Consider the following 57,397-nt stretch of genomic DNA (forward strand, 5'->3'; position numbering starts at 1 on the left):
GAGACGTGATGACAGGGCGCGTCCTGATCTCTGATCCGATCCTACCGGGCGACACCGTCTATGTGCGCGAACGTCTATTCTGATGACGATAAATGTCTGATGAAAAGCACAACACGCCCTTACGAATCGTCCATTGTTTTCGCGAACCTACGGGTGGCTTGTTCCGCCATGTCCGCGATCTCATCAGCATTCAGGCTTCAAACGGGCACCAAGTTGGCATTCTCTGCGATGCGACAACCGGTGGCGTGCGCGAAGATGAATTACTGGAAGAATTACGGCCCAAGCTTGCATTGGGCATCCATCGTATCGCCATGCAAAGACATATCGGCATTGGCGATATCAAAGCTGCATACAAAGCCTATCGCATTATCAAGAAATTGCAGCCGGACATCTTGCACGGACATGGCGCCAAAGGTGGCGTTTATGCACGTCTGTTCGGCTCAGCTCTACGGGTTTTTAAGTCTCGCGTAGCCCGTATCTACTCACCGCATGGCGGTAGCCTGCATTTTGACAGAAAGACGCGTCGTGGTGGCGCGGTCTTTCTGGTCGAAAGGTTGCTGGCTCCGCTCACCGACGCTGTTCTGTTCGTTTCAAACTTCGAGAAGCGGACATATGAAGAGAAGGTTGGCAGGCCATACGACCTTCATGCGGTTATTTATAACGGCTTGTCTGATGAAGAGTTTGTTCATACAACAACCGCAACTGACGCCACTGATTTCCTTTTCATAGGAACGATGCGTGAATTAAAGGGGCCCGATCTGTTGATCCGCGCCCTTGCTTCTCTTCGTGACAAATCCCGGAAGCGTTTTACCGCCACTATGGTCGGCGATGGCGCGGAGAAGTCCGATTTTCTCACGCTCGCAAATGAGCTCGGCATGGCTGACCAAATCCGCTTTTTGCCCGGCATGGCTGCGCGAGAAGCGTTTCCGCTTGGCAAAAGCATCGTGATTCCATCACGCGCGGAAGCATTTCCTTACATCGTGCTGGAGGCATTGGCTGCTGGAAAAGCTGTCATTGCGAGCAGTGTTGGCGGCATTCCGGAAATCTTCGGCCCCAACTCACCGGCTCTTGTTGAGCCCAACATCGAGCTGCTCGCAGCCAAGCTGCTCGTAGTTGCCAGCGCTGAGGCTGATTTCGTAAAATCGATGCCCGACAGAACACGCCTGCGTGAGCGGTTCAGCCTTCAGGCAATGGCACATTCTATAGAATTGGTTTACCGTGAAGCACGTTCCTGAAAATCTTGCACCAGCTAGGACCATTTGATCAGCAAATCCTTAGGATTTGCAGTTAAATATAGTCCGGCACGTTGATTAGCAGGGGTAATATTGTGCGGGATAATGATGTGTCTTCTCCAATCGATCCTGAGGCAAGTAATGCCAAAGGCACGAGTGGTTCCAAACCGAGCGAACAGAACGGGTTGAACGCAATGGCGCGCCAGATGGCCGCGCAATATGAGCGTAACACCCTGTCGCCAACCATGCTCAGCGGTGTGATACGGCTCGTTGAATTCGGCATCGTCCTCACGACTGGCATTCTGAGCTTTGCCTATTATGTCAGTTTCAACACCTCGCTCCTGATCTACTATCTGCTCATCATGCTCGCGGGCGGTGGCCTTTACGTTCTGATGATGGAAATAAACAACGGCTATCAGATCAATATTCTGCGCAGCCCCAGCCGCCACCTGAAACGCGTAATCATCAGCTGGGCAACTGTGCTGGGAGCCGTTGCCGTAGCAGGTTTTCTCTTCAAGGTTTCATCGGATTTTTCGCGCGCCTGGTTTCTGATCTGGGCTTTGAGCGGAATGATCGTACTCATCATCTGCCGCCTCTTTGTCTCATGGAGAATCCGTCGTTGGGCACGGAATGGTATTATGGAGAGGCGCGCTGTCATCGTCGGCGGTGGACCCAATGCCGAAGCCCTGATCCGCACACTTGAACAGCAGCCGGATAACGACATTCGCATCTGCGGCATCTTCGATGACCGTGATGACAAGCGTTCGCCGCCCATCGTGGCAGGCTACCCCAAACTCGGAAACGTAAAGGAGCTGATCGAATTTGCGCGTATTGCGCATATCGACATGCTGATCGTTTCGCTCCCTATCAGTGCCGAAGAACGCATTCTGATGATCCTTAACAAGCTGTGGGTGCTGCCGGTCGATATCCGTCTGTCGGCACTTAACAACCACCTGCGTTTCCGCCCCCGCGCCTATTCCTATATCGGCAGCGTGCCGATGCTCGACATCTTCGACAAGCCAATCAACGACTGGGACTCAGTTGCCAAGCGTATTTTCGACATTGTGTTCAGTCTGCTTGGCATCGTCTTTCTTTCGCCCATCATGCTGGCAACCGCGATTGCCATTAAGCTCGACAGCAAAGGCCCGGTAATCTTCAAGCAAAAGCGGCATGGCTTTAACAACGAAGTCATCAATGTTTGGAAGTTCCGCTCGATGTATGCGGAACAGAGCGACCCGACTGCACGCAACGCCGTCACAAAAAACGATCCCCGCGTGACCCGCGTCGGGCGCTTTATCCGCAAGACATCCATCGACGAACTGCCGCAGTTCTTCAATTCGCTGACAGGTTCACTGTCGCTTGTAGGCCCTCGCCCCCATGCGGTGGCCGCGCACTCTCACAACGTGCTCTATAATGAAGTCGTTGATGGCTATTTCGCACGTCACCGCGTCAAGCCGGGCGTAACCGGCTGGGCGCAGATCAATGGCTGGCGCGGCGAAATCGACAATGAAGACAAGATCACCATGCGCACAGAATATGACCTGTTTTACATTGAAAACTGGTCGCTCTGGTTTGATCTCAAAATCCTGTTTCTGACCCCCGTCAGACTTCTCAACACGGAAAACGCTTATTGAGAACAGTCGCCAACGGTACCAGCAGTGTTTCGACACCTTACCGCGTTTTACCTGCAACAGAGGTTGCAGGTAAGCGCGCTTTAAACAGGCTCATCGCTAACTTTGCTATTGGACTTGGTGTTTTTCTACTTGGGTTCGTGATGAGCGAACCCGCTCCATACGAACTTTATATGGTCGCGCTCATAGCAATCGCCATGCTTTTTGGGATGCGGTTGACACGAACCAGCCTGGTGTTGCTCGCTTTGCTAACCGTGTTCAACTTCGGCGGCATGATTTCCGTCATGCAAATGGCTGACACTAAGGATGCGCCATTATATATCGCTGTTTCGCTGTTCCTTGCCTTTACGGCTGTCTTTTATGCCGCAATCATCGAAGCAGACTATCGTCGCCTGAAAACGATATTCAATGCCTATCTTCTCGTCGGTATCCTATCGTCGCTGCTCGGCATTGCGGGTTATCTAAGCCTGTTTCCTGGCGCCGATGCCTTTACCCGTTATGGCCGTGCAATGGGTGGCTTTAAAGATCCGAATGTTTACGGGCCGTTTTTGGTGCTTCCCTTCACATGGAGCCTTTACCGCATCATGAAAGGCAATGGCCGAGATTTGCTCGTCTATATGCCGTTGTGCTGTGTACTGACACTCGGCATACTGGTTTCCTTCTCACGTGCTGCTTGGGCCATGGCGCCGCTCTCGTTCCTTTGTCTTTTTGCAGTGCTGCTGCTTCAGAGCCAGAGCAACAGGTTTCGCCTGCGCTTGATCACAATCGGCTTGCTTGCGGTCCTTGTCATTGCACTGGCTATTCTACTACTCCTGCAAATTCCCGACGTTAGAGCGCTCTTTTTAGAGCGCGCGCGCCTTGAACAAAGTTACGACAGTGCGCGTCTGGGCCGGTTTGCCCGGCACTGGCTCGGCATGGTGCTTGCGACCGAACATCCACTGGGAATCGGACCATTGGAATTTGGTCCCATGTTCGGCGAAGACACCCATAATATCTGGCTGAAAGCAGTGCTTGATTATGGCTGGATCGGTTTCATCGCCTTCATGACTTTAACCTTCCTGACACTGGCCATCGGTTTCAAACTAATGTTCAGAAATCGACCATGGCAACCATTTCTGCTTTGCGCTTATGCGACCTATCTTGGTCATGTACTCATCGGCAATGTGATTGACACTGATCACTGGCGGCATTTTTATCTGCTTTTTGGCCTCGTATGGGGGTGTGCTGGGTTGGAGTATAAACACTACCGCAAAGCCGCTTCACACAATCAATTCCAAGGAAATCTGCTTTGCAATTCGTGATTTATGCCGCCGCAGCTATATTCGAAATAGCCGGATGCTTCTCGTTTTGGGCGTGGCTTAAACTGGATAAATCCCCCCTCTGGCTTGTTCCAGGTTTGGTTTGTCTCGCCCTTTTCGCCTATCTGTTGACACTGATTGAAAGCGATGCTGCGGGACGTGCCTATGCAGCCTATGGCGGGATTTATATTATTGCATCGATCGTATGGATATGGGCTGCAGAAGGCATGCGCCCAGATCGCTGGGACGTTATAGGCGCGACCGTAGCCTTTGTTGGCGCGTGCATTATTCTTTTCGTTCCACGCACTTAGTTCACATCCTGAAAAATGTGAAACGCTTCAGCTGATCTTACTGAACTCAATATAAAAATCGCGGATACCCGAGGCAAGAAACTGTACGGCCACACAGGTCAGCAAAAAGCCCATGATCTTTGTCACCGCCTGCATACCGTGTTCCCCGAGCACCTTCTCGATGAGCGATGCGGAGGACAGTGCAAGATAGGCGACACAGATCGTTATAGCGACTCCCAAAATAACAACCACATGGCCCACAACGGTATGCTCAGATGGTATCTGCGACGCAAAGCTCATAACAACCGCTATAGAACCCGGCCCTGCCAGGCTAGGCATTGCCAGTGGCGAGAAAGAGTAATCCAGTTCAGCCTTTTTGATATCGGCAGGTTCTGCATCCACTTCGGACGAAGAATCCTCACCAGAGAAAATCATCCGCAAGGCCAGGATCATGATAATCAGCCCGCCAGCCACACGAATACCGGGCATGGAGATACTAAACAACGAAATGATCCCATTTCCGAGCAGCAGAAAAGCCGTTAGGATCGAAAAGGCATATATGCAGGCTTTTCTTGCCTGAACGCGTTTGTTTTCCGCACTCATGCGTTTGGTCAGCGACATATATAACGGGATTGTCGTCAAAGGATTCATAATAGGCAAAAGACCGATCACAACGATCGACACATATTTTGCAAAATCAACAATCAAACTCATCCCAACAGCCTCAAACATCAAGCATCTCTGATAACAATAGCGCAGAAAAACTTGAAAGAACGCACTTTAATACCGGCAGATAACCTATTCGCTCACCAATTAAAATTTGGGAAGTCGATCAAGTGCCTAATCAATTTTGGCTATCATAACGCACATTAAATTATACCAAAAGGTCAAATTATTACACCGGGTAACTTTGCTATATAAAATAAACACCGCATTCACTCCGTATCATCAAAATTATTGTGAGCGAACAAGTGTGATTGTTAAAACAAAAAATGCTCATTAGATTAAACCATACTATAACGATAAAAATTCTATATTCATACTTCATCAATAATCTAGATTAGTTATTTTACTAAACTTTATTAAATGAGGAGATCACGCCTTACCCCCGTACGTGATCTTTGCGAGTAGCACATAAGGTTAAGATTGCCCCGGCCCTCAGCCGGGGTATTTTTTTGACCGCAGAACTACAAATTTCTCTGGACGCATAAACTCCCACTGGATCCACGGCATGTAAAATTGGATAGTTCATTTCTAAACTGCCAACCTTGCACATCATGCAGAAATAAATAGCGAATAACTACTTATGCAGCTTTGCGCCTTTAACCAGTTTGTCGACGATTTTCTTTTCTGCCCGAATGGCGATACCGACAACATTTGCAGATTCAGGTGCAAACTTTGAAAATACATCTCTATTCGCAACGTCATGCCCTGTGGAAAACATCTCTTCAATATAGAGAGAAGTTGTGATCCCTCTTTCCAGTGACTTTACGTGTATTTTGTGCATTTGAGCCGCATCGGCAGACATCACGACTACTGGCTGAATGGACAAAGCATTGTAAGTGTTGCCGGCCCCATCCTGATAAGGCTCGCCGATGATATCCGGGTGTTGACTGACAATCCCGCTAGCGAGAAAAGCGGTGACATTCAGCTCCTGCCAAGGTGCCAAATCATCACGCAAAACAATTGTGAACTTTGTATCGAACATGCAAAATGATCCCATTATATTCGTGCTAAGCGGATAATAGGGAACGCAATATTTTGAGTATTGAACGTTTGTGCAAATCTGAGCGAATTCTGCATGCTCCAACAAAACGGGGCATTGATCGCATTGATGCGAGATTCCATGGCGTTGGATTTAGCCCTCATCGTCATGATACTTATGCGCTCGGAATAACCTTAGCCGGTGTACAGACATTTCGTTATCGTGGAGCCTCCCGCGTTAGCGTTCCTGGGAATACGATTGTCATTCACCCCGACGAACTTCATGACGGTGCCGCCGGTTCTGAAAACATGCTGCATTACAGGATGTTCTATTTTCCGCCGGAACTATTGCTGGAAGCGTCAAGTCGCACGCACATCTTACCTTTTGTCAAAGAACCAATATTGTCTGACAAATCGCTGCATCAATTGCTGGTGGAGGTTCTTATAGATCTCAGCAACGAACCCGATGAACTGCTACTCGACGACGTTATAATGCGCTTGCAGTCCAATCTATGGAAGCATGCAGATAGAGAAATTACGCATCCAAAATTTATTGCGCGTGATGCGATCTTGAATATTCGTGAATATCTTAAGGAGAATATCGAAAGCACAGTATCATCTGTCGATCTTGAGAACATTTCCGGTCTCGACCGATATACATTGTCACGCCATTTCAGAGCACTTCATGGAACGAGCCCACATCGCTATCTAATTATGCGCAGGCTTGAAAAAGGTCGGCGCATGCTATCCGGCAGCAATATAAGTCTGGCTGAAACTGCACTAGCCTGTGGTTTCTCAGATCAGAGTCATTTCACGCGGCATTTCAAATCAGCCTTTGGAATGACACCCGGCCGCTGGTTACGGTTTACGCAACGACCGTAACTACCCATCGTGCAGTTCCAAGCTAATTGCAGCGACGGAAAGACTGAAAAATGTATGTGACTGCAGGTTGAACCGAAAGTGGTTCACCAGCATCGTCAATGCATTGTTCTCATTGGGGAAAAATGGTCGGAGCGGCGGGATTCGAACCCACGACCCCTTGACCCCCAGTCAAGTGCGCTACCGGGCTGCGCTACGCTCCGAGCCGGAGAAAGCCCTAGAATATAACGACTTGTGGTGCAAGGTCTATTTTCTGAATTTGTGAAAATGGAGACGCCTGCACCACAAAGCTGTAAGAACTACGTGTTACGGATTTGGTAGGTTTCCGGGACGTAACGGTAGCCCTCGCCAGCACGCTGCAGATAAGCAAGCGAGGGAAATGGCATGTGATAGCCAATAAATGGCAAGCGATCCGTAGCCAGCATATCGAAGATTCGCTTTCTCGTCTCGGCAGCCATTTCCTTGTCTATATCGAACGAAACGTGCCAGTCGGGACGCTGCAAGGTGATAACCGAATGATTAGCTGTGTCTGAAATCAGCATAAGCGACTTGCCATCCGATTCCACTCGGAATGCCAGATGCCCTGGTGTGTGACCAAAGGCGCCTATGGCATGGATACCCGAAACCACTTCGTTGCCATCATCAATGAAGATGGTCTTTTCTGCGAACGGCTTCACGTTCTTTTCGACCATTTGTGCGACGGTCTTTGCAGGGCTTTCAAGGCGGGCTGGATCGGTCCAAAAGTCAAACTCTTTCTGTCCTGCGGCATAGCGTGCATTTGCAAAGACGGGCTTACCCTCTTCCATCAAGCCGCCGATGTGATCGGGATGGAAATGACTCAGAACAACCAGAGAAATGTCATCCGCCTTGTAGCCGGAAGCCTCCAGTGCACTGATCAGTTTGCCCTGCCCGGCTTCACGAGCTCCTGCTCCCATACCCGTATCAAACAGAACGAGCTCTTTGCCGGTATTGATAAGAACAGGCGTGAAGCTGTTCACAAAACGGTCGGCAGGAAGTAGGTTTTCTTCCAGCAAGGCCGCAACATCTTTTGGATCCTGATTGATCGCATATGTCTTCTCTGGCGCTTCACCCGCCCGACGTCCATCAGAAAGAGTCGTGATTTCGAAGTCACCAAACTGAAACCGATGAAAGCCGGGATTTTCCGCCTTCGACACAGGTGTTTGCGCTGAGGCTTGCGAAGCTTCAAATGGTGACAAAGCTACTCCACCACCCGCAGCAGAAGCTGCAACAATAAAATTTCGCCGGGAAATAGCCATTGATCAGTCTCCAGAATTGATTGTGGTAATTAAGGATAGCTTAAAAAGCTCTTCGATCCAGCGCGAAACAATTAACTTTTCGTAAGGATCGGCTTGTTCACGGACTTGCAGCTCGCGAAAAAATTCTCTATTTGAGGGCTGCGCGGGACGACCCGTGCCTGTGTTCGCATAGGGGACGGCCCCATTGGAGGGTGCTCCATGGCTGGGCCTATAGAACAATTTGCGATCCGACCCATCGTCGAGCTTGGCACAGTGGGTGGCCAGCAGATTGTTTTCACGAATTCCGCACTTTACATGCTGCTGACAGTGACAGTTGCTGCAGGCTTCCTTTTTCTCGCCTCGCGCCGAGGTAAGGTCGTACCAGGTCGCTGGCAATCATCAGCTGAAATGCTTTACGAGTTTGTATCAAAGACAGTGCGTGAAAATGCAGGTGAACACGGAATGAAATTCTTCCCGTTGGTGTTCTCGCTTTTCATGTTTATTCTTGTGGCCAACCTCATCGGCATGTTTCCTTATGCCTTCACGGTAACAAGCCATATCATCGTCACGTTCGCGCTGGCTATGCTCGTATTTCTAACCGTTACTATTTACGGACTGCTACGCCACGGTTTCAAGTTCTTCCTCTTGTTCATGCCGGCAGGCGTCCCGGTGATGCTCGCGCCGATTATCGTTCCGATCGAACTCATGTCTTATATCTCACGTCCGATCAGCCATTCAGTACGTCTGTTTGCAGTCATGCTCGCCGGTCACATCACGCTGAAGGTATTTGCTGGATTTGTGGTTGGACTGGGCAGTTTGGGTTCGCTGGGATTAATGTCGGCCATTATGCCTCTCGCCATGACTGTCGCATTGACGGCACTTGAATTGCTGATGGCAATAATTCAGGCATATGTCTTTACCATGCTGAGCTGCATGTATCTCAATGACGCTCTGCATCCTTCTCATTAGACCTATAGTATTGACGAAAGGACGGCCTTTCGTTCTCTTGAAAAATGGGACGGCCCATACCCAAGGAGCACTAAAATGGCATGGATTTATCTGGCACTCGCCGGTGGCCTCGAAATTATTTGGGCCTATTTCATGAAAAAGTCGGAAGGCTTTTCGCTTTTAACGCCCAGCGTCATCACGATTGTAACGATGATCGGCAGTTTCGCCCTGCTTTCGATTGCAATGCGTACTCTGCCGCTGGGGACAGCCTATGCCATTTGGACCGGCATTGGCGCGGTTGGCGCATTCGTCGTCGGAATATTCATTCTGGGTGAAGCGGCAACATTCTTCCGCGTCGCCAGCGTGACACTTATTCTGGCCGGCATTATTGGCCTGAAGCTATCGTCGACGTAGGCCAAAAAAGAAAGGGAGGCACTGCCTCCCTTTTTCATTTTATTGTCTGAAAAACTTGAACCCGTTTTTCAGCGAACCTGATCCAGCAGGCGCTTGCATTCAAGCAAGTCAAAAAGCGCTTCCTGAAGAAGCGAGCGATTATCCTTCGACGGGCGTTTCCCATCAGCACCAATAGGGCCTTCTTCCTCACCCTTCAGTAAGCCAAACAGCTTGCGTGCGGGTTGCGGTGCCTTGATGCCGCTTGGCAGCGCCATTTCATTATCGGCAGCGTTTTCCATCGCCTGCTTTTCAGCTGCAGCCTGCTTCTGGCGCGTGATGGCTTCGATGGCCTGAACATCGCCATTGCCAAGCGCGATAATGAATTGCGCATTGTTTTCGCGGAGAAGTCGCTGAACACCCTTGATGGTATAACCTTGATCATAAAGCAGGTGGCGAATGCCTTTGAGCAATTCAACATCAAGCGGACGATAATAGCGACGACCACCGCCTCGCTTCATCGGTTTTATCTGGGTAAAGCGTGTTTCCCAAAAACGCAGCACATGCTGCGGAAGATCGAGATCTTCTGCTACTTCGCTTATAGTCCTGAATGCATCAGGGCTTTTGTCCATCTGCTTGCCCTTTCCAGTGGTTTAGCCTCGCCGCGCAGCGAGTCCTGCCAGCCCAGATAGTTCAAATGGCAATCGACACGTCATTTTGTGCGAGCCATAATATCATGATAATCGAACGGCATTTAACATATAAATATCGAGCGAAAAGCCCCTACTTTTCGGCTTGTTATATTAGGGAACCGACTCGCTTTGTCCGTAGATTATATAATATCAGAACTTTATAAGCACCCCTTCATATATAACAGGAAGAAGCACAGATTTCAGGCTGCTGATGTCACTGGATATATAAGCAAGCAAAATACTTCGCCCCCGAGGGGGCGACGCAGTAAAATACAAAGAGATTAAAAACCTCTATCCATCTAAAAACTACGACTTGGCGCTTTTCGACCCGCGCTTCTGGTGTTCTTGAAGGATGCGTTGTTTGAGAACGTTAGACGCTTTGAACGTCATGACGCGACGTGGAAGAATTGGCACTTCCTCACCGGTCTTCGGGTTGCGGCCGATGCGCTCATTCTTGTCACGGACCTGAAATGTCGCGAACGACGACAATTTCACAGTTTCACCGTTTACGATAGCGTCACAGACTTCGTCGAGGATCATCTCGACCAGAGCCGCCGATTCTGTTCTGGACAGGCCTACCTTGCGGTAAACAGCCTCTGCCAGATCAGCGCGTGTGACCGTCTTACCTCCCATAACCGAACCTACCTGGTTAGCGTTTGAACAGATAATATCCTTAAGTGACAGGAGGTTACACAAATAAACGCGGTCCGGTCAAGCCGCGAGTTTCTTCGCGGCCCATCAATTTTCTAATTACCAGCGCAACAATACCGCGCCCCAGGTAAATCCGCCGCCCATCGCCTCCAAAAGCACGAGGTCGCCCTTCTTGATACGACCGTCTGCGGCGGCTGTCGCAAGCGCCAGCGGAACTGAGGCCGCTGACGTGTTGCCGTGTTTATCGACGGTGATAACCACCTTTTCCTCGGCAATATTCAACTTTTTTGCTGAAGCGTCGATAATACGCTTGTTGGCCTGATGTGGCACGAACCAGTCGATATCGTCTGCAGTCAGACCTGTTTCGGCAAAAGAGGCTTCGATCACATCTGTGATCATGCCCACGGCATGTTTGAAGACTTCACGGCCTTCCATGCGCAAATGACCCACCGTTTGCGTGGTCGATGGGCCGCCATCCACAAAAAGCTTTTCCTTATGATTGCCGTCAGAACGAAGATTTGCAGCCAGAATACCACGATCCGACGTCAGGCCTTTGCCTTCGCCTGCTTCTAGTACCAGCGCGCCCGCACCGTCACCGAACAGCACGCAGGTCGTGCGATCATTCCAATCGAGAATACGCGAGAAGGTTTCCGCTCCGATGACCAGCACGCGCTGAGCCATGCCACCGCGAATATAAAGGTCCGCTGTTGTCACGGCATAGATGAAGCCACTGCAAACCGCCTGTAGATCGAACGCAAAGCCTGATGTAATACCCAACTCGCGCTGGATTTCGACCGCGCTTGCTGGAAATGTGTGATTTGGCGTCGATGTTGCGACGAGAACCAGATCGATATCGGAAGCTTGAAGACCAGCATTTTCAAGCGCTGCACGCGCAGCCGCTGCACCGAGCGAAACAGTCGTCTCGGTTTCATCTGCGATGTGACGCTGGCGAATACCGGTGCGCTGAACGATCCATTCGTCAGAGGTTTCAATCACGCCTTCAAAATCGGCATTCTTCATGATCCGCTTAGGCAGCGCCGAACCAATACCTCTTACGACAGATCTTATCATCTTTTTTCCTGTCCTCGAGCGGCTTCTATTTTCCTGAACCGGAATAGCCACTCTATCTTTTTGTTTTATAGCAGTTTCGGATGAAAACCCGATTCCATGAAACTGCTCTAGCCTGACCACACCGGGTGCACGCCTGCCGATGAACATTCATACCCGGTTAAGAGGGTTAATTATCACTTGGCTGCTTCGCTGCCGTCATTGGATGCAGCATGCGGATGACTGTGGTGGAAATGAGCCAGATCGGCTTCAATCTTCTCAAGAAGCTTGTTACGCACCATGTCATAGCCAACTTCAATTGCCGAGCAGAAGCCTTCCGCAGTAGCACCGCCATGGCTTTTGATCACAACGCCGCTCATACCAAGCAACACGCCACCATTCACTTTGTTCGGATCCATCTTTTCGCGGACGCGGTCAAATGCGCCCTTTGCAAAAATATACCCGATCTTCGCGAGCCATGTGCGGGTCATTGCCTGACGGAGCAGTGTGGCCATCTGACGTGCCGTACCTTCGGCAGTTTTCAGTGCAACATTGCCTGTGAAGCCTTCTGTCACGACGACATCGACGGTGCCCTTGCCAATATCGTTGCCTTCAACAAAACCAGTATATTGCAATCCCGCAAGTGGTGTATCTCGTAGAATTTGTGCGGCTTCCTTGATCTCGTCGAGGCCTTTGACCTCTTCCGTACCAACATTGAGGAGCCCCACCGTCGGCTTGCGTATCTCAAAAAGCGCGCGCGCCATACCGGCGCCCATCACTGCATAATCTACGAGCTGCCGCGCATCAGCACCGATTGTAGCGCCTACGTCCAAAACAACGCTTTCACCGCGCAAAGTCGGCCAGATGGCAGCTATAGCCGGACGCTCAACATCAGACAGCATGCGCAGGCAGAATTTTGACATGGCCATCAGTGCGCCGGTATTTCCAGCCGAAACACAGACATCGGCATCGCCCGTCTTTACTGCTTCAATCGCTTGCCACATGGAAGATTTGCCGCGACCAGAGCGAAGCGCCTGGCTAGGTTTGTCATCCATTTTAACGGCGACCTGGCTGGCGCGAAATTCGGACGCTGCCTGCAGTTTCGGGTAACGTGCCAACACAGGCTCGACCTGACCGGCCAGCCCAAAAAAAATGAACCGGATATCAGGATGGCGTTCAAGTGCCTTCGCCGCGCCGGGGATGACCACTTCTGGGCCAAAATCACCGCCCATGGCGTCAATCGAAATTTTTATCACTATTGATTATTCCTGTGCGATCCCTTCCCCAATCCTGCCTGTCTAAAAGCAGAGGGGTTTTCCGCGAAAATAGTGTTTTTCCGGTCGCGCACAACCAGATTCTCTCAAGCATCAGTTAAATCACGGCTTATTCTGCCATTCTGAAAGCTTGGCAAAAGGCGAATCAGGCTTTTCTTCCTCTTCCACGTCGCCGAAAACGGCTGGTTCCGCATCTGCTGGCAAGCCCGGCTTGCGTGGATATGGATCGAGTGCGAGTTCAAAAAATTCTTCGGCCACTGCACCGATGTCAATTTTATCGCCGACGAAAGTCTCCGGAATATCTGCACCGTCAGCATCCAGCAGCAACTCGCCACTTTCATCGAGCTGAATTTTAGCGAGGCGCGAATTTTCCGGTACGAAAATCGTATCCACTTCTTCGGCAATCGTGGCATCGATCGGTTCCAGCGTCACAACGCAAGACTGCACGATTTCTGCATTGATGGTGCCTCGTAGGCGGATGCCGTTCTTTTTCCACGGCGTCAGCAGAAACTCAGCGGCAAAGGAGTTCACAGCCTGAAGGTCATGTTCAGCTGCCAATGCTGCTCTTTCCCTGTCATTGGTCCCAATCTTCACCGTCAAGCCCTTGTGGGGCAGATGAAGAACCGGAACAGGATAGGTCAGCGCCGGTTTATCAGTCATTCTCGTTTGCCTCTTTTGTACTATCGATTGACGCAAGCATCATTTCGTCTGCATCCATAAAGGATATGTCGCCTGCTGCCAAAGCACTGTCTTCAATGTTTACCAACCGATCACGGCACGCAAATACATATTCACTCAGATAGTGAGCATGTGGCCAGAATTCGAGATCGGGTCGAATGTTTCGCGTCAAAGCGGTCGCCAGCGCTTTTTTATCATCGGCGTCCAGTGCCGTGCCATACGAGCTGACGCGCCCGTAAAACATGCGTGCAAGCTTCTTCATGCGCTTGGGAACGCCTTGATCGCCGATTCCCAATTCTCGCAACGAATGATCAACATCCTTGAAAAATTCGTCTGCAATGTCCTGCGCAAGCGGCATCAGCACCGAATTTTCACCCTTCATGCGATGAAGAGATATGAAAATATGAACCGAAAGCATCTCATAACGACCTAAAGGCGTATCAGGCACCTGAAATTGTGCATAAAATCGCTTTTGCCGCGCCGCCGCCACGATCGTCTCGTAAACGCGAAGCACAACTGTCTCATTAGCTTTTGATTTGCGGCGAAAAAGTCGAAGAATCATTCCTGTACGACCGTACTTGTTGCATCCAGAAGCAAGGTGGTTTACCGAAGTTCTCTCGACGGCGAAAGTGCCGCGCTGATATAGAATGTATGGAGAGGTCTTTGTTGCAGCGAATTTTCCCAAGCGCACGCAAACAGCGTGCCCTTCTCGCAGGCACAGCAATTCTCTTTTCGGCGGCTCTCGTCGGATGCAACACTGCATCCACGCTAAACCCGTCGGAAACGCTTACAGAGGGTTACGTGCTCGATCAGGAGGCGCTTGATTCGGTTCCGGTTGGCTCCAGCCGTGAACAGGTGCTTCTCGCACTCGGTACACCGTCCACCACGGCAACCTTCGACAATGAAGTGTTCTATTACATTTCGCAGAAGCGCTACCGTGCGGCACAGTTCATGAAGCCGAAGATCATCGACCGTCATATCCTTGCGGTTTACTTCGACAAGGAAGGCAAGGTCAGCAATATTGCCAATTATGGCCTGCAGGACGGTAAATTGTTCGATTTCGTATCGCGCACGACCCCAACGGGCGGCAAGGATCAGACCTTTATCGGTCAGATCATCCAGGGCGTTGGCAAGGCTCCGACATCGCTGCCGGGTGCAGCAGGCGGCGCAAACAACTGATCTGTTGCGAATCTCAAAAAAAGCCCGCCAACTAGCGGGCTTTTATTTTGCGACTTACAGCGGTTCCAGTTAAGAGTGAACCGCTGTAACTATTTGTTTTTACGCATTTCCGAACGCAAAACCGGTTCCCACTTTTGCTGGAAATGCTTTAAATCAAACCATGTGGGCTAGTACCGCCAGCAACAAGAGTGCAACGATGTTGGTGATCTTGATTGCGGGGTTAACTGCCGGACCGGCCGTATCCTTGTAAGGATCGCCCACCGTATCGCCTGTTACAGAGGCTTTGTGCGCTTCCGACCCCTTCATGTGCTTCACACCATCGGCATCGGTAAAGCCGTCCTCGAAGCTCTTCTTGGCATTATCCCATGCACCACCACCCGACGTCATGGAAATGGCCACGAACAACCCGTTAATGATCACACCCAAGAGCGACGCACCCAGGGCCGCAAATGCTGCAGCTTTCGAACCCGAAATTAGCAGCACGCCGAAATAGACAACGAGCGGTGCCAGAACCGGCAGCAGCGACGGAATAATCATTTCACGGATTGCTGCTTTGGTCAGAAGATCGACCGCTCGCGCGTAATCCGGGCGCTCCTGCCCTGTCATAATGCCGGGTTTTTCACGGAACTGACGCCGTACTTCTTGCACCACGGCACTCCCTGCCCGACCGACTGCCGTCATGGCCATGCCGCCGAAAAGATATGGAATGAGGCCACCGAAGATCAAACCGGCCACCACATATGGGTTAGACAGCTCAAAGGAAACCGGCCCCATATCGGCAAAATAAGGATAGGTTTGCCCATTCGCGGCAAAATAAGCCAAGTCGTTGGAGTAAGCTGCGAACAGCACCAAAGCGCCCAAACCCGCCGAACCAATTGCATAGCCCTTGGTGACGGCCTTGGTCGTGTTACCGACCGCATCGAGCGCATCGGTTGATTTGCGAACTTCCGGATCGAGCCCTGCCATTTCCGCAATACCACCGGCATTGTCGGTTACAGGGCCAAATGCATCCAGCGCCACAATCATACCGGCGATGCCCAGCATCGCCGTCACAGCGATTGCAGTGCCAAACAAGCCCGCCAACTGATAGGTGCCGATAATGCCGCCAACGATGACAATTGCAGGCAGAGCGGTCGATTCCAGCGAAACGGCCAGCCCCTGAATGACATTTGTGCCATGGCCGGTAACGGAAGCCTGCGCGATGGAATTGACCGGACGCTTGTTGGTGCCGGTGTAATATTCCGTAATCACCACGATCAAGCCCGTAACGACAAGACCAATCAAGCCACAGATAAAGAGATTGGTGCCTGTAATCGACATGCCTGCGACAGTGCCTATTTCACCCCAGCCAATTGTCAGCGTGTTGGCAACTGCCAAACCCACGATCGACAGAAGCCCGGTTGCAATGAGGCCTTTGTAAAGCGCACCCATGATGGAGCCGTTGACGCCTAGCTTGACAAAGAAGGTGCCTGCAATCGAGGTCAGCACGCATGCGCCGCAAATTGCCAGCGGATAGAGCATGACGCTCGAAAGCACATCGGAGCCGTTAAAGAAGATCGCACCCAGAACCATTGTCGCAACCACAGTGACTGCATAGGTCTCGAACAGATCCGCGGCCATGCCTGCACAGTCGCCGACATTATCACCCACATTATCGGCAATGGTTGCTGGATTACGTGGATCATCTTCGGGAATGCCGGCCTCGACCTTACCAACCAGATCGCCACCGACGTCAGCGCCCTTGGTGAAGATGCCACCGCCCAGACGCGCAAAGATCGAAATCAGCGAAGCGCCAAAACCGAGCGCTACAAGCGCGTCAATCACGGTGCGGTCAGATGGCGAGTAGCCCATCCAGACCGTCAGAATAAAATAATAGACGGATACACCGAGCAGCGCGAGACCAGCGACAAGCATGCCGGTGATAGCACCAGATTTAAATGCGAGCTCCAGCCCGCCAGCAAGGCTGAGGGACGCGGCCTGCGCCGTCCGTACGTTTGCACGGACGGAAACATGCATGCCGATAAATCCGGTCAACCCGGAGAGAATAGCCCCTATGAGAAAGCCGATACCAGCAGTAATCGACAACAGATACCAGACTGCCAGAAAGACGACGACGCCAACAAGGGCGATCGTGGAATATTGTCGCGTGAGGTAGGCGGACGCGCCTTCACGGATAGCGCCGGCGATTTCCTGCATACGCGGCGTGCCCTGATCGGCCGCAAGCACTGAGCGGATCGCCCATGCGGCAAAAAGAACGGAAACGACACCGCAGGCAATGACGAGAAGAAGAACTCCAATTCCCATTTAGGCCAACTCCCATTGAGCTCGCGCCAGCCACAAGCAGATCGCTCGCAGTAGAGTAGCGATTACCTGCACACATCGGCGCAAAAAGACCCGGAAACCCCTCCCCGGGCCAGGACTGGCGGCATGGAAGTGCCTGAAGCCGACTATTCACCGGGCTTCCTCGGCTAGTTCTTATTTGTTTTTAGTTTTCGAAACATCTGCCTGAAATCAAATAATTGGCACAAGTTTCTGCATTTCAGCATTCTCAATGCCGCTGGCTCAACATGCGGAAGCTGTCTGCAAAGGTCAAGCCGTAGTTTGTTGGTCGACAAATGAAAAAGACTGCGGTTTCTCGCAGCCTTTTTCAATTTTATATAACTATTGATTATTACTTGCCACGCGGCTTTGTACCACGGCTTTCGCCGCGAAGTTCAAAAGCAAGACGATCCAGCACAGCGTTGACCAGTTTAGGTTCGTCTTCCGTGTAGAAAGCCTTGGCAATATCCACATATTCCGAAACGATCACAGCTGTTGGCACATCCTTGCGGGTCTTCAATTCCCATGCACCCGCACGCAGAATTGCGCGCAACGTGGAATCAAGGCGTGAAAGCGGCCAGTCTTCGGTCAGCGCGTTATGGATCAGCGGGTCCAGCGTAAGCTGATTATCGACAACACCGGCAACAATGCCGCGAAACCATTGAGGATCAGCATCGAGATATTGCGTGCCGTCCACTTCCTTGCCGAGCCGATGAGCCTCGTACTCGGCAACGACTTCCATAACGCCCGTACCGGCGACATCCATCTGGTAAAGCGCCTGTACGGCAGCCAGACGGGCAACGCCGCGCTTGTTTGCAGGTCGTGGGGCGTTCGGTGCGGAACGGCCTTCAGAAGAAGAAGTCATCGTCTCAGGCTCCGAATTTCTTGCGCAGATCAATCATGGTAAGCGCTGCGCGGGCAGCAAAGCCGCCCTTGTCCTTGTCTTCACGACGCGCACGCACCCAAGCTTGCTCGTCATTTTCTACCGTGAGAATACCATTGCCGATTGCGAGGCCTTCCTCAACCGAAAGATCGGTCAGAGCGCGGCAGGATTCGTTGGCAACAATATCGAAATGATAGGTTTCGCCGCGAATGACTGTGCCAAGTGCAACAAAGCCATCATACTCGGTGCCACCATTTTCCGCGCCATCAAGGGCAAAAGAGATAGTCGCAGGCACTTCAAGTGCGCCAGGAACTGTCACAACATCATAAGTTGCACCAGCTGCATCGAGAGCCGCCTTTGCGCCATCGAGAAGCGCATCGGACAAATCCTCATAGAAACGCGCTTCGACAATGAGCAGGTGCGGCGCATGCGCCTCGTGCTTGGACATGAGAAACTCCATGACAGAAATCGCGGACCGCAAATCTGCGGTCAACGCTAAATTCAGAAAATAGCTAAGGGTTGTTAGGCTCTAAGCTTATTTCTGATATTGCGCAAGCCTTGCTGCGTAACGAGCAAGCTGATCGATCTCGATATTGATCTTATCACCTGTCTGACGATCCCCCCAAGTGGTCACTTCCAGTGAATGGCGAATGAGCAGAACATCGAACTCATTTCCGTTCACGCCGTTGACCGTCAGCGATGTTCCATCAAGGGCGACGGAACCCTTCTGGGCAATAAACGGCGCAAGCTCTTCTGGAGCGCGCAGAGTGAAGCGGACTGCATCGCCCTCGTCCTTGCGCTCAACAATTTCTGCCTGTCCGTCGACATGACCAGACACCAGATGTCCACCCATCTCATCGCCAAGCTTGAGGGAACGCTCAAGATTAATCCGCGTGCCATTCTCCCATTTTGAGATCGTGGTTAGGCGAAGGGCTTCCTCCCATGCTTCGACTTCAAACCAACGCGCATTGGTGCCTTTTTCTGGCAAAGCCACAACGGTCAGACAAACACCGGAGCAGGAAATGGACGCTCCAAGTTCAATCGTCTCCGGATCGTAAACCGTTTCGATACGCAACAGAATGCCTTCATTAAGAGGCTTGATACGATCCACTTTGCCGATATCTGTAACAATCCCAGTGAACATCACGCTTTCCTTACATACTCGATACAGACATCGTCGCCGTACTGCGCATGGCGCAAAATTGTAAATTCATTATCGATATGGGATTGCAAATCCGCGACGGCAACCCCATTCGTCGCGCCAATTTCCACAGGCGAGGAAAACAGGACAAGCCGGTCAACCAGCTTCTCCTGCAGAAAACTCTTGGCAACACTTGCCCCGCCTTCAACGAGAACGGAAGAAATTCCCTGAGCGGCAAGATCGTCCATTAGCTCCGGCAAGGCGATGCGGCCCTCATCGCTTTCCGCAGCGATAATGCGGCATCCTGCAAGCTGCATTTCGTATCGCCGTTCGGGCGCCACATTTTCACAACAGGAAAGCCACAATGGAACGGCTTCTGAACTGCGAACAAGCCGTGAATCGAGCGGTAACTTCAATCCACTGTCCAGTATAAGGCGAATTGGAGAGCGTTGTTCCAGTCCTGGAAGGCGGCAATTCAGGATGGGATCATCGGCAATTGCCGTATCAACCCCGATGAGGATCACATCGGTCTGTGAGCGCAGAATATGCGACTGCGCGCGCGCAATGGGACCAGTAATTGGAACCTGCCCCTCACCTTTTGTCCCGATGAAGCCATCGGCAGAAAGTGCAAGTTTTAGAATCACTTCCGGACGTTTTTTAGAAGATCGATTCAGATAGCCTGCCAGATCATCAGCCGCCATGTCCGACAAAACGCCTGGCACCACTTCAATGCCAGCCTCACGCAGAATGGCGAAGCCTTTTCCGCTCACTCTTTCATCGGGATCAGTCGCCGCAACGAATACCCGCGCAACACCTGCACGTACCAGTGCTTCCGCACAAGGCGGGGTGCGACCGTGATGGGCACAGGGTTCGAGCGACACGTAGGCTGTTGCGCCTTGCGCTGCTTCGCCGGCATCTGCCAAGGCTTGCGGCTCCGCATGAGGTCGTCCGCCAATCGCCGTTACGCCACGACCAACAATAACTCCGTCCTTGACGATTATTGTGCCAACAGAAGGATTTGTCCCCGTCAGGCCTTTGTTGCGGCGCGCATAACGGATGGTCGCTTCCATGAAACGGAGATCATCCGAAGTCACATTGGCATGCGGGAATTCCAAACGGTTCATATTATGCGTCCGAATCGCGTTCATTCTCGATCGTTGTCAGTTCATCGATGACATTGTGGAAATCAACGGCTTTGCTGAAATTGCGATAAACCGATGCGAAACGGATATAGGCAATATCGTCAACACCCTTGAGCGCATCCATTGCCAAGCGGCCAATTTCATCTGAGGTCACTTCCGCTTCGCCAGAGCTTTCAAGCTGTCGCACAATACCGGAGATGGCGCGTTCGATCCGCTCTTCATCAATCTCGCGCTTGCGCAGCGCCACATCGATGGAACGAGCAAGCTTTTCACGATCAAAAGGCACACGGCGACCGCTCTTTTTGACGACCATGAGGTCGCGGAGCTGCACGCGTTCAAACGTCGTGAACCGTCCACCACAAACCGAACAGACGCGACGCCTGCGAATAACCGCGCCGTCTTCCGCTGGACGAGAATCTTTCACTTGAGTGTCTTCAGATTGGCAATAGGGACAACGCATGGCACTCTCTCAACTTACTTTTACGCATGTCGTTCCCGCAAACCGCTTCACACTGAGGGCGCGAGACATGCCTTAGAGCGTTGAGCGCCCTCTTGGACGCAAAAAAGAACGCTCTAAATTATTGGATCTACGCATCGTGCTTTCTAAAAATCAAATCCGATTTTTGGGCCGGTACTGTAGACAGACTGATTCCTATTAATCATAGCGCATCCGAACAAAGCTGCATAATCGGGACCGAAACGAAAAAGCCCCGCTCAACAGGGTTGAGCGGGGCTTGAGCAATGCGTGAATAATTATCCCTGATAATCATACATTGGGAAACGACTGGTCAGCGAAATGACCTTGGTCTTTACCGCTTCTTCAACGGCTGCATTGCCTTCATCGGAATTTGCAACCTTGAGACCATCAAGCACTTCTGCGATCAGCGAGCCGATTTCCTTGAATTCGGCCTTACCGAAGCCGCGGGTCGTACCAGCAGGCGTGCCGAGACGAATACCCGAGGTTACAAATGGCTTTTCCGGGTCGAAAGGAATGCCGTTCTTGTTACAGGTCACATTTGCACGACCGAGAGCTGCTTCTGCGCGCTTGCCTGTTGCATTCTTCGGACGCAAGTCAACCAGCATGAGATGGTTGTCAGTGCCGCCAGAGACGATATCGAGGCCCTGCGACTTCAGTTCGTCCGAGAGTGCACGCGCATTATCGACGACGTTCTGAGCGTAGGTTTTGAATTCTGGCTTCAGCGCTTCTGCAAACGCAACGGCCTTACCAGCAATTACATGCATCAGTGGCCCGCCCTGCAGACCAGGGAAGACAGCTGAATTGAACTTCTTCGCCAGATCGGGGTCGTTGGTGAGAATCATGCCGCCGCGAGGGCCGCGAAGCGACTTGTGAGTCGTCGTGGTGCAGACATGGGCATGTGGAACAGGCGATGGGTGCACACCACCGGCAACCAGACCAGCAATATGCGCCATGTCGACCATGAGATATGCGCCGACTTCATCAGCGATTTCGCGGAAGCGCTTCCAGTCCCAGATACGGGAATAGGCCGTACCACCAGCCAGAATCAGCTTTGGCTTGTTTTCACGTGCAAGACGGGCAACTTCATCCATGTCGAGAAGATGATCATCTTCGCGCACGCCGTAAGAAACTACGTTGAACCACTTGCCCGACATGTTGACAGGAGAGCCGTGCGTCAGATGGCCACCTGAATTAAGGTCAAGGCCCATGAAAGTGTCGCCCGGCTGCAGAAGCGCAAGGAATACAGCCTGATTCATCTGGCTGCCCGAGTTAGGCTGTACATTGGCGAACTCTGCGCCAAACAGTTTCTTGGCGCGTTCGATTGCCAGTTCTTCAACAACGTCAACATACTGGCAACCGCCGTAATAGCGCTTGCCCGGATAACCTTCGGCATATTTGTTGGTAAGGATGGAGCCTTGAGCTTCAAGTACCGCACGGGAAACGATGTTTTCCGAGGCGATCAGCTCGATTTCATGACGCTGACGTCCGAGTTCGTTACGGATCGCACCGAAAATATCGGCATCGATTTCTTCAAGAGTTGCATTGAAAAAAGCGGTATTGGCTTGCGACATGTTTCACACCCTCCGGTTTAGCCGGTCAAAGCTATATGAGATGAGGCGCATTATCACACTTCGATTGGCAAGGCCAATGGCGCTTAAGCGAAAAGCATGTTCCAAAATGCGGCATGACGTAGCCATAGCGCCTATCGTGATTGAACCACACGTAACCGCTCACTCTATTTTCATTTTTAAGCATGTCTTTTAAGGAAAACCGGTTCCCACTTTTCCGCGACATGCTTCAAACAAAAAAGCCGCCCGAAAAAGGATCGGACGGCTTTTTTGCAAGTGAATTCAAATCAGGTATCGGTGCCCAGCGCCAACGCGGTCGCACCATCCATCTTGTAGATATCATCGCGGAACTGCACAACACCATCGCCTGTCGACCATGCGGTGATGTAAACGAAATGCAGCGGCACAGGATCGGCCACCTGAATCGGCGTATTCACACCGGAAGCAATAGTGCCCTCAATATTCCGGCGATCCCAACCAGCGGTGTTCTTTAACAGCCAGACGTCAAGATCGCGAACATTCTGCACGCGAACACAACCCGACGAATCGAAACGCATGAGCTTGTTGAAGTAACTCTTCTGCGGCGTGTCGTGCATATAAACGGCGTGCTGATTGTGGAAGTTGATCTTCGTCGAGGACATGGCGTTGATCTTGCCTGGGTCCTGACGGAACATCAGCTTCACAGCGTCATCCGTATTCCAGTCAACGCTTTCCGGCGGAACTTCCTGACCCTGCGCATTGTAAAGGCGGATCTTGTTGTTTGCCAAATATTGCGGGTTTTTCCGCATCAGCGGAATAATATCCTTCTGGATGATCGACTTCGGCGCAGTCCAGTAAGGATTGAGAATGACTTCGTGAATCTTGGATTCCAGAATAGGCGTCTGACGATCGATCTTACCGACAACAGCCGTATGACGCTGCGCGACGTTGCCGCCTTCTACAGCCTCAATACGGGCAGCCGGAATGTTGACCATTACAAAACGCTGCTCCGACTGGCTTGCAGCAGCCATGCCAGAAAGTCGCTGAAGGTTGGTTTGCAGCTGCCCAAGACGCGTATTGGCGTCCACATTCATGGCAGCATACGTAAACTGGCCCATAACACCGTCAGCTGGAAGACCATGACGTGACTGGAAGCGCTTAACGGCTGCATCGACGTAGGTGTCGAACGCGCCAGAAACACCGGCTTCGCGTGGGAGGTCACCTGAAACGATAAGGCGCTGACGAAGAGCCTGTACTGTCGGTGCGTTCGCGCCAAGCTGCAGTTTCGCATTTCCGGGCACCTGTGGCCAGCCACCGCGACCTGCAATATCGGTATACTGAGCAATCGCGGACTGAAGATTACCAACCGTCTGCTGGCTTAGAACCGGCTGATTGGTAGCAACTTTCTGACCACCAGTCGCACGGGCATCAAACTGGTCATCCCAGTTACCACGGCGTGGTGCAGCAAGAATGTCGTTCAAAGCTTGCTGCTGAGCAAAAGCTGCAGGAACCATTGCCGAGGCGGCGGCCGTAAGACCGGCAGTTGCTGCGCCACGCAGGAAGCTGCGACGACCTACATTGAAAGCTTGCGTCTTCTTGTCGGTTTTGGTCATAGATTTGGTCCCAAAGGCTAACCGGTTGCGCCCAGATGCATCGCATCTGCAGATAGCTCTAAATTATGCGCTGTATATATTCGCTTATGTCGATTTTTATGGCTTATTCATGTCGCGGAGCCCGGATTTCAAGCCGGGCCATGCTGAAATAGCTCGCAATCATGAAGTTCGGCGCACAAAGCATACCAATTGTGACCGTTCTGCAACAAACCTGTAGGTTGCTAAAGCGCGCCGAATTTTATTCCATGCATACGGTACGCTTCATTTTCTGTTTTCAAGCATGGTTTTATCCCAAAACCGGATCCACTTTTGGGAGACGTACTTTACAGCCTGTAAGCGATGCTGTCGTTCCAGAAACGATCAAGACGCTGAAGCGAACGGTTCATTGCAGTGAACTCTTCCACCTGAATACCACCAACCTGCTCAATAGAAGCAATATGGCGCTGATACAGAGCCTGCACCTGATCAGCAATCTCATTGCCCTTGTCGGTCAGGCTCACACGGACCGAACGGCGGTCGGTGTTGGAGCGCTCATGATGGATAAAGCCCATCTCAACAAGCTTCTTGAGATTATAAGAGACGTTCGAGCCAAGGTAATAGCCACGCGAGCGCAACTCACCAGCTGTCAGTTCGGAATTGCCGATATTGAACAGGAGCAGCGCCTGCGTCGCGTTGATGTCGCTGCGGCCATTACGGTCGAATTCGTCCTTGATAACGTCGAGCAGTCGACGATGCAGGCGCTCAACCAGTTGCAAAGCTTCGAGATAAAGCGTGCGCAGGGCGGCTTCGGGATTCAAAAGCGGAGCAGATGCATCCATTCTGTGCTGTGCATTGATCATTTCTTTTGCCTCTCTGTCGGAGCAGCCTTTCATGAGGCCGCTCTCTTTGTCCTGTTTCATGCGGTGTATTTTCTCACCGTTCATGAGAGGACTTTAGGCGAGATGCATAAAATTCGAATTAAAAGTCAGCCTTAACAGTAGCTTACCAAGGGAAATGCAGTTTCAGGCTTAATGTTCTATTACTCGTGGATTGAATTTAACGTTTTAACCCCGGCCGAAATACAAGCTGTCTCCGATGTCAAATTCGAAAAATCCACTAGATTCATAAGCTTGCTAGTGGTCATTGAGATTCCGGCATTTTCTAAACACCTGTAATTTGTGATGCAAATGTCGGAATCAGGCCACTACAGCATAATTCCTTCAACTTGAATCAGTTTAAGGTAAAATTATGCTGTAAATATAGAGTGTTAGAGCGACCTTTGTGCGCCCAAGAGGGCGCACGGCGCTCTAGGCTATAATTTCAGCCGGGAACCCCCATGCGCGGTCCCATACGCGACTGCCGTCTTTTCTCAATGAAAAGCACCACGCGGAAAACGATATAGATGATGATGCAGACCGCATTAAACCCGACGGTAAACGGCTTATATTCAAAGTGGCGTGCAAAGACAGAATAGATGGCGATTTCGCCAATTGCCGCAACAAACCACAACACAGCCCCCCATGGCGCGCGCATCCAGAGGCCGGTCGCTGCAACGGGCATGAGAAGAGCGAGCGCAACCGATGCAGTCTGCCACTGCCACGGCATGAGATCAAAGCGCCACAGCAACCCCGGCTGAATACCGATCAATTTTATCCAGTAAAAAACGCCACTGGCGAGAGCCGCCAATGCGATCAGCCGCATGAACCAGACGAACGACCATTCGGCTCCACTTGGCTGTATATGCTGGTGCAGTTCATCCTGACGCATCAAAAGCTCAGTTCCCTCTCGCCAAGATTGGCAAAATACGCATTCACCATTTCCGGCTTCACATCTTCGATCGAAGCAGGATTCCAAGCGGGCGCACCATCCTTATCAATCAGGACAGCCCGCACGCCTTCGTAAAAATCATGTGCCTCAAGCATACGCGATGCGACGCGATATTCCATCCGCATGCAATCATCCAGATCAAGCGCTCGGCCATCGGCGATCTGGCGGAACGTAACCGCGACACTTGTCGGCGAACGCGTTGCAAGAACGGTCAGAATATCATTGGCAGGCTTGCTGCCATCAGCAGCCGACTTTTCCAGTGCTGCAGTACATTCGGCAAGTGTTGCATGGGCAAAACTTGCTTCAATCAACTGACGCGTTTCCACAGGCGTTTCAAAATCCGGATACTGACAGCGCGCCAGCGCGGTATCGACATCTGCCGTAGCGATAAGATCGTCACGCAAATCGTCAAGGTCATTTACAGCAATGGCATGCGTGGCAATTCCACTTTGCAGACAATCACCCCAGCGAATGCGGTTGCCGGTGAGTGCAAGATAGTAGCCGAAATTATCATGGAGATGAGGCAGGAAGGCGCTTCCGCCCACATCCGGAAAGAAGCCAATGCCAGTTTCAGGCATTGCGAAAAGTGTGTTCTCAGTCACGATACGGTGTGAGCCATGTACAGAAATGCCTGCACCGCCGCCCATAACAATACCATTCAACAACGAAATATATGGTTTGGGGAAACGTCCGATACGCGCATTGAGGCGATATTCGTCCTGGAAAAAATCATACGCGGGCGTGCCATTCTGCCCCGCCTTATACGCTGCAACGACATCGCCACCAGCACAAAAGGCACGGCCCTCACCCTCAAGAATCACACAGGCGACGTCTGGATCGGTTTCCCATGCTTGAAGCGCGCGGTCGAGTGCAAGAATCATCTTATGCGTCAGCGCATTGAGCGCAGATGTACGCGTTAGCTTGACGAGCCCTGCCTTGCCCTTGCGTTCGAAGCCGATTTCACTGCCGCCACCGAAGTCAATCTGCATGTCATCTCTCCCGTTTGATTAGAGCGGTTTCAGTTAAGACTGAATCGTTGGAACTGCTCTAATCATTCTTTCTTGCGCATTATCCTGCACAAAACCGCTTCGCACTTTTACTGGAAATGCTTTAAATGGGTAGAAATTGCGAAGCCCCGCGTCAATCCTGCGCAGGCCATTGTGCTTGGATTAGCCACTTTTCCCGTGATAAACCGTGCTCATCTGATAACAAGCTTCCGAACCGTTAGATTCCCAAGCTTTCTTCTCTCGGGAACATTTATATGACTGATCGTTTGTCCAACATTTCTTCTGCCAACATTTCAGGCCATGTCGATGACGTGACCGGAGGTCGTCGTCTGCGCCGAATGCGCAAGGCCGACTGGTCGCGCAGACTGGTTCAGGAAACACATCTCACGGTGGACGATCTTATCCTGCCATTCTTCCTTACCTATGGAACAGGCGTCAGCGAACCCGTGGAGGCTATGCCCGGCGTGGAGCGCTATTCCGTGGATATGGCCGTACGCATGGCCGAGAAAGCTGCGAAGCTTGGTATTCCGGCGATTGCGCCCTTCCCGCGCGAAAAGGCTGAAGTGAAGACCGAAGATGGTTCTTTTGTTGCAAGCCCAGACAATCTGATCAACCGCGCGGTCCGTGCCGTTAAGAAAGAAGTGCCGGAAATCGGCATCATCACCGATGCCGCACTCGATCCATTCACGACCCATGGTCATGATGGCATTTTACGCAACGGCGAAATCATCAATGATGAATCCGTCGCCATGGTGGTTCGTGGGGCACTTGCTCAGGCTGAAGCGGGTGCGGATGTTATCGCGCCTTCCGACATGATGGATGGCCGCATTGGTGCAATCCGTCAGGCCCTGGATGCACATGGTTTCAACCATGTGCCTATCATGTCTTATGCGACGAAGTTTGCTTCCGCCTTCTATGGTCCTTATCGCGATGCGATCGGCACTGCTGGTTTGCTGAAGGGCGACAAGAAGACATATTACATCGACCCTGCAAACCCGGATGAAGCGGTGCGCGAAGCCGAACAGGACGTGGCCGAAGGTGCTGACATGCTGATGGTCAAGCCCGGCATGCCTTATCTCGACATCATCCATCGTCTGAAGAGCACTTTCCGACTGCCAACCTTCGCCTATCAGGTGTCGGGCGAATATTCGATGATCAAAGCCGCAGGCATGAATGGCTGGATCGACGAAGAAAAGGTGATGATGGAAAGCCTACTGGCTTTCAAACGTGCTGGTTGTGACGGCATTCTGACTTATTTTGCAATGGAAGTGGCTGAAAAGCTTAAAAACCACGGCTGAGGGTTCAGAACCACTATTTCCTTGAAATAGTCTCTTTCATTCACCATTTTGGTAACTGTTCTGCACAATGCGGAGCAGCGGACGGCTTTATTTTTCCGTACGTTTCTCTTTTAAACGACTGGAAGGGACAATGTCCGACCATACTCTGCACGGCGAAATCATGGGGCCGCGTTACGAAAGCCGCGCATTTTTTGAAGGCGTCCGAACGCGCCGCATCATGGCTTTTCTTATCGATTACATGATTGTCTTTTTTCTCTGCATTCCAGTGGCAGTCGTGATTTTCATTCTGGGTATTATCACGCTCTCTTTGGGATGGGCGCTTTACGCGATCATGTTTCCAGTTGTGGCGTTGTTTTACGTCTCACGCACGTTGGGAGGCCCTCAGCAGGCCACCAAGGGCATGCAGATGATGAATATCAAGCTTGTGCGCCTTGAAGGCGGAACTGTCGATCCGATGCTGGCAATCGTGCACTCAGTTCTTTTCTGGGGCTTGAACGTCGTGCTTACGCCGCTGATCCTGCTGGCCACTCTGGTGACCGATCGCAAGCGTGCGGCTCATGATCTTTTGCTCGGAACTGCAGTGATCCGTTCGGATCGATAAACCAATCATCAAAAAAATTCAGGGCCGGCTGTGCAGAATGTCTATTGACGTTTTGTGCAGCCGGCTCAATCTTTAGGCTCAGGATATATCGTGATGGTTCCGGTATTGCCGTTTTGTGGATATTGAATGACCCATCAACCGCAACAGTCTCCGCAGTTCTTTCTAACGGCTCCCTCGCCCTGCCCTTATCTTGAGGGCCAGCTGGAGCGGAAAGTTTTCACGCATCTCGTTGGCGACAAAGCCAGCGAGATCAATGACCTGCTGACGCAGGGCGGTTTTCGTCGTTCCCAGAACATTGCCTATCGGCCAGCATGCGAGTTATGCCGTGCATGTGTTTCAGTCCGAATTCTGACCGGTGAATTTGAAATGAACCGGAGCATGCGACGGGTGTCACACCAAAATCGTGATTTGATTGGTCGCCAGCACAAGGCACAGCCAAGCACCGAACAATATGCACTCTTTCGCGATTATCTCGATGCTCGTCACCATTCCGGCGGCATGTCCGATATGACCGTTCTCGATTATGCGATGATGGTGGAAGATACGCACGTCAACACGCAGATTATCGAATATCGCAGACGTGGGCCAGATAGCTTCATCAGCGCAAAAGGCGATGGTGAACTTGTTGCGGTAGCATTGACCGACGTGATGGCCGATGGCCTATCGATGGTCTATTCGTTTTTCTCGCCCCATATGCATGAACGCTCGCTGGGTACGTTCATGATACTCGACCATATTCAACGCGCTCGCGCTGCTGGCCTGCCCCATGTCTATCTCGGCTATTGGGTCGAAGGCTCGCGGAAGATGCAGTACAAGGTCCGTTTCAAGCCGCAAGAGCACCTTGGTCCACGCGGCTGGCAACGGTTTGAAGGCTACAGCATAATTCCTTAAACTTGAATCAGTTTAAGGTAAAATTATGCTGTAAATATAGAGTGTTAGAGCGACCTTTGTGCGCCCAAGAGGGCGCACGGCGCTCTAGTGATCTGATTCCGACATTTTCCTCCCTCAGTTACAAACGTCGAACAATTCAGCCATAATCAAAACCGCGCTCAGTTCACCAACCGCTTTTCCATAGGATAAGATAACTGGCCAGCGCGCCAAAGCTTCGGCTCTCCAATCTGCACGTATCCCATACTCTGATAAAAGCGGCGCGCAGTGCCAGTGCTCACCAGTTGGGCAACAGCCACGCCAGTTTTGCGCAAATGTTCTTCCATAGCCAGCATCACTGCCTTGCTGACACCACGAAAGCGAAAATCGGGAGACACGTAATTGAGCAGAATTTTCCCATCGCTGGAGACTTGTCCCACCCCCGCAATATTGCCGTCAATCTCCACCACTACCGTTAGCTGAAGCGGCGCCGTGATCCAGTGGCGAATATTTTCTGGTGTCTTATTGGCAAGCCACGCTGAGAGAATATCATTCCTCTCTTTGTGGTCCTCGACGCACAGCTCGGCAATCGATCGTCTTATCGCATCGCAGATAGGGTCGACATCCTCGGCTCGTGCTGATCTGATCTGCAAGCGTAGGCTCTCCTGCGTCACAACAGATATCCAGAAGAATAAGGCCTAACGCTGTCAGTATCGACCCCAATTTTTGAGCACCGATCCGACTGAATCAGACCGGCGCTCTAATCATTTGTTTTTACACATTATCCGGCACACAGCTGCTCCGTGCAGTTGCTGGAAATGCCTTAAAACTTACCCGAACGCGGGAAGCCTTTTGGCACAACTCGCCCTGCGGACGCGCGGGCCGCGATCCACTCGACCAGCTCTTCCTTGCTGCGATTGAAGGTGCGATCAGCCGAATCCTGCCATGACAGCCCTTCGGCAATTGCAAAGGTACGGACATCAGACACGCCGCCGTCCTTGTACTTCTGCAGACGTACACCCTTGCCACGCGTCATTTCCGGGATTTCGGAAAGCGGGAAGACAACCATCTTGCGGTTCTCACCGACGACGGCAATGTGATCACCCGAGATGCGCTGACAAAGCTTTGTCTCGTCCGGCACCTTCACATTCATCACCTGCTTACCCTTACGGGTATTGGCGACTGCTTCATTTTCAGGAACGATGAAGCCATTGCCCTCATGAGAAACCAACAGCAGCTTGGCTGACGGGTCATGCACGAAAGCCGTAAGAATATCCTGATCGTTTTCCATATCGACAAGAATACGGATCGGCTCGCCATGACCGCGACCGCCCGGTAGCGTATTTGCACCAATCGTAAAGAACTTACCGCCCGTTGTGACCAGCAGAATTTTGTCTGTCGTTTCCGCATGGAAAGCGAGTTTGAGCTTGTCGCCTTCCTTGAAAGCCAGCGTGGAGAAGTCGGCCAGATGCCCCTTCATTGCACGAAGCCAACCTTTTTCAGACACGACAATGGTCACTGGCTCGCGTTCAATCATCGCCTGATGAATGTCTTCCAGATCATGGGTCGGCGCTTCGGCAAAGGTGCTGCGACGCTTGCCCAGTTTGGTAGCAGGGCCAAATTTCTCGCGCACTGCCTTGATCTCGGTGCTGATCTTCTTCCACTGGCGAGTGCCAGAGGCGAGCAGCCCCTCAATATCGGTCTTCTCAGATGTCAGATCATCGAATTCCTTGCGGATTTCAAACTCTTCAAGCTTGCGCAACGAACGCAGGCGCATATTGAGAATGGCTTCGGCCTGATTATCTGTCAAATCGAAGAACCGCATCAATTCCTGCTTCGGCTCGTCTTCCTCGCGAATGATCCGGATGACTTCGTCGAGATTAAGATAGGCTTTGAGGAAACCACCAAGGATTTCAAGGCGCTTCTCAATCTCGGCCAAGCGGAATTCGGAGCGGCGAACCAGCACTTCCTTGCGGTGCTCCAGCCATTCCCGCAGCACACCGCCAAGCGACAGAACGTTCGGCACTTTGCCGTGCGAGAGCACGTTCATGTTGAGCGAAACGCGGTTTTCAAGCTCGGTCAGCTTGAACAGCGATTCCATCAGCAGTTCAGGATCGACTGTACGGTTCTTGGGTTCGAGAACGACGCGAATATCTTCCGCAGATTCGTCACGGATATCGTCGAGCAACGGCAGCTTCTTTGCCAGAAGCAGTTCCGCGATCTTCTCGATCAAGCGCGATTTCTGCACCTGATAAGGGATCTCGGTGACGACGATAACCCAAGTACCGCGATTGCCTTCTTCCTTGTGCCAGCGTGCACGCGCGCGGAACGAACCTCGCCCGGTGCGATAGGCTTCAACGATGTTGGCATGATCCTCAACCAGAATGCCGCCAGTCGGGAAATCCGGTCCGCGCACCTTACATTTCAGAAATGCAGCCGGATCGTTTTCCGCTTCTTTTTTCAATTCTTCCCATTGTTCGGGCGAAGTGATGAGTTCTTCAACGCTCGCCTCTGGGTGATTGATAAGATAAAGCGCCGACGAGCAAAGCTCCGCCACATTATGCGGCGGAATATTGGTGGCCATGCCGACCGCAATACCTGCCGAGCCATTGGCGAGAAGATTCGGGAAAGCACCCGGAAGAACAATCGGTTCTTCGTCTTCTTCGTTATAGGTCGGGCGGAAGTCGATGGCGTTTTCGGTGATGCCTTCAAGCAGCAGCGTTGCCACTTCAGTCATGCGCGCTTCGGTATAACGCATCGCAGCGGCATTATCGCCATCGATATTGCCGAAGTTGCCCTGCCCGTCCACAAGCGGATAGCGCACGGCAAAATCCTGCGCGAGACGCACCAGTGCATCATAGATCGAAGCATCGCCATGCGGATGGAACTTACCCATCACATCACCGACAATACGCGCACATTTTGCATAAGCCTGATCGGGATTGAGCCGCAACAAGCGCATGGCGTGCATGATGCGCCGATGCACCGGCTTCAGACCGTCGCGCACGTCCGGCAGCGCACGATGCATGATCGTGGACAGCGCATAAGCGAGGTAGCGCTCCTCGAGGGCTGACTTGAGATCGACCCGTTCGATGTGTTCTTCGCCGTCGCCCGGCGGAATCAGACTTTTACCCATACTTCTCAGTACCAATTGCGCGATTCGTCAGCAAGTAGCGATGAGAACCAATCCAGTACATTCGTCGCAATGTTGCCGTCATTCAGCATCTATAGAGGAATTGTAGATGTTTTCTCCACAGCAATCATGGCGCGAACGAAACGGGCTGTATTTTCATTCGTAAAGGCTTATGAAGGCTGTCTAAATTTACCAAATGATCAGGAGCCAATAAATGAAGGTTTTCGTTGTTAGCAAGCAGGCCGCGCGCGTCTTCGCAGCAAGCACGGCACTCTCGCTTGTTCTTGGCAGTGCAGCAATGGCTGCAGATGCAAATGCAGTCGCAGAGCGCGTCAAGGCCCTCTATACAAAGCAGGGCGGAGAGCTGAACTTCGCCGAAGTTCAGGCTGACGGCGACAACATTTTGCTCAAAGGCACCACAATCAAGCTGCCTACCGTTTCTGACCGCGCGACGCCTGTAGGCGATATAACGCTCGAAAACGTGCAGGACACGCCAGAAGGCGGCTATAGCATCGAAAAAGTTTCGGTTGCAGATTTGGACTTCGCTCCTGAAGGTGCGGACAAGAACGATAAAGCCACGATCAAAGGCATTTCGATGGAGAACGTTATTCTTCCATCCGAGAAAGCCGAAGGCCCGCTCGCAAAGATGGTCTTCTACGACAAGATGAAGATCGACGAATTTTCGGTTGGCACTCCGGGCAAAGATGGCGCTCAGATTAAGGGCGTGGAAGTGACTCTCAATTCGGCCAACAAAGCCGAAAAAATCGACTACACTCTCACCATTGCCGATATTGATGCGGTTTTCGAGAAGGACGGCAAAAACCCGCTGGCACCGCTCGACATGAACGCACTCAAAGGCTCTGTCAATTCAAAGGGCACATGGCAGCCAAAGTCCGGCAACGCGACATTGGATCAGTTTGAAATCGACGCCAAGGACCTTGGCAAGATCAACCTGACGGGCGCCATCGACGGCTATGATCTGTCTTTTGTCGAAGCATTGCAGAAGACCCAGGAAAACATGGCTAAGGCCGATGCGGAAAAAGATGCCGCTGGTCTCGCACTTCTGGGCCTTGCAGAACAGCTGAGCCTTAAGAACCTGTCGATCCGCTTCGATAACGAAACACTGACGCAGAAGCTGCTCGACTACTATGGCAAGCAGCAGGGCGCTGATGGCAAGCAGCTTGGCGAACAGCTGAAGATGATGGTTCCGCTGATGGCAACACAGCTCAAGAACCCGGAATTTGCTCAGCAGCTCAAGGCCGCAGCTGAAAAGTATTTCGACGATCCAAAGTCGCTGACTATTTCCGCTTCGCCGGACCAGTCGGTTAGCTTCGCATCCATCGTTGCAACCGCGTCGCTCGACCCAACGAAGATTATCCAGCTTTTGAAAGTTGGCGTCGAAGCCAACAACTAATCAGATTGAAGCTGATGAAACGGAGCCCGGTGAGTTCTGCTCACCGGGTTTTCTTTGTGCTCTTTCATTCCATCAAAGAAAAAGCCCGGTCTCGCGACCGGGCTTTTTTGTTGTCAATTCTTAGACGAATTAGCTCTTCTGGGTTGGTGCCAGACGAATGTGCAGATCACGCAGCTGCGCTGGTGTTACATCCGAAGGTGCATTCATCAGAAGATCAAGCGCCTGCTGGTTCATCGGGAAGAGCGAAATTTCACGCAGGTTCTTTGCACCGACGAGTAGCATGATCACGCGGTCAACACCGGCAGCCATGCCACCATGTGGAGGCGCGCCGTACTGGAACGCCCGGTAGAGGCCGCCGAAGCGCTCTTCGACATCCTGCTGGCTGAGGCCAACCTTTTCGAACGCCTTGACCATGACATCTGGCAGCTGGTTACGGATCGAACCGGAAGCGATTTCGAAGCCGTTACAAACCAGATCATACTGGTAAGCCTTAAGCGTAAGCGGGTCCTGCGTTTCCAGCGCTTCCATACCACCCTGTGGCATCGAGAAGGGGTTGTGCGCGAAGTCGAGTTTCTTGTTGTCTTCGTCCCATTCGTAGAACGGGAAGTCGATGATCCAAGCGAGTTCAAAACGTTCGCGATCAACAAGGTTCAGTTCTTCACCGGCGCGCGTTCGTGCATCACCTGCGAATTTATAGAACTTCGATGGCTGACCAGCTACGAAGAAGCAGGCATCGCCATCGCCGAGACCAAGCTGGTTGCGGAGGGCTTCGGTGCGTTCTTCACCAATGTTCTTGGCAATCGGGCCCGCGCCTTCGAGCTTGTCACCTTCCTTGCGCCAGAAGATGTAACCCAGACCGGGCTGACCTTCACCCTGTGCCCATGAGTTCATACGATCACAGAATGCGCGGCTGCCGCCCGTCTTGGCCGGGATTGCCCAGACTTCAACCTTGGGATCGTTGGCGATCATGTTCGCGAAGACCTTGAAGCCCGAACCAGCAAAATGCTCGGTCACCGCCTGCATTTCAATCGGGTTGCGCAGGTCCGGCTTGTCCGAACCATAGGTGCGGATCGCGTCATCATAAGCGATGCGGCGGAAATTCTGCGTGACCGGCTTACCTTCAGCAAATTCTTCGAAAATGCCGCGCATGACCGGTTCCATCGTTTCCCAGATTTCTTCCTGGGTTACGAAGCTCATTTCAAGATCGAGCTGATAGAATTCACCCGGCAGACGGTCTGCACGCGGATCTTCATCGCGGAAGCAAGGTGCGATCTGGAAGTAGCGGTCGAAACCAGCAACCATCAGAAGCTGCTTATACTGCTGTGGAGCCTGCGGTAGCGCGTAGAACTTACCTTCATGAATTCGGCTTGGCACGAGAAAGTCGCGCGCGCCTTCTGGCGAAGAAGCCGTCAGGATTGGCGTCGAGAACTCGTTGAAGCCGATTTCGGTCATGCGGCGACGCATCGCTGCAATGATCTTGGTGCGGCTCATGATGTTCTTGTGCAGCGTTTCACGACGCAGGTCGAGGAAACGATACTTCAGACGAATGTCTTCCGGATAATCCGGCTCACCAAAAACTGGCAGCGGTAATTCCTTGGCAGCAGCGAGAACTTCGATCTCGGTTGCGAAGATTTCGACTTCGCCGGTCGGCAGATTTGCGTTCACCGCTTCGTCTGCACGCGCTTTCACTTCACCGTCGACGCGAATAACCCACTCGCCGCGAACCGTTTCAGCAATCTTGAACGCGGGCGAATCAGGATCAGCCACGACTTGCGTCAGACCGTAATGATCACGAATATCGATGAAGAGAATGCCGCCATGGTCACGGACGCGATGAACCCAGCCAGACAGACGGACTTTGGAACCAACATCCGATTTGCGAAGGGCTGCGCAGGTGTGGCTGCGATAACGGTGCATGATTTCTGCCTTTTGGAACTCAGTAATCTTGTGCAGGCAAAGCGCTGCAAATTCGGGCGGAAAAGCGCATTTTGCTCACGCTTTGTCAAGCCGACACTGTCTGTGTTAGACCAGCTTGACAGAATATGTCGACAAAAATCACTATTTCCGTGTTATTCCCTCGCAATATCATTCTTGCGGCGCGGCAAGCGGGCCGCCTTTTAATATTCTGTTTAAACGCGCATCTTTTCCGAAAACCGCTTCACACTTTTCGGGATGCGCTCTAAAAGAAAAATATGCAGCTCATCACGACCACAGAGGCCCTTGAAGAGGCCGTATCCGCCCTCGCCAAATCCGACTTCGTCACAGTCGATACCGAATTTATTCGGGAAACGACGTTCTGGCCGGAGCTCTGCCTCATTCAGATGGCTTCTCCTGACCACACTGCATTGGTGGATGCACTGGCTCCCGGCCTTGATCTGGCACCTTTCTTTCGGCTGATGGCCGATGAAAAAGTGGTCAAGGTTTTCCATGCCGCACGTCAGGATATCGAAATTGTATTCCATCTTGGAGACCTCATCCCTGCCCCAATTTTCGACAGCCAGGTGGCTGCGATGGTTTGTGGGTTTGGCGATGCGATTTCCTATGATGCGCTGGTTCAAAAAGTAACAGGCAAACAGCTCGACAAGTCGTCCCGTTTTACCGACTGGCGTCGTCGTCCGCTTTCTGAAAAGCAGCTCGATTATGCTTTGGCAGACGTAACCTATCTGCGCGACATCTATCTCTATCTCAAAGCAGAGCTGGAGAAAGAAGGTCGCAGCGAGTGGGTCAGCGAAGAAATGGCAGTACTCAGCGCACGCGAAACCTATGATCTGCATCCAGACGATGCTTGGAAACGGGTTAAAACCCGCATGCGCAAGCCTATTGAACTCGCAATCGTTCAGTCCGTTGCAGCATGGCGTGAACGTGAAGCACGCGAGCGTAATGTTCCACGTGGCCGCGTCATCAAGGACGACACAATAGCCGAAATTGCACAGCAGCAACCCAAAGATGCAGAAGCACTGGGGCGCCTGCGTTCTATTCCTAAAGGCTGGGAACGCTCCGGTCAGGCATCCGGACTGATTGCGGCTATCCAGTCGGCGCTGGCTATTCCAAAAGAAGATCTGCCGCGCCTACCCAAGCAATCGCATTCGCCTGAGGGCAGTGCAGCGGCAGCCGATATTCTCAAGGTTCTGCTCAAGCTTGTGACCGAAGAACACGGCGTTGCGGCAAAGATTGTCGCCAATTCGGATGATATCGACAAGATCGCAGCTGAAGGCGAAAACGCCAAGGTGCCCGCACTGCACGGCTGGCGACGGGAAGTCTTCGGCCAAAAGGCACTAGACCTCATCGCTGGCAAAATTGGTATCAAATTTGAAAACCGTCGTATCCAGGCGGTGGAACTGAACTAACGCAGCAATGGAAACAATGAAAAGGCCGATTCGAAGAAATATCGGATCGGCCTTTTTTTGTTTGTTGGAAGCGCTGTAATTATTTGTTTTTACACATTATCCGACGCAAAACCGCTTCGCACTTTTGCTGGAAATGCTTTAGAGCGCATCCCGAAAAGTGTGAAACGGTTTTCGGACAAAGATGCGCGTTAAAACAGATAATTAGAGCGCCGATCTGATCCAATCAGATCGAAACGCTCTAAGGGTGCTCTTTCGCCTCAATGGCGCTGTCGCCGACGGCAAAGTACAGGTTTTTCCCGGTAAGCTTGGCAAGTTGCTGCAATCGCCCTTCTGGACGATCGGAAATCAAATCAGCGAGATCCCCCGGCACGACCAGCGCAATGCCGTTATCCTCTTCACGCCAATAAAGGCGAGGAATCACGCCCGGCATGGACGCCGAAAGCAGATAGATAACGCGTAAGAGCGCGCCCAGCAGCCTGGCACGCTCACGCAATCGTGGCGTTGCAAGTTGCAAAATCTCCGGCGCAATCTCGTCCTCGACCAGCCCTTCGTGGCGATAATAATTTGCCAGTGCCATGAAAGAACGGCCCGGGTGATCAATACCACCAAACGAACCATGCGCGATGATGTTCAGTGCCTGCGAGCCGCGATAATCAGGATGTGCACGCCAACTTATGTCGGCAACCAGACAGGCCGCCTGTCGGTAACGACTTTCATCTTCAGTCTCGTCAAATCCGAGAACCGGCAAAGAAAGTGTGGTCCATGTTGCAAGTTCGCGCGCATGACGCGGTGAACGCGAGCGCAGGATTGCCAGTTCTTCCGCCGATGCCAGCAGAGGATCGAGCCTCTGCTCGTTCTTCGGCAGCAGCGAATACAGGTAACCCTCACGCACACCAAGAGCCGAAAATACGATCTTCGATGGTTTCATACGCCGAATAGTTTCAAGCAGAACGGTTGCGCCATAAGCAAGAAGCTGGCGACGGTTTTTCGACACCGCTTCGATGCCGCGCATCGTGTCGAGATTGCCTTTTGCAACACGCTTTAGGAAACTCTGCGCTTCCACCGGGTCCATCTCATATCCGTGCATGACATGAAGCGTATAGTGCTTTGCAGTCATGTGCAGCTTGGCGAGATTTCGCCACGTGCCGCCAACTGCGTAGAACACCTCCCCCTGATGCTGTTCAAGAAGCGTTGCGCGCGCAAGTTCCGTACGGGTGATCTTCGCAGCCTCTGGAAGCTGTTCGTTGGACATGTCCTGCAACCGAAGGCCACCGAGCGGAAGCGTAATGCCCTCGCCTACATCATGATCGTTGACACCAACCAGCTCAAGGCTGCCGCCGCCAAGGTCGCCCGTTACGCCTTGTGGCTTGTAGAATCCGGAAATAATGCCGAGTGCGGAATAATAGGCTTCTTCCTTGCCGGACAAGACTTCAATATGCCGACCGAGAATGGCTTCAGCCTGTGCGATAAAATCGGGACCATTCTTCGCTTCGCGCGCGGCTGCGGTTGCCAGCGCATGAATCGAAATCGCGCCAGCCTGTTCGGCCAGAACACGGAACCGTTTCAAAGCGCGCAATGCTATATCGACAGATTTTTCATTAAGCTTGCCGGTCTTGGCCAATCCCTTGCCAAGACCACAGAGAAGCTTTTCATTAAAAAGCACCGTCGGCGAACGAACGATGCCTTCATAAACCACGACACGAATCGAGTTGGACCCAATGTCGATGACCGCGACGGGCTTGAGGCCTTTCAAACGGCCTTGTGCGACTGCTGGACTCATGAAGTCGTGTTTCTTTCCGCCTGCGCACGTTTACGATGCGCAATCAGGCGGGGGGCAGATGACTTCAGCGACTTTCCGCGACCCGACAAGCTTGGATTTGTCATGAAATATTCCTGCGCGTTGAAAGCTTCTTCTCCAGCTTCTTTTTCTATCCGGCGAGAGGTACCATCCGCAAGTAGCTGATAGCTCTGCTGGTTATCAATTATGTTGGCAAACATGATCTGCGACAGGATTTGCTGATGCACGGTGGCATTGGTGATGGGCACCAAAGTTTCAACACGGCGGTCGAGATTGCGTGGCATCATATCGGCTGAACCGATATAGACGATTGCCTTGCCGGAAGGTAGGTCATGCCCGTTTCCAAAGCAAAATATGCGGCTGTGCTCAAGAAAACGTCCAACAATGGACTTTGCGCGGATGTTATCTGAGAGACCCGGAACACCCGGTCGCAGACAGCAAATGCCACGCACCACCAGATCGATGTGAACGCCTGCCTGACTTGCCTTATAGAGCGCATCAATAATCTGTGGATCGACGAGCGAATTCATCTTCATCCAGATCGCAGCAGGCTGTCCGGCCTTCGCATTGGTGATTTCGTCTTCGATGTGCTTGAGGATTCGCGTGCGAAGCGTCAGCGGTGAAATAGCGATTTTCATCTCTTCAGCCGGTTGCGCATAGCCCGTGATGAAATTGAAAATATGCGCTACATCGCGCGCAATATCGGGATCAGATGTAAAGAACGACAGATCGGTATAGATACGCGCCGTGATCGGATGATAATTGCCGGTACCCAGATGCACATATGTGCGCAGTCTCTGGTCTTCACGACGCACCACGAGCGACATCTTCGCATGTGTTTTCAGCTCAATGAAGCCGAACACAACCTGCACGCCAGCGCGTTCAAGATCACGTGCCCAGCGAATATTGGCTTCTTCATCGAAACGCGCCTTCAGTTCGACAAGCGCCGTAACCGACTTGCCTGCTTCAGCAGCATCAACCAATGCGCGTACAATCGGGCTGTCATTGGAGGTGCGATAAAGCGTCTGCTTGATCGCCAGCACATCCGGGTCTGCAGCGGCCTGACGCAGGAACTGCACTACAACGTCGAACGATTCATATGGATGGTGGACAACGATGTCTTTCTCGCGAATCGCTGCGAAACAATCGCCGCCATGTTCGCGAATACGTTCTGGGAAGCGCGGATTGTAGGATATGAACTTGAGATCATCCCGTGGAATCGACACGATTTCCGAAATCATGTTGAGCGCAAGGAGGCCTTCCAGAACGCTAATCCTGTTTTCCGATACGCCAAGCTCGGTTGCAACGAAGACGCGCAGCGCCTCAGGGATTTCGGAGTCAAACTCAATACGGATGACCTGACCGCGCCGACGACGCTTCAACGCAGTTTCAAAAAGACGGACGAGATCTTCCGCCTCTTCTTCCACTTCGATATCGCTGTCACGAATGATGCGGAATGTTCCTGCGCCACGCACTTCATAGCCCGGGAAAAGGCGGCCAATGAACAGGCTGACTGCATCCTCAATCGTGATGAAACGGTAAGCATTCTGTTGCTCGGTCGGCAGCTGGATGAAACGCCTGAGCGCAACAGGAATACGCAAGAGTGCAGTCATCGGATGGCTGTCGAGGCGGCGCGCGAGTTGCAGCGCAATGGAAAAGCCGAGATTGGGAATGAACGGAAACGGATGAGCCGGGTCGATGGAAAGCGGAGTCAGAACCGGGAAAATCGTCTCAAGGAAATGATTCTCAAGCCAGTCCTTCTCCGTCTTCGACAAAGCCAACGGGCGCACGATTTCGATACTCTCTTTTTCAAGCTCCTCACGCAGCGTGCGCAGACGCTCCTGCTGGCCTTCCTGGAGACGTCCTACCTCCTCCAGAACAAAATCGAGCTGCTCTTGGGGAGTGCGGCCATCAGCACTGCGCATGGCAACACCAGCGCGCACCTGTGCAGCGAGCCCCGCAATGCGGACCATGAAAAACTCATCGAGATTGGCTGCTGAAATGGACAGAAATCTTAGGCGCTCAAGCAGGGGCTGGGTTATATTCGCAGCTTCTTCAAGAACACGGCGATTGAACTGCAGCCAGGAAAACTCGCGATTGACGAAGCGCTCAGGGCTTTGCATCAGCGCCGAGGTCTGGTCATCGTTCAAAGTTTCGTGAGCGTTTTGAACTTTGCCGGTGTTCTTGCCCGCAGAAACATCAGTTGCTGCCTCTGTGGTCACATCGGAGGTCAAATCTGTGGTTTGGGGTGCCATAACGCTGTTTTCGTTCATTTTTCCTGTCCCGGCTTTTACCGGAAAATCCCGGCGCGACCATAAGCCTATGGCTGTCATATGACAGTTTGATAGCAAACCGCTTGAAATGTCTCCAGAATTGATGAAAACGCTTCCAGAAACAAGCCGTTCGCGGTAAACCCTCCCAAAATAGCCACCCTACTAGTGGTCTGATTCCGACATTTTCATCCCTCGGATACAGGCGTCGGACAAATGTTGGAATCAGACCACTAGCAAGCTTATGAATCTAGTGGATTTTTCGAATTTGACGTTTGACACAGCGTGTGTGTCAGTCTGGATTCAAACGTCAAATTCAATCCACTAGAATGTCGCGATCCACAAGCACCGGAGCGTATCATGTCCGATCACATCATCCCACACTTCCAGAATGACGCTGGCCATAATGCCATTGAAATCGGCGTGAAGGAATTCATGTGCGTCGGCGCGAATCCACCCTTCGATCATCCACATGTCTTCCTCGACATGGGTGACGAAAGCGAAGTCGTTTGCCCTTATTGCTCGACGCTCTACCGCTACAACGCGCATCTTCATGCTGACGAAACCGTTCCGGCGGGCTGCGTCTATGAAGCGCCAGCCGACAAAGCTGCCTGAAAATAGATAGCGGCAATTATCGTGTCGCTTAAATTATGAGCAGCTTGGGCAAAGGGCGCATATTGATTGCAGGAGCAGGCGTTGCAGGATTAAGTGCAGCGCTTGAGCTTGCAGCCAGAGGTTGGTCAGTAGAGCTTTTCGAAAAAGCCAATGCACTCTCTGAAGTTGGTGCGGGCCTGCAATTGGCCCCGAACGCCATGCGCCATCTGCAACGCCTTGGCATTGCCGCCAGGCTTTCCACACAAGCTGTTACGCCTGATGCGCTTTTCCTGATTGATAGTCGCAGCGCACGCCCTCTTCTCGCAATGGAGCTTGGCGATAAAGCACTCAAGCGCTGGCATTACCCTTACCTTGTCTGCCACCGCGCAGACCTGCAATCAGCTCTACTTGCTGCTTGCGTGGAAAACCCAGCCATAGACATTAATCTCGGCTCGGAAATCATTCGACACGAAGTCATTGGCCAAGCGATACAGGCTGAGGTTCGTCGCGGAAACGTAACTGAGACCATTGAAGCGCATTATCTGCTCGGATGTGACGGTGTATGGTCTGCAGAACGGGCAAATGCTGCGCAAAGCAAAGCCCGCTTCAGCGGACATATCGCGTGGCGCAGCACGATCGCTACCAGTGATTTGCCCGCATCCTTCACAAATGTACTGCCGCTGAAAAAAGCTGTATCGGCATGGCTTGGTAAACAGGTTCATTTCATCGCCTATCCGGTCAAAGGTGGGACACATTTCAATTTCGTCGCGATAACAGGCGGCGAAAATCCGGGCGAAGGCTGGTCAAAGGTCGGAGACCACGAGCAGCTCAAATTTATTTACAAGAAATGGCACCCAGCAGTTCGCGATGTGATCGCCACAGCGCCAGAATGGACCTATTGGCCATTGTTCGAGATGCCGGATGCGCAATACGTCTGCGATGGACGAACAATCCTGCTTGGTGATGCTTCTCACGCTGTTACGCCTTTCGGGGCGCAAGGTGCGGCCATGGCCATCGAAGACGCGGCAACACTGGCAGAAGCACTAGACGCTGCCGATCAACAAGCGGCACTTCAGCATTTCGACAAAGTGCGTAAGGAACGGATCGCAGCTGTCGCCAAACGTGGGCAGCTGAACCGGTTCGCCTATCACGCGACCGGTGTCTTTGCGCTCGGCCGCAACATGCTTTTTGCCATACGCAGTCCAGATTCTTTCCTGAAAGATCTGGACTGGCTGTATGGTTATGATGCCGTTGCGGTCGTGCAAAATTAACGGGCGTCTCGGGCAGCTTCCAACGTCGCGATATCAATCTTGACCATTGTCATCATGGCATTTGCGACACGCTGTCTGACGTCTGACGCACCGTCCTGCAAAATATCCAGCAGAAATTCCGGCACAATTTGCCAAGCGAAGCCATATTTATCCGTCAGCCAGCTACATTCCATGGCCGAGCCGCCTTCCAGCAACCTATCCCAAAAAGCATCAAGTTCCGCTTGATCCTTGCATTTCAGAATAAGCGACGTGGCCGGATTGAACTTGAACTGTGGTCCGCCATTCAAGGCCGTCATCGCCTGCCCATCGAGCGTGAAATTTGCAGTCACGACGTCGGTTCCTCCGGTTTGATGGCCATGTTCAAACCGAATGAAGCCATCTATTGATGCCGGTCTTCCCAAATCGCGGAAGAGCGACACGTAATAATTGGCTGCCTCTTCGGCCTTATTATCAAACCAGAGGCAGACTGTTAAACCAGACATGGATTTCTCCTCCCATATGTCTCAGCCCCTATGTCTTTGCGTTAGCCCATGGCTTTGGCAGCTGCTTCCATATCCATCCACATCAGTTCCCAGATATGGCCATCGAGATCTTCAAAGCTGCGGCCATACATGAAACCATAATCCTGCTTTGCAGCAGGATCCGCCCGACCGCCAGCCTTCACGGCCTTCTCAACCGTTTCATCCACTTCCGTCTTGCTGTCCGCTGACAAGCAGATCAACACTTCGCTTGTAGCATTCGCATCTGAAATCTTCTTTGGCGTGAACTGGCTGAATTTATCGTGACTGAGGACCATTGCGTGGATGGTGTCGGAAAACACCATGCAGGATCCTGTTTCATCCGAGAACATCGGGTTTTTGGTCGCGCCTATCGCTTCATAAAAACTGGTTGAGCGCGCAACATCTTTGACGGGCAGGTTCACGAAAATCAATTTAGGCATGTTATTCCTCCATTGGTGGGCTTGAAGCGCCCATTTTACATTTTGGTTTTCTATCGCCTGCCCGACCCCCTTGGCGATATAGTCGGGTTTAATGAATCGGCCAGCCCCAACCAACGTAAGTTCACTTGCACATAATGACAGGTAAGTTATAATTAGCAACTATGAAGTTAGAAAAAGTAACTAAACCCGACAATCCTACAGCAAGACGCAGCTATGATGATGCATGTGCTGCGGCTCATGCCCTTGATTTGATTGGTGAACGTTGGGCATTGCTCGTCATTCGTGAATTGATGTTTGGGCCTAAGCGCTTTAGCGATTTGCGCGCCGACCTACCCGGAATAAGTGCCAATGTCCTCACCCAGCGGCTAGAGGGATTGGAAGAAGCTGGCATTCTACGCAAATCGAAGCTCCCGCCTCCCGCCTCAGTAAAAGTCTATGAATTGACCAAGTGGGGCTACGAGGCCGAACCGATTCTACAGACGCTCGGCCGATGGGCGGCCCGTTCACCCAGCCATGACCCAAACTTACCTATCTCAACCACTTCGTTCCTGCTTTCGCTCAGAACCATGATCGATCCCAATCTTTCACAAGGCTTGACAGCTATTGTCGGACTGCGGCTGGATGGAGAAGACTTCATTGCACACTTGCAAGACAGCAAACTGGCGATTACGCGCGGCAAAGCGGAGCAGTACGATATCGCCTTTGAAAGCTCGCCTCGCATGATGGCCGCAACCATTTATGGCGGGCAACCTCTCGCGGCCCTTGAAGCTGCAAATGTGCTCACGCTCAAAGGCGACCGCGCTTTGGCAGAAAAATTTATTATGCTTTTTCCACTTCCAGCCAAGGCATCTCCACACGATTAATTATACGCAACCTTTTGGTTGCTTTTATATTTAAGTCGTGTAAATTAGCAACCATACAGTTGCCAATTTGAAAGGATGTAGATCATGACAACGGCATTAGTAACGGACCGAATAGAAAAAACTGTAGACCTTCGCGCAGGCATTGATCGCGTATGGCGCGCACTCACTGACCATGAGGAATTCGGTGAATGGTTCAAAGTCAAAATTGATGGGCCATTTATCGTCGACACCCCTTCGACCGGTCACTTTACGTTCGACGGATGCGGCGACACCAAATGGACTTCCTTCATCAAGGATATGAAAGCTCCGCATTATTTTGCCTTCACATGGCATCCCTATGCAGTTGAAACAGATGCGGATTACTCTAAAGAACCACAGACTCTGGTAGAGTTTAAGCTCAAGGAAACAGAATCCGGTACAAGGCTTACCGTCATCGAAACAGGCTTCGACGCGCTACCGGCTGATCGCCAGCCAATAGCTCTTCGAATGAATACTGGCGGGTGGGAAGAGCAGATGCGGAATATAAAGGATTACCTCGAAAGCAAATGACCGAAGCCTCGTTCACGCAACCAGGAAATATATCTGCCATTTTTGCAGCGCTGGCCGATCCCACTCGGCTGGCGCTGATCGAGACCTTGAGTGACGGCGAAAGCCGCTCAATCGTCACGCTCTCTCAAAACGGCAGCATTAGCAGGCAGGGCATGACCAAGCATCTTTCGGTGCTTGCACAAGCAGGATTGGTTGAGCGCGATAAAGTAGGCAGAGAAAGCCGCTTCCGGCTTTGCCCTACCCCGCTTGTCGATGCCCGAGCTTATCTCACCACCGTTTCCTCGCAATGGGACGATGCACTGCAGCGTCTGCGCAACTTTGTCGAAGACTAATTCATCGTTGATAGGACAGCAGGGTCGAAGTGCCTTTTACAAAGCCGAGCTTTTCGTAAAAGGAGATGAGTCTTTCGGGACAATAAAGCTCAAAGCTTTTGACCCGCTGCAATTTTTCGTGGTTGAGAATGCGTTCAACGAGTGCTTGTCCAAGCCCTTGACCACGGCACTGTTCAGCTATGATCACATCAAAAATCATGGCTTTGAAAGTGAAATCGCTTAACACCCGCGCAAAGCCGATAATCGCTCCACTTGTATCGCGGCAGAACAGCGTAAGATCGCAATGCGTGAGCATATGGGACACATCTTCAAATGTGCGTGCTGAGGTCCACCATTCTTTACTGTAAAAAGCATGGAACTCGCGATATTGCTTTGGCTCCAGATGTTCAGTCCAACGATATTCTGTCACGACCACCTCTTCTATCGGGATAGACATACCAGTTGCAAAGGCCAGCCAGAATGACAATCCATTTTGAACAGACGTGCCCAATCTTCCGCATTTTCGATATCGAAAAAGCCAAAGATTTCTATGTTGGCTTTCTAGGCTTCACGCTCGATTGGGAACATCGCTTTGCAGAGGGAATGCCGCTTTATATGCAGGTTTCGCGTGGGGATCTCGTGCTACATCTAAGCGAACATCACGGCGACGGCAGCCCTGGCGCGAATATCTTCGTGCGTATGCAGGGCGTCGAGGAATTCCAAAAGGAAGTCAATTCGCGCGGTTATCGCTACATGCGCCCAGGCATTGAAGATGCTCCATGGGGTCACGTTATGGCGGTGATTGATCCTTTCGGCAATCGCATTCAGTTTTGCCAAGGCCCACACGACGAATAATCCGCCACATTCAGTCTATTGGCAGAACACCCGCCGGATATTATCCGGCGGGTGTTCTGGTATTTCAGCCAGTTTATCGCTTAGTGCAGGATCTGGCTCAGGAACAGCTTGGTGCGCTCATGCTGCGGATTGTCGAAGAATTCGGCTGGCGAATTCTGCTCAACGATCTGACCCTGATCCATGAAGATCACGCGATTGGCAACCTGACGCGCAAAGCCCATTTCGTGCGTCACGCAAATCATCGTCATACCTTCCTCGGCAAGGCTCACCATCGTATCGAGCACTTCCTTGACCATTTCCGGATCAAGCGCCGATGTCGGCTCGTCGAACAGCATAACCTTTGGGTTCATACAAAGCGCACGGGCAATTGCCACACGCTGCTGCTGACCACCTGAAAGCTGGCCCGGATACTTGTTGGCCTGTTCCGGGATTTTCACGCGCGCCAAATAATGCATGGCGACTTCTTCCGCCTTCTTCTTTGGCATTTTACGCACCCAGATCGGCGCTAGCGTGCAGTTTTCCAGAATAGTCAGATGCGGGAAGAGATTAAAGTGCTGGAACACCATACCGACTTCACGGCGCACTTCATCGATCTTCTTGAGGTCATTGGTAAGTTCAATACCGTCAACGATGATCTGGCCTTTCTGGTGTTCTTCCAGACGGTTGATGCAACGGATCATCGTTGACTTACCCGAGCCCGATGGGCCCGCAACAACGATACGTTCGCCGCGCATGACCTTCAGGTTGATATCACGCAGAACGTGAAACTCGCCATACCATTTGTGCATATTCTTAAGTTCGATGGCCACTTCGGTCTTCGAGACTTCATGTTTTTTACGGTCGATTTCGACACCGAGTTCGGATTGTGGGAGGGCGCTTTGTGCACTCATTTCCAATATTTCCTTGATTCTTATTGTTTATGACCCGTGTCGAGCCTTCGTTCCATGAATATAGAGTATCGCGACATGGCGAAACAGAAAATCCAGAAAACAAAGCCCGCAAAGATCAATCCTGTTGCAGGTGTCTGTGGAGAAGCCCAGTTTGCATCGGAGAAGTTCTGACGGACGATGCCGAGCAGATCAAACAATCCAATGATGTAGACAAGGCTCGTATCCTTGAAGAGACCAATGAAGGTGTTTACGATGCCTGCAATCGAGATCTTCAATGCCTGCGGCAATACAATGAGGCCGGTCTTCTGCCAGTAACTCAACCCCAGAGCATCTGCTCCTTCATATTGTCCACGTGGGATTGCCTGAAGGCCGCCACGTATCACTTCAGCCATATAGGCAGATGCGAACAGCGCCACACCAATCAAAGCACGCATCAGCTTGTCGAAAGTCACACCCGGTGGCAGGAACAATGGCAGCATCACGCTTGCCATGAACAAGACCGTCACCAGCGGAACGCCGCGCACCATTTCGATAAATATGATGGAAAGCGTTTTGATCACAGGCAACTTTGAACGCCGCCCGAGCGCGAGCACGATACCAAGTGGCAGCGACACGGTGATACCGACGAAGGATAGCACCAGCGTAACGAGAAGGCCGCCCCAAAGCGATGATTCTACATAACGCAAGCCGAACCAGCCGCCGACCAGCAGAAAAAATGCAACAACCGGGAACACCAGGAAAAACAGGATGGCGTTCATCGTCTTGTGCGGGACCTTCGGGATCATCAGCGGAACCAGCAGAACGACAAACAATGCTGCCGTCAAATTGACACGCCAACGCTCTTCAAGCGGATAGCGACCATAGATAAACTGCTGGTATTTTGCGTTCACAAAGGCCCAGCAGGCACCAGACCAGCCTTCCGGCTGCACACCGCCCTGAGCTACGGTCAAACATGCTGTGCGATCAGTACCCGTCCATGCCGCATTGATGAATAGCCATTGGATCATTGACGGCAGAAACCATGCAACAATCGCGAGGCCGAAGAGCGTCAGAGCAGCATCAGCTGGCGTTGCAAAAAGATTGACACGCAGCCAGTGGGAAAAGCCCTGAACCGAGCGAGGTGGCGTCTCACCCTCGACCATTTGCGTGCGAACATATTGGAGATTTGCGTTTTCCATTGTCATCTCTCCACCAGCGCCATTTTGGCATTGAACCAGTTCATGATGCCGGAGGTAACCAGACTAATGCCGAGATAGATAACCATCCATATTGCCACGACTTCCACAGCCTGACCGGTCTGGTTGAGGATCGTGCCGCCAACGGCCACAAGATCCGGATAACCGATTGCAATAGCGAGCGAGGAGTTCTTGATAAGATTGAGATACTGGCTCGACAGTGGTGGGATAATGATGCGCAATGCCTGCGGCACGATGATGAGACGCATCGTCTGCCCGGACCTCAGACCGACCGCATAGGCGGCTTCCGTCTGCCCCTTGTTCACGCCGAGAACGCCTGCGCGAACAGTTTCCGCAATGAACGATGCCGTATAGAACGACAAGGCCAGCAGGAGAGCGAGAAACTCCGGCTTAATCTGTGCGCCGCCAGTAAGATTGAATGTCCCTAGCTTCGGCAAATCGAAAGTAATCGGGAAACCTGTGGCGATCAGAGCGAGGATCGGCAAACCGATAATAAGTGCTGCACACACACGAACTGTATGAAACGGTTGACCCGTTGCCATCTGACGGCGCTTCGCCCAGCGAGCGACGAAAAACGAAGCCACGACGCCAAGCAGCAGTGCTACCGGCAATAACCAAGCGCCCTCGCCCCATACGGGCGCGGGCATGAAGAAGCCGCGATTGTTCAGGTAAGTTCCAAGCGGCAATGAAAGGCTTTCACGCGCTTGGGGCAGAACCGAGAGAACGCCGAAATACCAGAAGAAAATAACCAGCAGTGGCGGAATATTGCGGAACACTTCCACGTAGACCATGCAGATCTTGCGGATCAGCCAGTTACGTGAAAGCCGCCCAATACCGACCAGAAACCCGATCACCGACGCCAGAACCACACCGAGCGCCGCGACGTAAAGCGTGTTGATCAGACCGACAAGAACCGCCCGACCATAGGTTGAATCGCTTGAATAAGAGATCAGAGTCTGACTGACATCGAAGCCAGCGCGTCCGTTCAGAAAGCCGAAGCCGGAAGCGATGTTGGCACGTTGAAGATTGGTGATCGTGTTACCCACGATCCAATAAATCGAAGCCACAACGGCGACGAACACCAGAACCTGATAGAAGATGCCGCGAACGCGCGGATCATACAGGAGAGACGTTCCACCGCCGCTGCGGCGTTGTTCGGTTACAGAATAGGAAGCCATATGTTTCCTGTTTTCTTTCGGCCTTCGCATCAGCTTTGAAAAAATAGCTGTAGCTCCCGACCCCCACCGGGATAATCAGTTCAAAGCAGATACGTTTAAATGCCGAGTCGTGCAGCCTTGCACAGTGAGCGCGAGGCGCGGATTAAATTGCTTGGTACGATGTGCCAGATTCTGATCTGCGAACTGATGGCTCAAAGGATACCTGAATTCGTTTCTCTCAGCACTATCCTAGAGCCGACAAATCCGGCGGGCGCATAGCTGCCCCCGCCTGATATCATCCAACAACAGCAATCCTTAGCGGATAGGCATACCGTATTGCACGCCACCCTTGGTCCACTGTGCGTTCAGACCGCGAGCAATCTTGAGCGGGCTACCGGCACCGAGATTGCGCTCGAACAATTCACCGTAATTGCCAACACCCTTGATGATGTTCACGACCCAATCATTGGTGAGACCGAGATCCGTTCCGATCTTTGTGTCAGCTTCAGAGCCAAGCAAGCGCTTGATTTCCGGATTGTCGGAGTTTTTCATCTCTTCGACATTTGCCTTGGTGATGCCGAACTCTTCAGCATTGAGCAACGCATAGTGGGTCCAGCGGATAACGTCGGCCCACTTTGAATCCCCCTGACGAACAGCCGGTCCAAGCGGCTCCTTGGAAATGATTTCTGGCAAAACGACATGATCGTCTGGATTGGCCAGTGTCAGGCGGGTCGAATAAAGGCCGGACTGGTCAGTTGTGTAAGCATCGCAACGACCAGAATCGTATGCTGCGTTGGCTTCTTCGAGCTTCTCAAAGACGACCGGATTGTAATCCATCTTATTGGCGCGGAAATAGTCGGCCATGTTCAATTCAGTGGTCGTACCAGCCTGAACGCAGATGGATGCACCGGAAAGCTGAAGCGCGGAATTGATGCCTGAAAGTTTCTTGGAATTGATCATGAAGCCCTGGCCGTCATAATAATTGACGCCCGGGAAATCGAGACCAAGCGATGTGTCGCGGCTGATGGTCCAAGTGGTGTTACGGATCAGAACGTCCACTTCACCGGACTGCAGCGCGGTAAATCGCTCTTTCGCGTTCAGTGGTGTAAACTTAACTTTGGTTGGATCGCCAAAAATGGCTGCGGCAACCGCACGGCAATAATCAACGTCAAAGCCCGACCATTCGCCCTTGTCATCTGGCGATGCGAAACCGAGCAAACCTGTATTGACGCCACACTGCAGGAACCCTTTCGCCTTCACATCAGAAAGCGTATCTGCCGATGCTCCCGAAGCCGCGCCAAACAACGCCGCTGCACCCAATACCCCTGTCAAAACAGTTTTTTTCATCTGGCCTGCAACCTTTTATGTTCCCTGGAGATCGATAAGCCGAACAGCCAATCGTCTCTGTTGCTTTATTTTTAGCATTAAGCTGAAGAGCCAGTCGTAAGACCTCCCCCAACCCCTGCATCACACAAGCTATCTCTCGCCCGGAGCCGTTATCGACCCTCATTGGTTTTTATGGGCGTAGGACACCTGTCGCCTTCACCGCTCTATCGAAGGCGATATTTTGGTTTTGGTCAAGCTCTTAACGTCCAGAGAAAAGCCTGTTTGCTCAAAAAAATGTCGCGATGCATGCAGAAATTTACATGATTTCCCTATTTCCGAGTAAATTTGTTCGGATTGCAGATTAGCAATTACTTAAAATGAAAAGAATAAAAATAACTAATTAAATACAAATACTTAATAGCGTTACGAGGTGAAACTCACTGTGAGAAACACCTCGTTCTTGTCAAGCTTATATACGTGGCATGATCTGATCTTCATCAAGAGAAAAAATAATATTTCGCGTCGCCATAAAGCGAGCAGCCCACCACGTCGCGATAAAGCCAATTACCAGCCCAGCCACGACATCAGTCGGGTAATGAGCACCGGCGGCAAGCCTGCTGATTACAAAAAGTATGCAGACCGGCACGGTCAGAAATCGCCAGCGCGGCAAGAAAATCCATAGTGATACCAGCATGATACCGGCCATCATGGAATGTCCTGACGGGAAGCTTTCGTAGGAGTGTTCACCGCGAAACGGTGAGAAATACGCAGACCCCAGTTCATCAAGCAAAAGCGGGCGTGCACGCCCTATAACAAGCTTCCCAATCTCAGTTGGAAAACTGCCCACTACAATCGAAGCAAGCACAAGCGTTGCCCAGCTGTGAAAGCGAACGAGTATCTGCTGCGCGTTAAGACGTATGGAAGGTGAAAGCAGGAGTGCTGTAACCATCCAAACGATCATACCTATGCCCAGCCAGACAATCGTACGAATCAGGTCGGTAGTCGTCCGAAGCACTTCCATGAGGATGAAATCGCTGTTCATTGCAGCCCGGACAATCTGCGCGTCCCAAATATGCAAAACCAGCAACACGAAAGGCAGAAGCACAACGAGTGCCGTCATCTCCATTGTCCAACTCGACGGCGCACCCGGATAAGCTGGCCTCAAAAGCGCTCTTATCAGCTCCGATGCTGCGCGAACCGGATAAAAGATAATGCTTGAGGCTTTACGCTTATTCAGATCGGGCATATCGAGATTACTCTTTCTCTGGTTTACATTATCACTGTTACAAAGCTCGATGTTGCATCCGCCCCATGCGCGCTTTATCCAATAAATTGGAAGTATCCACCGGAAGCGGACACAAACACATTCCGTTGCAAAATTGTTTCCGATGGACGCAAGTTTACAAAACTCTCCAAATGAGAGTCGGTAGATCAGCATGCAACACGGCCTGGAGGCAATTTCGTGACTAACAAGCAGGACAAGACAGAAAAGCTGGGCATAAACACGCGCTTGACCCGTGATGGGTACGAGCCTCGCGACTATCACGGGTTCGTTAATCCACCCGTCGTGCGCGCTTCCACGGTCCTGTTTCCTGATGCGCAAACCATGGCGACAGGCAATCAAAAATACACTTATGGCACCCGGGGAACGCCAACTAGTGAAGCATTGTGCAAGGCAATCGACGCGCTGGAAGGGTCTGCTGGGACTGTCTGCGTCCCGTCAGGACTGGCCGCTGTCACAATTCCCTTGCTGGCCTTCCTGTCGCCCGGCGACCACGTTCTGTTTGTCGACTCGATCTACAATCCGACCCGTCACTTCGCTGATACGATCTTGAAGCGTATGGGCATTGACGTTGAATATTACGATCCGGAGATCGGCTCAGGCATTGCCAAGCTTTTGCGCCCCAACACCAAAGTGGTGTTCACGGAATCGCCTGCCTCCAACACGTTCGAAATACAGGACATTCCGGCTATCGTTGACGCGGCTCACAAGGCTGGCGCTATTGTCATGATGGACAATACATGGGCAACACCGCTCTATTTCAAACCGCTGGATTTTGGCGTCGATATCAGTATCCACGCATCCACAAAGTATCCGTCGGGCCATGCCGACATTTTGTTCGGAACTATTTCGGCCAACGAAAAATGCTGGCCGCAGTTGCTAGAAACCCATGGTACGCTTGGTCTGTGTGCGGCGCCTGATGACGCCTATCAGATTCTGCGCGGCTTGCGCACGATGGGCGTTCGTCTCGAACATCATCGCAAAAGCGCGCTAGAGGTTGCGCATTGGCTGGAAAGCCACCCAGCTGTCGATCGTGTGCTGCACCCAGCGCTTGAAAGCCATCCCGGCCATGAACTTTGGAAGCGCGATTTCAAAGGGTCGTCGGGTGTGTTTGCCTTCGTGCTCAAGAGCGGTGGACGCCAAGAGGCCCACGCATTCCTGAATGCGCTCGATATTTTTGGGCTCGGCTATTCGTGGGGCGGATATGAAAGCCTTGCAAATGAAGTCGGTCTGAAAGATCGCACAGTCGCCAAGGGCGATTACCCAGGTCCAGTCGTTCGCCTGCAAATAGGCCTAGAAGATGTTCCTGACCTGATCGCAGATCTTGAAAAAGGCTTTGCCGCAATCTGAATAACAAAAGCGCGCCTTATTTGGCGCGCTACAAACGCCGCTGTTACAACGTCGATCTGAGTGCCTCAGATCGACGTTTTGCGTTATGAAGCACGATATCGAACGGGTTCACTTTAAATGCAATATAAGTTATATATAAATATCAAATAATAAAGCTAACAACACTATCCTTTTGCTTCCATTGCTTGCTGAAATATCTATACTCTCTGACTATCGGCAATAAAATTTCGGCTAGTGACAGTGTTATCGCAGAATTTGACTAAAAAACCGGCTATTTTCTTCGCACAGAGTCTAGTAGCACTCTTCTTTCTGACACTCTCTGTGTTCCCCACTGCGGCGCAGGACGCACCTTTACGTCAGGTGAAAGTCGGCGTTTACGTCAGCGAGCCTTTTGTCAGCAAACAGGGCGATACATTCACCGGAATGGCGGTCGACCTCTGGAGCAGTGTAAGCACGCGTCTGGGGTTAGCATCTCAGTTCATCGAATATCCGAACTATAATGCATTGGTGAAGGCTGTCTCGGAGAGCGAAGTTGATGCAGCTGTTACAAACATCACCATCACCGAAAAGCGCGCTGAAGTCGTCGATTTTACCCATCCATGGTTTGATGCAGGCCTGCGGATCATGGTGCATACGCAAGCCGGCAATGGCTGGGAGGATCTGATCGGCGATCTGGAAAATGCCGGCCACCTCGCAACCTATGCTTGGATCGGCATTGTCATTCTGATTGCCACTATTCTGCTAACGCTCTTTGACCGCCGGTTCGACCAAAACTTCCCACGCCGCTGGCTGGAAGGCTTGGCAGAAAGCTTCTATCACGTTGTTTCACTTGCCACTTCAGGCAAAAGCTCTCGTAAGAATCTCTTTGGATGGGCGGGGCGTATTTGGCAGGCGTTCTGGCTTGTATTCGGCATTGCCGTGGTGGCTTATGTAACGTCCTCCGTTACCAGCGTTATGACCGTTGCGCATATCTCCAACAACATCAACAACCTAGCTGATCTACAAAACAAGACTGTGGGTGTGCGTGCGGGCAGTATTGCGGAACAGATGATGGCCGCTCGCTCAATCTCGACAGTGACCTTCGACCACCTACCCGAAGCGGTGACCGCACTGACAAACGATGAAATTTCGGCAATTGTCGGCGACAGCCCGGTGCTAGAATACTATGCACACAAGCATCCAGACGAGCCGGTTGAAATGGTCGGGAATATCTTTAGTCCAGACAAATATGGTTTCGCCTTCCCGCGCCATAGCGACCTTGTAAAGTCCGCTTCCATTGCAATTATCAGCCTTCAGGAAAATGAAGAACTTGCTGCCATCAAGAACAAATACTTTGGTCGTGATGAATAGTTAACAAATAAAAAAGCGACACAACAGTCGCTTTTTTATTGATCTGTGCCATCATCGGCCAGAAACAATATTAGATATAATACCTGATGCTACACTTATCAGAAGATAATCATTATTAACCTTCACCCAGTGATACCCACGCGGTGGCTTGCTCAACTTATATTGCGAGTAATTCTTCACCTGATTACCACGATAGTTTGCAGGCAAGCGATTGCCCTTCTTCCAGCTTTGTTGCTTGCGAACTTCCTGTTTCGGACCACTTTTATGCTGTTGAACCTTCTGTGATTTGCTTTGAGACGAAGGCTGGTGTTGCGCCATCGCGACAGGTGCAGCAAGAAACGAGAATGCGGTTAGCGCGAGAACAATCGGCTTCATCATGGTTTCCTTCTTGAGTTTAAGATGCCAATAGTCCGCCCCGCCAGATGAACGAAACATGAATAGCTTGATTAAAAAAAAGTAATGTTTCCGTAGCTGTAAGCTGGGAACAATACATACCCGTTTCACATGCCTAAGAAATGCGGTAGGGAACCAGTCAGATTAGTTTCTTCCGATTTGAGGTGCTGAAAGCACCAAAAGGAAATGCCATGATGAACTGGGTTTTCGTGTTGCAGGGTGTTATCGCTATCGGCCTGGCGGGTTTAGCCATTGCCGTCATTCTGCGTCACCGTCGCTGAAGCGTACGCGACAAACGGACCAACGGGAACTTCTTACCGACCTTCATCGTTTATTAACCAATGGAGTTGTTCAGGGAGAACCCCGATGAGACTTTCTTTCAAAGCAGCAATAGTTGCATTAGGCGTCTTTTCTGCGGGTGCAGCACAGGCTGCTAATGCAATCGTGACAACCAACCTTAATGTCCGCACAGGTCCGGGCACAGGCTATGCTGCACTTGGTAGCATCCCAAGCCGTGCGCCCGTCAACGTGCGAGGCTGCACGTCGGGTTATGGTTGGTGCCAGATCAGCTATGGCGGCTTGTCGGGCTGGGCCTCATCTCGCTATCTCGCAATGCGTGAAGGATCGAGCGGCGGCTATTCAGACGACTTTGGCCGAAACGCAGCACTGATTGGTATTCCACTGATTGCGGGCGTAGCCATTGGCGCCGCGCTCAATGATCGTAATGATCGGTGGGATCGCGACTATTATCGCGGTCGCGGATGGGATCGTGGACGTTGGCACCGTGATCGCAATTGGGACCGTGGACGCGGATGGGATCGGGGCGGTCGACATTGGGATGGTCCGCGTGATCGTGGTCCGAGATTCGTCCCGCGTTCCCGTAGCGGTGACGGACCACACGGCCAGTAAGCCATGAGCATATTCGCGTTGTGTTATGACAGATCGGTTCAGGATAAATTAGTTTCTGGATCGACTGCAAGGCCTGTTGACTTACGTGCGAAATAAGAACATTTAAAGAACGTTCGCATTTAGAGCGGCTCCACTCAAGACCCTGTCGCCGGAACAGCTCTAATTATTTGTACTTACGCATTATCCTCACGCAAAACCACTTCGCAGTTTTCTGGAAATGCTTCAGAGGTAATATAAGAATTCCATGGCAATCAAATTTACAAGCTCACCCGACCGTCAACCTGAACCCAAAACAGGCAAGGGAAAGGCTTCTAAAAAGAAATCCGCAAATGATGCTGAAATAAATGC

The 57,397-nt window shown here is 51.8% G+C and carries 57 protein-coding genes and 1 tRNA gene (1 of these 58 only partly in view); 23 read left to right on the forward strand and 35 right to left on the reverse strand.

What is annotated here, in order from left to right; translation table 11 throughout:
• The 5 genes from QBD00_RS13335 to QBD00_RS13355 all read left to right on the forward strand — a co-directional run.
• Window positions 1-83: the 3' end of a polysaccharide biosynthesis/export family protein gene (locus tag QBD00_RS13335; RefSeq protein ID WP_208636310.1), read on the forward strand. The gene continues 502 nt to the left of window position 1, outside the view; only the last 83 of its 585 coding nucleotides appear in the window; the start codon falls outside the window, past its left edge; the stop codon is at window positions 81-83.
• A gap of 9 nt (window positions 84-92) precedes the next feature.
• Window positions 93-1,235 (forward strand): glycosyltransferase, encoded by a 1,143-nt coding sequence (locus tag QBD00_RS13340; protein WP_318579743.1) that lies wholly within the window; start codon window positions 93-95, stop codon window positions 1,233-1,235.
• A 107-nt stretch (window positions 1,236-1,342) separates the two neighbouring features.
• On the forward strand, window positions 1,343-2,866 hold the full coding sequence (locus tag QBD00_RS13345) for an undecaprenyl-phosphate glucose phosphotransferase (RefSeq protein WP_404900930.1): 1,524 nt from the start codon (window positions 1,343-1,345) through the stop codon (window positions 2,864-2,866).
• On the forward strand, window positions 2,863-4,164 hold the full coding sequence (locus QBD00_RS13350; RefSeq protein WP_318579744.1) for an O-antigen ligase family protein: 1,302 nt from the start codon (window positions 2,863-2,865) through the stop codon (window positions 4,162-4,164). Before QBD00_RS13345 ends, QBD00_RS13350 begins: the two co-directional genes overlap by 4 nt.
• Window positions 4,152-4,472 (forward strand): YnfA family protein, encoded by a 321-nt coding sequence (locus QBD00_RS13355; RefSeq protein ID WP_151095549.1) that lies wholly within the window; start codon window positions 4,152-4,154, stop codon window positions 4,470-4,472. The genes QBD00_RS13350 and QBD00_RS13355 overlap by 13 nt, the downstream gene beginning before the upstream one ends.
• A 27-nt stretch (window positions 4,473-4,499) precedes the next feature.
• Here the strand turns inward: QBD00_RS13355 and QBD00_RS13360 are convergent, their stop codons facing one another.
• Together QBD00_RS13360 and QBD00_RS13365 are read right to left on the reverse strand one after the other, a co-directional pair.
• On the reverse strand, window positions 4,500-5,183 hold the full coding sequence (locus QBD00_RS13360; RefSeq protein WP_235902020.1) for a MarC family NAAT transporter: 684 nt from the start codon (window positions 5,181-5,183) through the stop codon (window positions 4,500-4,502).
• 568 nt (window positions 5,184-5,751) lie between these two features.
• Window positions 5,752-6,159, reverse strand: coding sequence for a DUF2000 family protein (locus tag QBD00_RS13365; RefSeq protein ID WP_095446405.1), 408 nt, complete (start codon window positions 6,157-6,159; stop codon window positions 5,752-5,754).
• Window positions 6,160-6,212: 53 nt separating this feature from the next.
• Here QBD00_RS13365 and QBD00_RS13370 point away from each other — a divergent pair, with 53 nt between their 5' ends.
• Window positions 6,213-7,037, forward strand: a complete 825-nt coding sequence (locus QBD00_RS13370) for an AraC family transcriptional regulator (protein ID WP_264232442.1) — start codon at window positions 6,213-6,215, stop codon at window positions 7,035-7,037.
• Window positions 7,038-7,160: 123 nt separating this feature from the next.
• Here QBD00_RS13370 and QBD00_RS13375 read toward each other — a convergent pair.
• Both QBD00_RS13375 and QBD00_RS13380 read right to left on the reverse strand, forming a co-directional pair.
• Window positions 7,161-7,237, reverse strand: a tRNA-Pro gene (locus tag QBD00_RS13375).
• Between the two features lie 96 nt (window positions 7,238-7,333).
• Complete coding sequence (locus QBD00_RS13380; RefSeq protein ID WP_151095554.1) at window positions 7,334-8,311, reverse strand: MBL fold metallo-hydrolase; 978 nt, start codon at window positions 8,309-8,311, stop codon at window positions 7,334-7,336.
• 198 nt (window positions 8,312-8,509) lie between these two features.
• On the opposite strand from QBD00_RS13380, the gene QBD00_RS13385 reads away from it, so the two are divergent.
• Together QBD00_RS13385 and sugE are read left to right on the forward strand one after the other, a co-directional pair.
• Window positions 8,510-9,259, forward strand: coding sequence for a F0F1 ATP synthase subunit A (locus tag QBD00_RS13385; protein WP_318579745.1), 750 nt, complete (start codon window positions 8,510-8,512; stop codon window positions 9,257-9,259).
• A 75-nt stretch (window positions 9,260-9,334) separates the two neighbouring features.
• A complete protein-coding gene (gene sugE / locus QBD00_RS13390; protein WP_095446402.1) occupies window positions 9,335-9,652 on the forward strand; it encodes a quaternary ammonium compound efflux SMR transporter SugE in 318 nt (105 codons plus the stop codon).
• Window positions 9,653-9,720: 68 nt separating this feature from the next.
• On the opposite strand, the gene QBD00_RS13395 is transcribed toward sugE, so the two are convergent.
• From QBD00_RS13395 to QBD00_RS13420, 6 genes are all read right to left on the reverse strand, one after another.
• A complete protein-coding gene (locus QBD00_RS13395; protein WP_095446401.1) occupies window positions 9,721-10,260 on the reverse strand; it encodes a MerR family transcriptional regulator in 540 nt (179 codons plus the stop codon).
• 366 nt (window positions 10,261-10,626) lie between these two features.
• Window positions 10,627-10,953 carry an integration host factor subunit alpha gene (locus QBD00_RS13400; RefSeq protein WP_024897430.1) on the reverse strand — a complete coding sequence of 109 codons (327 nt, stop codon included), beginning with the start codon at window positions 10,951-10,953 and terminating at the stop codon, window positions 10,627-10,629.
• A 117-nt stretch (window positions 10,954-11,070) separates the two neighbouring features.
• The gene (locus QBD00_RS13405; RefSeq protein WP_024897429.1) at window positions 11,071-12,042 is read right to left on the reverse strand and encodes a beta-ketoacyl-ACP synthase III; all 972 of its coding nucleotides are present in this window, start codon (window positions 12,040-12,042) and stop codon (window positions 11,071-11,073) included.
• Between the two features lie 173 nt (window positions 12,043-12,215).
• Entirely contained in the window at window positions 12,216-13,274 is a 1,059-nt protein-coding gene (gene plsX, locus QBD00_RS13410; protein ID WP_095446400.1) for a phosphate acyltransferase PlsX, read from the reverse strand.
• 120 nt (window positions 13,275-13,394) lie between these two features.
• Window positions 13,395-13,952 (reverse strand): YceD family protein, encoded by a 558-nt coding sequence (locus QBD00_RS13415; protein ID WP_151095560.1) that lies wholly within the window; start codon window positions 13,950-13,952, stop codon window positions 13,395-13,397.
• Window positions 13,945-14,532 carry a ubiquinol-cytochrome C chaperone family protein gene (locus QBD00_RS13420; RefSeq protein WP_318579805.1) on the reverse strand — a complete coding sequence of 196 codons (588 nt, stop codon included), beginning with the start codon at window positions 14,530-14,532 and terminating at the stop codon, window positions 13,945-13,947. Before QBD00_RS13420 ends, QBD00_RS13415 begins: the two co-directional genes overlap by 8 nt.
• A gap of 101 nt (window positions 14,533-14,633) precedes the next feature.
• Between QBD00_RS13420 and QBD00_RS13425 the strand changes: the two genes are divergently transcribed.
• Entirely contained in the window at window positions 14,634-15,149 is a 516-nt protein-coding gene (locus QBD00_RS13425) for an outer membrane protein assembly factor BamE (protein ID WP_095446397.1), read from the forward strand.
• Window positions 15,150-15,302: 153 nt separating this feature from the next.
• Here QBD00_RS13425 and QBD00_RS13430 read toward each other — a convergent pair whose 3' ends face one another.
• The 11 genes from QBD00_RS13430 to QBD00_RS13480 all read right to left on the reverse strand — a co-directional run bounded on the left by QBD00_RS13430 (window position 15,303) and on the right by QBD00_RS13480 (window position 27,067).
• The gene (locus QBD00_RS13430; RefSeq protein ID WP_095446396.1) at window positions 15,303-17,453 is read right to left on the reverse strand and encodes a sodium-translocating pyrophosphatase; all 2,151 of its coding nucleotides are present in this window, start codon (window positions 17,451-17,453) and stop codon (window positions 15,303-15,305) included.
• A 367-nt stretch (window positions 17,454-17,820) separates the two neighbouring features.
• Entirely contained in the window at window positions 17,821-18,333 is a 513-nt protein-coding gene (nusB, locus tag QBD00_RS13435) for a transcription antitermination factor NusB (RefSeq protein ID WP_095446395.1), read from the reverse strand.
• Window positions 18,334-18,337: 4 nt separating this feature from the next.
• Entirely contained in the window at window positions 18,338-18,799 is a 462-nt protein-coding gene (locus QBD00_RS13440) for a 6,7-dimethyl-8-ribityllumazine synthase (protein ID WP_024897422.1), read from the reverse strand.
• Between the two features lie 87 nt (window positions 18,800-18,886).
• A complete protein-coding gene (locus QBD00_RS13445; RefSeq protein WP_095446394.1) occupies window positions 18,887-19,495 on the reverse strand; it encodes a riboflavin synthase in 609 nt (202 codons plus the stop codon).
• Window positions 19,495-20,616, reverse strand: a complete 1,122-nt coding sequence (ribD, locus tag QBD00_RS13450; protein WP_318579746.1) for a bifunctional diaminohydroxyphosphoribosylaminopyrimidine deaminase/5-amino-6-(5-phosphoribosylamino)uracil reductase RibD — start codon at window positions 20,614-20,616, stop codon at window positions 19,495-19,497. The genes QBD00_RS13445 and ribD overlap by 1 nt, the downstream gene beginning before the upstream one ends.
• 1 nt (window position 20,617) lies before the next feature.
• Window positions 20,618-21,094 carry a transcriptional regulator NrdR gene (nrdR, locus tag QBD00_RS13455; protein WP_095446392.1) on the reverse strand — a complete coding sequence of 159 codons (477 nt, stop codon included), beginning with the start codon at window positions 21,092-21,094 and terminating at the stop codon, window positions 20,618-20,620.
• A 293-nt stretch (window positions 21,095-21,387) separates the two neighbouring features.
• A complete protein-coding gene (glyA, locus tag QBD00_RS13460; RefSeq protein WP_095446391.1) occupies window positions 21,388-22,683 on the reverse strand; it encodes a serine hydroxymethyltransferase in 1,296 nt (431 codons plus the stop codon).
• A gap of 284 nt (window positions 22,684-22,967) precedes the next feature.
• Window positions 22,968-24,272 (reverse strand): L,D-transpeptidase family protein, encoded by a 1,305-nt coding sequence (locus QBD00_RS13465; protein ID WP_095446390.1) that lies wholly within the window; start codon window positions 24,270-24,272, stop codon window positions 22,968-22,970.
• Window positions 24,273-24,595: 323 nt separating this feature from the next.
• A complete protein-coding gene (gene ldtR / locus QBD00_RS13470) occupies window positions 24,596-25,111 on the reverse strand; it encodes a transcriptional regulator LdtR (RefSeq protein WP_151095591.1) in 516 nt (171 codons plus the stop codon).
• Window positions 25,112-25,571: 460 nt separating this feature from the next.
• The gene (locus QBD00_RS13475) at window positions 25,572-26,018 is read right to left on the reverse strand and encodes a DUF6163 family protein (protein ID WP_318579747.1); all 447 of its coding nucleotides are present in this window, start codon (window positions 26,016-26,018) and stop codon (window positions 25,572-25,574) included.
• Entirely contained in the window at window positions 26,018-27,067 is a 1,050-nt protein-coding gene (locus QBD00_RS13480; protein ID WP_318579748.1) for an enoyl-CoA hydratase/isomerase family protein, read from the reverse strand. The genes QBD00_RS13475 and QBD00_RS13480 overlap by 1 nt, the downstream gene beginning before the upstream one ends.
• Before the next feature lie 272 nt (window positions 27,068-27,339).
• On the opposite strand from QBD00_RS13480, the gene hemB reads away from it, so the two are divergent.
• From hemB to QBD00_RS13495, 3 genes are all read left to right on the forward strand, one after another.
• Window positions 27,340-28,383 (forward strand): porphobilinogen synthase, encoded by a 1,044-nt coding sequence (gene hemB, locus QBD00_RS13485; protein WP_318579749.1) that lies wholly within the window; start codon window positions 27,340-27,342, stop codon window positions 28,381-28,383.
• A gap of 130 nt (window positions 28,384-28,513) precedes the next feature.
• Complete coding sequence (locus tag QBD00_RS13490) at window positions 28,514-28,984, forward strand: RDD family protein (RefSeq protein WP_318579750.1); 471 nt, start codon at window positions 28,514-28,516, stop codon at window positions 28,982-28,984.
• Window positions 28,985-29,110: 126 nt separating this feature from the next.
• Complete coding sequence (locus QBD00_RS13495; RefSeq protein ID WP_095446384.1) at window positions 29,111-29,875, forward strand: arginyltransferase; 765 nt, start codon at window positions 29,111-29,113, stop codon at window positions 29,873-29,875.
• 158 nt (window positions 29,876-30,033) lie between these two features.
• Here the strand turns inward: QBD00_RS13495 and QBD00_RS13500 are convergent, their stop codons facing one another.
• Both QBD00_RS13500 and QBD00_RS13505 read right to left on the reverse strand, forming a co-directional pair.
• Window positions 30,034-30,504, reverse strand: coding sequence for a GNAT family N-acetyltransferase (locus tag QBD00_RS13500; RefSeq protein WP_157743456.1), 471 nt, complete (start codon window positions 30,502-30,504; stop codon window positions 30,034-30,036).
• A 170-nt stretch (window positions 30,505-30,674) separates the two neighbouring features.
• The gene (locus QBD00_RS13505; protein ID WP_318579751.1) at window positions 30,675-32,987 is read right to left on the reverse strand and encodes a DNA topoisomerase IV subunit A; all 2,313 of its coding nucleotides are present in this window, start codon (window positions 32,985-32,987) and stop codon (window positions 30,675-30,677) included.
• Window positions 32,988-33,198: 211 nt separating this feature from the next.
• Between QBD00_RS13505 and QBD00_RS13510 the strand changes: the two genes are divergently transcribed.
• Entirely contained in the window at window positions 33,199-34,398 is a 1,200-nt protein-coding gene (locus QBD00_RS13510) for a hypothetical protein (RefSeq protein ID WP_318579752.1), read from the forward strand.
• Between the two features lie 129 nt (window positions 34,399-34,527).
• Here QBD00_RS13510 and aspS read toward each other — a convergent pair whose 3' ends face one another.
• The gene (gene aspS / locus QBD00_RS13515; protein WP_024897408.1) at window positions 34,528-36,315 is read right to left on the reverse strand and encodes an aspartate--tRNA ligase; all 1,788 of its coding nucleotides are present in this window, start codon (window positions 36,313-36,315) and stop codon (window positions 34,528-34,530) included.
• A gap of 275 nt (window positions 36,316-36,590) precedes the next feature.
• Here aspS and rnd point away from each other — a divergent pair, with 275 nt between their 5' ends.
• Window positions 36,591-37,745, forward strand: coding sequence for a ribonuclease D (gene rnd, locus QBD00_RS13520; RefSeq protein WP_318579753.1), 1,155 nt, complete (start codon window positions 36,591-36,593; stop codon window positions 37,743-37,745).
• Between the two features lie 238 nt (window positions 37,746-37,983).
• Here rnd and ppx read toward each other — a convergent pair whose 3' ends face one another.
• Window positions 37,984-39,525, reverse strand: coding sequence for an exopolyphosphatase (ppx, locus tag QBD00_RS13525; RefSeq protein ID WP_095446379.1), 1,542 nt, complete (start codon window positions 39,523-39,525; stop codon window positions 37,984-37,986).
• Window positions 39,522-41,876 carry an RNA degradosome polyphosphate kinase gene (locus QBD00_RS13530; protein ID WP_412535025.1) on the reverse strand — a complete coding sequence of 785 codons (2,355 nt, stop codon included), beginning with the start codon at window positions 41,874-41,876 and terminating at the stop codon, window positions 39,522-39,524. Before QBD00_RS13530 ends, ppx begins: the two co-directional genes overlap by 4 nt.
• A 297-nt stretch (window positions 41,877-42,173) precedes the next feature.
• Between QBD00_RS13530 and QBD00_RS13535 the strand changes: the two genes are divergently transcribed.
• Window positions 42,174-42,428, forward strand: coding sequence for a zinc-finger domain-containing protein (locus QBD00_RS13535; protein ID WP_318579755.1), 255 nt, complete (start codon window positions 42,174-42,176; stop codon window positions 42,426-42,428).
• Window positions 42,429-42,472: 44 nt separating this feature from the next.
• A complete protein-coding gene (locus QBD00_RS13540) occupies window positions 42,473-43,678 on the forward strand; it encodes an FAD-binding protein (RefSeq protein ID WP_318579806.1) in 1,206 nt (401 codons plus the stop codon).
• Here the strand turns inward: QBD00_RS13540 and QBD00_RS13545 are convergent.
• Together QBD00_RS13545 and QBD00_RS13550 are read right to left on the reverse strand one after the other, a co-directional pair.
• Entirely contained in the window at window positions 43,675-44,160 is a 486-nt protein-coding gene (locus tag QBD00_RS13545; protein WP_095446377.1) for a VOC family protein, read from the reverse strand. The genes QBD00_RS13540 and QBD00_RS13545 overlap by 4 nt on opposite strands.
• A 41-nt stretch (window positions 44,161-44,201) precedes the next feature.
• Window positions 44,202-44,618, reverse strand: a complete 417-nt coding sequence (locus QBD00_RS13550) for a VOC family protein (RefSeq protein WP_095446376.1) — start codon at window positions 44,616-44,618, stop codon at window positions 44,202-44,204.
• A 161-nt stretch (window positions 44,619-44,779) separates the two neighbouring features.
• Between QBD00_RS13550 and QBD00_RS13555 the strand changes: the two genes are divergently transcribed.
• The 3 genes from QBD00_RS13555 to QBD00_RS13565 all read left to right on the forward strand — a co-directional run bounded on the left by QBD00_RS13555 (window position 44,780) and on the right by QBD00_RS13565 (window position 46,362).
• Complete coding sequence (locus QBD00_RS13555) at window positions 44,780-45,481, forward strand: helix-turn-helix domain-containing protein (protein WP_318579756.1); 702 nt, start codon at window positions 44,780-44,782, stop codon at window positions 45,479-45,481.
• A gap of 84 nt (window positions 45,482-45,565) precedes the next feature.
• Entirely contained in the window at window positions 45,566-46,030 is a 465-nt protein-coding gene (locus QBD00_RS13560; protein WP_095446374.1) for an SRPBCC family protein, read from the forward strand.
• Entirely contained in the window at window positions 46,027-46,362 is a 336-nt protein-coding gene (locus QBD00_RS13565; RefSeq protein ID WP_318579757.1) for a metalloregulator ArsR/SmtB family transcription factor, read from the forward strand. The genes QBD00_RS13560 and QBD00_RS13565 overlap by 4 nt, the downstream gene beginning before the upstream one ends.
• Before the next feature lies 1 nt (window position 46,363).
• Here QBD00_RS13565 and QBD00_RS13570 read toward each other — a convergent pair whose 3' ends face one another.
• Window positions 46,364-46,828, reverse strand: coding sequence for a GNAT family N-acetyltransferase (locus tag QBD00_RS13570; protein ID WP_318579758.1), 465 nt, complete (start codon window positions 46,826-46,828; stop codon window positions 46,364-46,366).
• Between QBD00_RS13570 and QBD00_RS13575 the strand changes: the two genes are divergently transcribed.
• Complete coding sequence (locus QBD00_RS13575; protein WP_264233707.1) at window positions 46,822-47,196, forward strand: VOC family protein; 375 nt, start codon at window positions 46,822-46,824, stop codon at window positions 47,194-47,196. The two genes, QBD00_RS13570 and QBD00_RS13575, sit on opposite strands and share 7 nt — an antisense overlap.
• Before the next feature lie 80 nt (window positions 47,197-47,276).
• Here QBD00_RS13575 and QBD00_RS13580 read toward each other — a convergent pair whose 3' ends face one another.
• The 5 genes from QBD00_RS13580 to lpxE form a co-directional block, all read right to left on the reverse strand.
• Window positions 47,277-48,086 (reverse strand): amino acid ABC transporter ATP-binding protein, encoded by an 810-nt coding sequence (locus QBD00_RS13580; RefSeq protein WP_208636303.1) that lies wholly within the window; start codon window positions 48,084-48,086, stop codon window positions 47,277-47,279.
• A 20-nt stretch (window positions 48,087-48,106) separates the two neighbouring features.
• Entirely contained in the window at window positions 48,107-49,264 is a 1,158-nt protein-coding gene (locus QBD00_RS13585) for an amino acid ABC transporter permease (protein ID WP_095446371.1), read from the reverse strand.
• A 2-nt stretch (window positions 49,265-49,266) separates the two neighbouring features.
• The gene (locus QBD00_RS13590; protein WP_151091466.1) at window positions 49,267-50,460 is read right to left on the reverse strand and encodes an amino acid ABC transporter permease; all 1,194 of its coding nucleotides are present in this window, start codon (window positions 50,458-50,460) and stop codon (window positions 49,267-49,269) included.
• Between the two features lie 294 nt (window positions 50,461-50,754).
• Entirely contained in the window at window positions 50,755-51,786 is a 1,032-nt protein-coding gene (locus tag QBD00_RS13595) for an amino acid ABC transporter substrate-binding protein (RefSeq protein WP_024897392.1), read from the reverse strand.
• 448 nt (window positions 51,787-52,234) lie between these two features.
• A complete protein-coding gene (gene lpxE, locus QBD00_RS13600) occupies window positions 52,235-53,011 on the reverse strand; it encodes a lipid A 1-phosphatase LpxE (RefSeq protein ID WP_151091465.1) in 777 nt (258 codons plus the stop codon).
• Window positions 53,012-53,227: 216 nt separating this feature from the next.
• On the opposite strand from lpxE, the gene QBD00_RS13605 reads away from it, so the two are divergent.
• A complete protein-coding gene (locus tag QBD00_RS13605) occupies window positions 53,228-54,397 on the forward strand; it encodes a cystathionine beta-lyase (RefSeq protein WP_318579759.1) in 1,170 nt (389 codons plus the stop codon).
• A 255-nt stretch (window positions 54,398-54,652) separates the two neighbouring features.
• A complete protein-coding gene (locus tag QBD00_RS13610) occupies window positions 54,653-55,747 on the forward strand; it encodes a transporter substrate-binding domain-containing protein (RefSeq protein ID WP_095446367.1) in 1,095 nt (364 codons plus the stop codon).
• 51 nt (window positions 55,748-55,798) lie between these two features.
• Here the strand turns inward: QBD00_RS13610 and QBD00_RS13615 are convergent, their stop codons facing one another.
• Window positions 55,799-56,122, reverse strand: a complete 324-nt coding sequence (locus tag QBD00_RS13615) for an RcnB family protein (RefSeq protein ID WP_095447867.1) — start codon at window positions 56,120-56,122, stop codon at window positions 55,799-55,801.
• Between the two features lie 384 nt (window positions 56,123-56,506).
• On the opposite strand from QBD00_RS13615, the gene QBD00_RS13620 reads away from it, so the two are divergent.
• Entirely contained in the window at window positions 56,507-57,049 is a 543-nt protein-coding gene (locus QBD00_RS13620; protein ID WP_095446366.1) for an SH3 domain-containing protein, read from the forward strand.
• The last annotated feature ends 348 nt before the right edge of the window (window positions 57,050-57,397 follow it).

Origin of the sequence: Ochrobactrum sp. AN78 (assembly GCF_029909885.1) — a bacterium.
Lineage (GTDB): Bacteria > Pseudomonadota > Alphaproteobacteria > Rhizobiales > Rhizobiaceae > Brucella > Brucella quorumnocens.

What these genes read in the sequence shown, in the direction of transcription:
- QBD00_RS13340 (WP_318579743.1), top strand. Translation starts at nt 93, where the DNA reads ATGTCTGATGAAAAGCACAACACGCCCTTACGAATCGTCCATTGTTTT.
- QBD00_RS13360 (WP_235902020.1), bottom strand. Translation starts at nt 5,183, where the DNA reads ATGTTTGAGGCTGTTGGGATGAGTTTGATTGTTGATTTTGCAAAATAT.
- QBD00_RS13365 (WP_095446405.1), bottom strand. Translation starts at nt 6,159, where the DNA reads ATGTTCGATACAAAGTTCACAATTGTTTTGCGTGATGATTTGGCACCT.
- QBD00_RS13380 (WP_151095554.1), bottom strand. Translation starts at nt 8,311, where the DNA reads ATGGCTATTTCCCGGCGAAATTTTATTGTTGCAGCTTCTGCTGCGGGT.
- QBD00_RS13385 (WP_318579745.1), top strand. Translation starts at nt 8,510, where the DNA reads ATGGCTGGGCCTATAGAACAATTTGCGATCCGACCCATCGTCGAGCTT.
- sugE (WP_095446402.1), top strand. Translation starts at nt 9,335, where the DNA reads ATGGCATGGATTTATCTGGCACTCGCCGGTGGCCTCGAAATTATTTGG.
- QBD00_RS13395 (WP_095446401.1), bottom strand. Translation starts at nt 10,260, where the DNA reads ATGGACAAAAGCCCTGATGCATTCAGGACTATAAGCGAAGTAGCAGAA.
- QBD00_RS13400 (WP_024897430.1), bottom strand. Translation starts at nt 10,953, where the DNA reads ATGGGAGGTAAGACGGTCACACGCGCTGATCTGGCAGAGGCTGTTTAC.
- QBD00_RS13405 (WP_024897429.1), bottom strand. Translation starts at nt 12,042, where the DNA reads ATGATAAGATCTGTCGTAAGAGGTATTGGTTCGGCGCTGCCTAAGCGG.
- QBD00_RS13415 (WP_151095560.1), bottom strand. Translation starts at nt 13,952, where the DNA reads ATGACTGATAAACCGGCGCTGACCTATCCTGTTCCGGTTCTTCATCTG.
- QBD00_RS13420 (WP_318579805.1), bottom strand. Translation starts at nt 14,532, where the DNA reads ATGATTCTTCGACTTTTTCGCCGCAAATCAAAAGCTAATGAGACAGTT.
- QBD00_RS13430 (WP_095446396.1), bottom strand. Translation starts at nt 17,453, where the DNA reads ATGGGAATTGGAGTTCTTCTTCTCGTCATTGCCTGCGGTGTCGTTTCC.
- nusB (WP_095446395.1), bottom strand. Translation starts at nt 18,333, where the DNA reads ATGACTTCTTCTTCTGAAGGCCGTTCCGCACCGAACGCCCCACGACCT.
- QBD00_RS13440 (WP_024897422.1), bottom strand. Translation starts at nt 18,799, where the DNA reads ATGTCCAAGCACGAGGCGCATGCGCCGCACCTGCTCATTGTCGAAGCG.
- QBD00_RS13445 (WP_095446394.1), bottom strand. Translation starts at nt 19,495, where the DNA reads ATGTTCACTGGGATTGTTACAGATATCGGCAAAGTGGATCGTATCAAG.
- ribD (WP_318579746.1), bottom strand. Translation starts at nt 20,616, where the DNA reads ATGAACCGTTTGGAATTCCCGCATGCCAATGTGACTTCGGATGATCTC.
- nrdR (WP_095446392.1), bottom strand. Translation starts at nt 21,094, where the DNA reads ATGCGTTGTCCCTATTGCCAATCTGAAGACACTCAAGTGAAAGATTCT.
- glyA (WP_095446391.1), bottom strand. Translation starts at nt 22,683, where the DNA reads ATGTCGCAAGCCAATACCGCTTTTTTCAATGCAACTCTTGAAGAAATC.
- QBD00_RS13465 (WP_095446390.1), bottom strand. Translation starts at nt 24,272, where the DNA reads ATGACCAAAACCGACAAGAAGACGCAAGCTTTCAATGTAGGTCGTCGC.
- ldtR (WP_151095591.1), bottom strand. Translation starts at nt 25,111, where the DNA reads ATGATCAATGCACAGCACAGAATGGATGCATCTGCTCCGCTTTTGAAT.
- QBD00_RS13475 (WP_318579747.1), bottom strand. Translation starts at nt 26,018, where the DNA reads ATGCGTCAGGATGAACTGCACCAGCATATACAGCCAAGTGGAGCCGAA.
- QBD00_RS13480 (WP_318579748.1), bottom strand. Translation starts at nt 27,067, where the DNA reads ATGCAGATTGACTTCGGTGGCGGCAGTGAAATCGGCTTCGAACGCAAG.
- hemB (WP_318579749.1), top strand. Translation starts at nt 27,340, where the DNA reads ATGACTGATCGTTTGTCCAACATTTCTTCTGCCAACATTTCAGGCCAT.
- QBD00_RS13490 (WP_318579750.1), top strand. Translation starts at nt 28,514, where the DNA reads ATGTCCGACCATACTCTGCACGGCGAAATCATGGGGCCGCGTTACGAA.
- QBD00_RS13495 (WP_095446384.1), top strand. Translation starts at nt 29,111, where the DNA reads ATGACCCATCAACCGCAACAGTCTCCGCAGTTCTTTCTAACGGCTCCC.
- QBD00_RS13505 (WP_318579751.1), bottom strand. Translation starts at nt 32,987, where the DNA reads ATGGGTAAAAGTCTGATTCCGCCGGGCGACGGCGAAGAACACATCGAA.
- QBD00_RS13510 (WP_318579752.1), top strand. Translation starts at nt 33,199, where the DNA reads ATGAAGGTTTTCGTTGTTAGCAAGCAGGCCGCGCGCGTCTTCGCAGCA.
- aspS (WP_024897408.1), bottom strand. Translation starts at nt 36,315, where the DNA reads ATGCACCGTTATCGCAGCCACACCTGCGCAGCCCTTCGCAAATCGGAT.
- rnd (WP_318579753.1), top strand. Translation starts at nt 36,591, where the DNA reads ATGCAGCTCATCACGACCACAGAGGCCCTTGAAGAGGCCGTATCCGCC.
- ppx (WP_095446379.1), bottom strand. Translation starts at nt 39,525, where the DNA reads ATGAGTCCAGCAGTCGCACAAGGCCGTTTGAAAGGCCTCAAGCCCGTC.
- QBD00_RS13530 (WP_412535025.1), bottom strand. Translation starts at nt 41,876, where the DNA reads ATGACAGCCATAGGCTTATGGTCGCGCCGGGATTTTCCGGTAAAAGCC.
- QBD00_RS13535 (WP_318579755.1), top strand. Translation starts at nt 42,174, where the DNA reads ATGTCCGATCACATCATCCCACACTTCCAGAATGACGCTGGCCATAAT.
- QBD00_RS13545 (WP_095446377.1), bottom strand. Translation starts at nt 44,160, where the DNA reads ATGTCTGGTTTAACAGTCTGCCTCTGGTTTGATAATAAGGCCGAAGAG.
- QBD00_RS13550 (WP_095446376.1), bottom strand. Translation starts at nt 44,618, where the DNA reads ATGCCTAAATTGATTTTCGTGAACCTGCCCGTCAAAGATGTTGCGCGC.
- QBD00_RS13555 (WP_318579756.1), top strand. Translation starts at nt 44,780, where the DNA reads ATGAAGTTAGAAAAAGTAACTAAACCCGACAATCCTACAGCAAGACGC.
- QBD00_RS13560 (WP_095446374.1), top strand. Translation starts at nt 45,566, where the DNA reads ATGACAACGGCATTAGTAACGGACCGAATAGAAAAAACTGTAGACCTT.
- QBD00_RS13565 (WP_318579757.1), top strand. Translation starts at nt 46,027, where the DNA reads ATGACCGAAGCCTCGTTCACGCAACCAGGAAATATATCTGCCATTTTT.
- QBD00_RS13575 (WP_264233707.1), top strand. Translation starts at nt 46,822, where the DNA reads ATGACAATCCATTTTGAACAGACGTGCCCAATCTTCCGCATTTTCGAT.
- QBD00_RS13580 (WP_208636303.1), bottom strand. Translation starts at nt 48,086, where the DNA reads ATGAGTGCACAAAGCGCCCTCCCACAATCCGAACTCGGTGTCGAAATC.
- QBD00_RS13585 (WP_095446371.1), bottom strand. Translation starts at nt 49,264, where the DNA reads ATGGAAAACGCAAATCTCCAATATGTTCGCACGCAAATGGTCGAGGGT.
- QBD00_RS13590 (WP_151091466.1), bottom strand. Translation starts at nt 50,460, where the DNA reads ATGGCTTCCTATTCTGTAACCGAACAACGCCGCAGCGGCGGTGGAACG.
- QBD00_RS13595 (WP_024897392.1), bottom strand. Translation starts at nt 51,786, where the DNA reads ATGAAAAAAACTGTTTTGACAGGGGTATTGGGTGCAGCGGCGTTGTTT.
- lpxE (WP_151091465.1), bottom strand. Translation starts at nt 53,011, where the DNA reads ATGCCCGATCTGAATAAGCGTAAAGCCTCAAGCATTATCTTTTATCCG.
- QBD00_RS13615 (WP_095447867.1), bottom strand. Translation starts at nt 56,122, where the DNA reads ATGAAGCCGATTGTTCTCGCGCTAACCGCATTCTCGTTTCTTGCTGCA.
- QBD00_RS13620 (WP_095446366.1), top strand. Translation starts at nt 56,507, where the DNA reads ATGAGACTTTCTTTCAAAGCAGCAATAGTTGCATTAGGCGTCTTTTCT.